The 56,988-nt window shown below is 72.1% G+C and carries 51 protein-coding genes (1 of these 51 only partly in view); 24 read left to right on the top strand and 27 right to left on the bottom strand.

What is annotated here, in order from left to right; all coding sequences use genetic code 11:
• Positions 1-239, top strand: partial view of a hypothetical protein gene (locus tag ACZ573_RS13480; RefSeq protein ID WP_471303047.1) — the end only. The gene continues 571 nt to the left of window position 1, outside the view; only the last 239 of its 810 coding nucleotides appear in the window; its start codon lies off the left edge, out of view; it ends in the stop codon at positions 237-239.
• Positions 240-251: 12 nt separating this feature from the next.
• On the opposite strand, the gene ACZ573_RS13475 is transcribed toward ACZ573_RS13480, so the two are convergent.
• A complete protein-coding gene (locus ACZ573_RS13475; protein ID WP_471303045.1) occupies positions 252-1,583 on the bottom strand; it encodes a D-arabinono-1,4-lactone oxidase in 1,332 nt (443 codons plus the stop codon).
• The gene (locus ACZ573_RS13470; RefSeq protein ID WP_471303042.1) at positions 1,531-2,787 is read right to left on the bottom strand and encodes an MFS transporter; all 1,257 of its coding nucleotides are present in this window, start codon (positions 2,785-2,787) and stop codon (positions 1,531-1,533) included. Before ACZ573_RS13470 ends, ACZ573_RS13475 begins: the two co-directional genes overlap by 53 nt.
• 174 nt (positions 2,788-2,961) lie before the next feature.
• Here ACZ573_RS13470 and ACZ573_RS13465 point away from each other — a divergent pair, with 174 nt between their 5' ends.
• Positions 2,962-4,116 carry a ferrochelatase gene (locus ACZ573_RS13465; RefSeq protein ID WP_471303040.1) on the top strand — a complete coding sequence of 385 codons (1,155 nt, stop codon included), beginning with the start codon at positions 2,962-2,964 and terminating at the stop codon, positions 4,114-4,116.
• Positions 4,117-4,127: 11 nt separating this feature from the next.
• Positions 4,128-4,931, top strand: a complete 804-nt coding sequence (locus ACZ573_RS13460; protein ID WP_471303038.1) for an inositol monophosphatase family protein — start codon at positions 4,128-4,130, stop codon at positions 4,929-4,931.
• A 158-nt stretch (positions 4,932-5,089) separates the two neighbouring features.
• Here ACZ573_RS13460 and ACZ573_RS13455 read toward each other — a convergent pair whose 3' ends face one another.
• Positions 5,090-5,269, bottom strand: coding sequence for a hypothetical protein (locus ACZ573_RS13455; RefSeq protein ID WP_030008766.1), 180 nt, complete (start codon positions 5,267-5,269; stop codon positions 5,090-5,092).
• 245 nt (positions 5,270-5,514) lie between these two features.
• Here ACZ573_RS13455 and ACZ573_RS13450 point away from each other — a divergent pair, with 245 nt between their 5' ends.
• From ACZ573_RS13450 to ACZ573_RS13435, 4 genes are all read left to right on the top strand, one after another.
• A complete protein-coding gene (locus tag ACZ573_RS13450; protein ID WP_030008767.1) occupies positions 5,515-6,168 on the top strand; it encodes a response regulator transcription factor in 654 nt (217 codons plus the stop codon).
• A 5-nt stretch (positions 6,169-6,173) separates the two neighbouring features.
• Positions 6,174-7,421: a sensor histidine kinase gene (locus tag ACZ573_RS13445; RefSeq protein ID WP_471303323.1), complete on the top strand. Its 1,248-nt coding sequence runs from the start codon at positions 6,174-6,176 to the stop codon at positions 7,419-7,421.
• 381 nt (positions 7,422-7,802) lie between these two features.
• Positions 7,803-8,099: a DUF4193 domain-containing protein gene (locus ACZ573_RS13440; protein WP_030008769.1), complete on the top strand. Its 297-nt coding sequence runs from the start codon at positions 7,803-7,805 to the stop codon at positions 8,097-8,099.
• A 12-nt stretch (positions 8,100-8,111) separates the two neighbouring features.
• Complete coding sequence (locus ACZ573_RS13435) at positions 8,112-9,044, top strand: hypothetical protein (protein WP_471303035.1); 933 nt, start codon at positions 8,112-8,114, stop codon at positions 9,042-9,044.
• A 53-nt stretch (positions 9,045-9,097) separates the two neighbouring features.
• On the opposite strand, the gene ACZ573_RS13430 is transcribed toward ACZ573_RS13435, so the two are convergent.
• On the bottom strand, positions 9,098-9,562 hold the full coding sequence (locus ACZ573_RS13430; RefSeq protein ID WP_471303033.1) for a DUF3093 domain-containing protein: 465 nt from the start codon (positions 9,560-9,562) through the stop codon (positions 9,098-9,100).
• Between the two features lie 58 nt (positions 9,563-9,620).
• Between ACZ573_RS13430 and ACZ573_RS13425 the strand changes: the two genes are divergently transcribed.
• The 7 genes from ACZ573_RS13425 (at position 9,621) to ACZ573_RS13395 (ending at position 16,240) form a co-directional block, all read left to right on the top strand.
• Positions 9,621-10,205, top strand: a complete 585-nt coding sequence (locus ACZ573_RS13425) for a PaaI family thioesterase (RefSeq protein ID WP_327737880.1) — start codon at positions 9,621-9,623, stop codon at positions 10,203-10,205.
• On the top strand, positions 10,205-10,750 hold the full coding sequence (gene dut / locus ACZ573_RS13420) for a dUTP diphosphatase (protein WP_150259936.1): 546 nt from the start codon (positions 10,205-10,207) through the stop codon (positions 10,748-10,750). Before ACZ573_RS13425 ends, dut begins: the two co-directional genes overlap by 1 nt.
• Position 10,751: 1 nt before the next feature.
• Positions 10,752-11,528 carry a DUF3710 domain-containing protein gene (locus ACZ573_RS13415; protein ID WP_301365783.1) on the top strand — a complete coding sequence of 259 codons (777 nt, stop codon included), beginning with the start codon at positions 10,752-10,754 and terminating at the stop codon, positions 11,526-11,528.
• A gap of 183 nt (positions 11,529-11,711) precedes the next feature.
• Positions 11,712-14,369 carry a DUF4118 domain-containing protein gene (locus ACZ573_RS13410; RefSeq protein ID WP_471303029.1) on the top strand — a complete coding sequence of 886 codons (2,658 nt, stop codon included), beginning with the start codon at positions 11,712-11,714 and terminating at the stop codon, positions 14,367-14,369.
• Positions 14,366-15,052 carry a response regulator gene (locus ACZ573_RS13405; RefSeq protein WP_266605846.1) on the top strand — a complete coding sequence of 229 codons (687 nt, stop codon included), beginning with the start codon at positions 14,366-14,368 and terminating at the stop codon, positions 15,050-15,052. Before ACZ573_RS13410 ends, ACZ573_RS13405 begins: the two co-directional genes overlap by 4 nt.
• Before the next feature lie 24 nt (positions 15,053-15,076).
• Positions 15,077-15,496, top strand: a complete 420-nt coding sequence (locus tag ACZ573_RS13400; RefSeq protein WP_094744607.1) for an OB-fold nucleic acid binding domain-containing protein — start codon at positions 15,077-15,079, stop codon at positions 15,494-15,496.
• A 3-nt stretch (positions 15,497-15,499) separates the two neighbouring features.
• Positions 15,500-16,240, top strand: coding sequence for a DUF3159 domain-containing protein (locus ACZ573_RS13395; RefSeq protein ID WP_471303026.1), 741 nt, complete (start codon positions 15,500-15,502; stop codon positions 16,238-16,240).
• A gap of 282 nt (positions 16,241-16,522) precedes the next feature.
• Here ACZ573_RS13395 and ACZ573_RS13390 read toward each other — a convergent pair whose 3' ends face one another.
• On the bottom strand, positions 16,523-17,185 hold the full coding sequence (locus tag ACZ573_RS13390) for a potassium channel family protein (RefSeq protein ID WP_266605851.1): 663 nt from the start codon (positions 17,183-17,185) through the stop codon (positions 16,523-16,525).
• A complete protein-coding gene (locus tag ACZ573_RS13385) occupies positions 17,182-17,850 on the bottom strand; it encodes a potassium channel family protein (RefSeq protein ID WP_030016272.1) in 669 nt (222 codons plus the stop codon). The genes ACZ573_RS13390 and ACZ573_RS13385 overlap by 4 nt, the downstream gene beginning before the upstream one ends.
• Before the next feature lie 219 nt (positions 17,851-18,069).
• On the opposite strand from ACZ573_RS13385, the gene ACZ573_RS13380 reads away from it, so the two are divergent.
• A complete protein-coding gene (locus tag ACZ573_RS13380) occupies positions 18,070-20,133 on the top strand; it encodes an APC family permease (RefSeq protein ID WP_471303024.1) in 2,064 nt (687 codons plus the stop codon).
• Between the two features lie 96 nt (positions 20,134-20,229).
• A complete protein-coding gene (locus ACZ573_RS13375; RefSeq protein WP_471303022.1) occupies positions 20,230-21,567 on the top strand; it encodes a class I SAM-dependent RNA methyltransferase in 1,338 nt (445 codons plus the stop codon).
• Positions 21,568-21,795: 228 nt separating this feature from the next.
• Here the strand turns inward: ACZ573_RS13375 and ACZ573_RS13370 are convergent, their stop codons facing one another.
• On the bottom strand, positions 21,796-22,044 hold the full coding sequence (locus tag ACZ573_RS13370) for a hypothetical protein (RefSeq protein ID WP_471303020.1): 249 nt from the start codon (positions 22,042-22,044) through the stop codon (positions 21,796-21,798).
• 413 nt (positions 22,045-22,457) lie between these two features.
• Here ACZ573_RS13370 and ACZ573_RS13365 point away from each other — a divergent pair, with 413 nt between their 5' ends.
• From ACZ573_RS13365 to ACZ573_RS13355, 3 genes are all read left to right on the top strand, one after another.
• The gene (locus ACZ573_RS13365) at positions 22,458-23,114 is read left to right on the top strand and encodes a hypothetical protein (protein WP_471303018.1); all 657 of its coding nucleotides are present in this window, start codon (positions 22,458-22,460) and stop codon (positions 23,112-23,114) included.
• 317 nt (positions 23,115-23,431) lie between these two features.
• Entirely contained in the window at positions 23,432-24,295 is an 864-nt protein-coding gene (locus ACZ573_RS13360; RefSeq protein WP_471303016.1) for a papain-like cysteine protease family protein, read from the top strand.
• 14 nt (positions 24,296-24,309) lie between these two features.
• Positions 24,310-25,239, top strand: a complete 930-nt coding sequence (locus ACZ573_RS13355) for a hypothetical protein (RefSeq protein WP_471303015.1) — start codon at positions 24,310-24,312, stop codon at positions 25,237-25,239.
• 116 nt (positions 25,240-25,355) lie between these two features.
• Here the strand turns inward: ACZ573_RS13355 and ACZ573_RS13350 are convergent, their stop codons facing one another.
• Entirely contained in the window at positions 25,356-26,321 is a 966-nt protein-coding gene (locus tag ACZ573_RS13350) for a LysR family transcriptional regulator (RefSeq protein WP_471303013.1), read from the bottom strand.
• 101 nt (positions 26,322-26,422) lie between these two features.
• On the opposite strand from ACZ573_RS13350, the gene ACZ573_RS13345 reads away from it, so the two are divergent.
• A complete protein-coding gene (locus ACZ573_RS13345; RefSeq protein ID WP_471303010.1) occupies positions 26,423-27,613 on the top strand; it encodes a M6 family metalloprotease domain-containing protein in 1,191 nt (396 codons plus the stop codon).
• A gap of 66 nt (positions 27,614-27,679) precedes the next feature.
• Here the strand turns inward: ACZ573_RS13345 and ACZ573_RS13340 are convergent, their stop codons facing one another.
• Positions 27,680-29,434 (bottom strand): ABC transporter substrate-binding protein, encoded by a 1,755-nt coding sequence (locus ACZ573_RS13340; protein ID WP_471303008.1) that lies wholly within the window; start codon positions 29,432-29,434, stop codon positions 27,680-27,682.
• A 207-nt stretch (positions 29,435-29,641) separates the two neighbouring features.
• Here ACZ573_RS13340 and ACZ573_RS13335 point away from each other — a divergent pair, with 207 nt between their 5' ends.
• A complete protein-coding gene (locus ACZ573_RS13335) occupies positions 29,642-30,907 on the top strand; it encodes an alpha/beta fold hydrolase (protein ID WP_471303006.1) in 1,266 nt (421 codons plus the stop codon).
• A 69-nt stretch (positions 30,908-30,976) separates the two neighbouring features.
• Entirely contained in the window at positions 30,977-32,155 is a 1,179-nt protein-coding gene (locus tag ACZ573_RS13330; protein ID WP_471303004.1) for a M6 family metalloprotease domain-containing protein, read from the top strand.
• A gap of 146 nt (positions 32,156-32,301) precedes the next feature.
• Here the strand turns inward: ACZ573_RS13330 and ACZ573_RS13325 are convergent, their stop codons facing one another.
• The 14 genes from ACZ573_RS13325 to ACZ573_RS13260 form a co-directional block, all read right to left on the bottom strand.
• Positions 32,302-33,951 (bottom strand): DUF6297 family protein, encoded by a 1,650-nt coding sequence (locus ACZ573_RS13325; RefSeq protein WP_471303002.1) that lies wholly within the window; start codon positions 33,949-33,951, stop codon positions 32,302-32,304.
• Positions 33,948-34,673 carry an ABC transporter ATP-binding protein gene (locus ACZ573_RS13320; protein ID WP_471303000.1) on the bottom strand — a complete coding sequence of 242 codons (726 nt, stop codon included), beginning with the start codon at positions 34,671-34,673 and terminating at the stop codon, positions 33,948-33,950. The genes ACZ573_RS13325 and ACZ573_RS13320 overlap by 4 nt, the downstream gene beginning before the upstream one ends.
• Entirely contained in the window at positions 34,670-34,993 is a 324-nt protein-coding gene (locus ACZ573_RS13315; RefSeq protein WP_471302998.1) for a hypothetical protein, read from the bottom strand. The genes ACZ573_RS13320 and ACZ573_RS13315 overlap by 4 nt, the downstream gene beginning before the upstream one ends.
• Positions 34,936-35,244: a hypothetical protein gene (locus tag ACZ573_RS13310; RefSeq protein WP_471302996.1), complete on the bottom strand. Its 309-nt coding sequence runs from the start codon at positions 35,242-35,244 to the stop codon at positions 34,936-34,938. Before ACZ573_RS13310 ends, ACZ573_RS13315 begins: the two co-directional genes overlap by 58 nt.
• A 195-nt stretch (positions 35,245-35,439) precedes the next feature.
• The gene (locus tag ACZ573_RS13305) at positions 35,440-36,630 is read right to left on the bottom strand and encodes a cytochrome P450 family protein (RefSeq protein ID WP_471302994.1); all 1,191 of its coding nucleotides are present in this window, start codon (positions 36,628-36,630) and stop codon (positions 35,440-35,442) included.
• Complete coding sequence (locus ACZ573_RS13300; protein WP_471302992.1) at positions 36,627-37,817, bottom strand: MAB_1171c family putative transporter; 1,191 nt, start codon at positions 37,815-37,817, stop codon at positions 36,627-36,629. Before ACZ573_RS13300 ends, ACZ573_RS13305 begins: the two co-directional genes overlap by 4 nt.
• Positions 37,814-38,341, bottom strand: coding sequence for a regulator component (locus ACZ573_RS13295; RefSeq protein WP_471302991.1), 528 nt, complete (start codon positions 38,339-38,341; stop codon positions 37,814-37,816). The genes ACZ573_RS13300 and ACZ573_RS13295 overlap by 4 nt, the downstream gene beginning before the upstream one ends.
• A gap of 257 nt (positions 38,342-38,598) precedes the next feature.
• The gene (locus ACZ573_RS13290) at positions 38,599-39,054 is read right to left on the bottom strand and encodes a helix-turn-helix domain-containing protein (protein WP_471302989.1); all 456 of its coding nucleotides are present in this window, start codon (positions 39,052-39,054) and stop codon (positions 38,599-38,601) included.
• A gap of 341 nt (positions 39,055-39,395) precedes the next feature.
• Positions 39,396-39,572 carry a hypothetical protein gene (locus tag ACZ573_RS13285; protein ID WP_471302987.1) on the bottom strand — a complete coding sequence of 59 codons (177 nt, stop codon included), beginning with the start codon at positions 39,570-39,572 and terminating at the stop codon, positions 39,396-39,398.
• Between the two features lie 87 nt (positions 39,573-39,659).
• Complete coding sequence (locus ACZ573_RS13280) at positions 39,660-39,896, bottom strand: MbtH family protein (RefSeq protein ID WP_471302985.1); 237 nt, start codon at positions 39,894-39,896, stop codon at positions 39,660-39,662.
• A gap of 215 nt (positions 39,897-40,111) precedes the next feature.
• Positions 40,112-42,325, bottom strand: a complete 2,214-nt coding sequence (locus ACZ573_RS13275) for a protein kinase domain-containing protein (protein WP_471302983.1) — start codon at positions 42,323-42,325, stop codon at positions 40,112-40,114.
• 3 nt (positions 42,326-42,328) lie between these two features.
• Positions 42,329-43,264 (bottom strand): protein kinase family protein, encoded by a 936-nt coding sequence (locus ACZ573_RS13270; protein WP_471302981.1) that lies wholly within the window; start codon positions 43,262-43,264, stop codon positions 42,329-42,331.
• Between the two features lie 106 nt (positions 43,265-43,370).
• Positions 43,371-45,500: a protein kinase domain-containing protein gene (locus tag ACZ573_RS13265; protein ID WP_471302979.1), complete on the bottom strand. Its 2,130-nt coding sequence runs from the start codon at positions 45,498-45,500 to the stop codon at positions 43,371-43,373.
• A 5-nt stretch (positions 45,501-45,505) separates the two neighbouring features.
• Positions 45,506-45,964 carry an Lrp/AsnC family transcriptional regulator gene (locus tag ACZ573_RS13260; protein WP_189739073.1) on the bottom strand — a complete coding sequence of 153 codons (459 nt, stop codon included), beginning with the start codon at positions 45,962-45,964 and terminating at the stop codon, positions 45,506-45,508.
• 151 nt (positions 45,965-46,115) lie between these two features.
• Here ACZ573_RS13260 and ACZ573_RS13255 point away from each other — a divergent pair, with 151 nt between their 5' ends.
• Entirely contained in the window at positions 46,116-47,117 is a 1,002-nt protein-coding gene (locus ACZ573_RS13255) for an asparaginase (protein WP_471303321.1), read from the top strand.
• Between the two features lie 65 nt (positions 47,118-47,182).
• A complete protein-coding gene (locus ACZ573_RS13250) occupies positions 47,183-50,473 on the top strand; it encodes an NACHT domain-containing protein (RefSeq protein WP_471302977.1) in 3,291 nt (1,096 codons plus the stop codon).
• Positions 50,474-50,505: 32 nt separating this feature from the next.
• Here the strand turns inward: ACZ573_RS13250 and meaB are convergent, their stop codons facing one another.
• From meaB to ACZ573_RS13230, 4 genes are read right to left on the bottom strand one after another with little or no spacing between them, the layout of a single operon-like run.
• Positions 50,506-51,495 carry a methylmalonyl Co-A mutase-associated GTPase MeaB gene (gene meaB / locus ACZ573_RS13245; RefSeq protein ID WP_471302975.1) on the bottom strand — a complete coding sequence of 330 codons (990 nt, stop codon included), beginning with the start codon at positions 51,493-51,495 and terminating at the stop codon, positions 50,506-50,508.
• A gap of 10 nt (positions 51,496-51,505) precedes the next feature.
• The gene (gene scpA / locus ACZ573_RS13240) at positions 51,506-53,692 is read right to left on the bottom strand and encodes a methylmalonyl-CoA mutase (RefSeq protein ID WP_471302973.1); all 2,187 of its coding nucleotides are present in this window, start codon (positions 53,690-53,692) and stop codon (positions 51,506-51,508) included.
• The gene (locus tag ACZ573_RS13235) at positions 53,689-55,554 is read right to left on the bottom strand and encodes a methylmalonyl-CoA mutase family protein (protein ID WP_471302970.1); all 1,866 of its coding nucleotides are present in this window, start codon (positions 55,552-55,554) and stop codon (positions 53,689-53,691) included. The genes scpA and ACZ573_RS13235 overlap by 4 nt, the downstream gene beginning before the upstream one ends.
• Entirely contained in the window at positions 55,538-56,779 is a 1,242-nt protein-coding gene (locus ACZ573_RS13230) for an ROK family protein (RefSeq protein WP_471303319.1), read from the bottom strand. The genes ACZ573_RS13235 and ACZ573_RS13230 overlap by 17 nt, the downstream gene beginning before the upstream one ends.
• Positions 56,780-56,988 lie beyond the last annotated feature (209 nt).

Genomic DNA, 56,988 nt, shown 5'->3' with positions numbered 1-56,988 from the left:
GGTCGGGTACCTCCCCGAGCCCCTCACCCTCGCCCGGCGGCCGGAGCCAGGGCCCCGCACCCAGCCCCTCCGGATCCGCGAACCCCGGGGCCTCCGCGGACCCGGCGCCCAGCACCTCCCCGTCGAAGTCGGCCCCGAGCTCGTCGCCGGCCCCCGCTCCACCGTCCCCGTCGGGCCCGTCGGCCCCGACGGCAGGCCCGGACGCGTCGCCGCCGGCCGCGCCGCCCGGCGCGCCCTGACCCCGGACCGGCTCAGTCCCCCAGGACGCGCCGCAGGTAGTCGTTGCCGAAGACCCGGTCCGGGTCGAGGCGGTCGCGCAGCGCGGTGAACTCGCCGAACCGGGGGTAGACCTCCGAGAAGTACGCCGCGTCCCGCGTGTGCACCTTGCCCCAGTGCGGACGCCCGCCGTGCGCCGTGAAGATGCGCTCGGCCGCGGTGAAGTAGGCCTGGTACGGCGTGCCCTTGTACATGTGCACCGCGATGTATGCCGTTTCGCGCCCGGAAGCCGTCGACAGCGTGATGTCGTCCGCCGGAGCCGTCCGCACCTCCACGGGGAAGCTGATCCGCAGCCCGGAACGGTCGACCATCGCCCGCAGCTCCCGCAGGGCCTCGACCACCTGCTCGCGCGGGAGGGCGTACTCCATCTCCACGAAACGCACCCGGCGCGGACTGGTGAACACCTTGTACGGGACGTCCGTGTACGTGCGCGCCGACAGGGCGCGGCTGGCCACCCGGGCGATGGAGGGGATGGTGGCCGGGACCGCGCGGCCCAGCGAGTTGACGGCCTGGAAGAGGCCGTTGGAGAGCAACTCGTCCTCGATCCAGGCACTCACCGGTCCGGGCGGGGCGGCGGGGCCCTGGCTGCGGTTGTTCCGCTTGGTGTTGCAGTTGCCGGTGTGCGGGAACCAGTAGAACTCGAAGTGCTCGTTCTCCGCGAAGTGCTCCTCGAACTCCGCCGTCACCCGGTCGAAGCCCATCGGCTCCTCCCGCGCGGTCAGGAAGAAGACCGGCTCCACGGCGAAGGTGATCGCGGTGAGGATGCCGAGCGCGCCGATGCCGAGCCGGGCCGCCGCGAAGACCTCGGGATTCTCCTTCTCGGAACAGGTCAGCAGCCGGCCGTCGGCGGTGACCAGTTCCAGGCCGCGGATCTGGGCGGCGATGGAGGCCGAGTCGCGGCCGGTGCCGTGGGTGCCGGTGCTGGTGGCGCCGGAGACCGTCTGCTCCATGATGTCGCCCATGTTGGTGAGCGACAGGCCCTCCCGGGCCAGGGCCACGTTGAGGTCCTTGAGGACCGTGCCCGCCGCCACCGTGACGGTCCCGGCCTCCCGGTCGATCGACCGGATCCCGGCCAGGGCCTGCGGGCGGATGAGCACCCCGTCGGTCGCCGCGGCCGCGGTGAAGGAGTGGCCGGTGCCGACCGCCTTCACCCGCAGCCCGTCCCCGGCGGCCCGGCGGACCGCCTCCTGGAGCTCCCCGACCGAGGCCGGTGTCACCGTGCGGGCCGGTGTGGCGGTGATGTTGCCCGCCCAGTTATGCCACGCGGTCCGTTCCGTGCTGCGCTGCCGTGCTGTCGCCGTCCCCATCGGTTGCAGGCTCCTCCCCTTGCGCCGGCCTCGTCAGCCGGCGGTATCCCGCGAACGCGACCGCAGCCGCGGCCACTCCCGCCGATACGGAGACGACGTACCCGGTCTGCGCACCGGCTGCGTCGACGACCCAGCCGGTCACGGAGGACCCGAGCGCGATTCCGACCGCGAGGCCGGTGCTGATCCAGGTCATTCCCTCGGTCAGCTTCGCGTGTGGCACGTGCGCCTCGATCAGGGCCATCGTGGTGATCATCGTGGGAGCGATGGCGAGGCCCGAGACGAAGAGCGCCACGGCCAGAAACGGAAGGTTCCCGGCCAGTAGGAGGGGGATCATACTCACGGCCATCGCACTGATGCCCAGGATCCAGCGAGGTTCGGCCTTGCCCTTGAAGTGCAGCAGGCCGAAGGCGATGCCCGCCAGGCAGGATCCGAACGCCCAGACCGCCAGGAACACCCCGCCGAGGGACTTGTTGCCGTGCTCCGCGGCGAAGGCCAGGGTGGCCACGTCCACGGAACCGAAGATCGCTCCGGTCGCGACGAAGGTCGCCACCAGCACCTGCAGGCCGGGGGAGCGCAGCGCCGAGGACCGGTCCGTGTGCTCCTCGTGCGGATGCGGCTTCGGCTCGGTGGCGGTCAGCGCCGTCAGCCACCACACGCCCGTCAGCAGGAAGACGAGGGCGACCACCGGGCCGGCCTCGGGGAACCAGCCGGCCGAGAGCGTCGCGGCGAGCGGCGGGCCCACGATGAAGCAGAGCTCGTCGACGATGGACTCGAACGAGTAGGCCGTGTGCAGCTGCGGGGTGTCGCGGAAGAGGGCCGTCCAGCGGGCCCGGACCATCGATCCGACGCTGGGCACGCACCCGGCGACGACGGCGAAGACGAAGAGCGTCCAGCTCGGCCAGCCGTTCGCCGCCGCGACCAGCAGGCCGGTCACCGCAGCGGCCGCGGTCAGGGTGGCCGGGCGCAGTACCCGCCGCTGTCCGTACTGGTCGACCAGCCGCGACACCTGGGGGCCCACGGCCGCCGCGGACAGGGCGATCGTGGCGGTGATGCCGCCCGCGAGGGCGTAGCCGCCGCCCAACTCGGTGATCATCGTGAGGACGCCGATGCCCACCATGGACAGCGGCATCCGGCCCAGGAGGCCGGCGGCCGCGAACCCCTTGGTGCCGGGGGTCGCGAAGATCGCGCGGTAGGGACTGGGCAAGATGGTGCCCTCCGTAAGGGACGGGGTTGGCTCAGACAGGTTACGTCTGCCGGCAGGGCGCCCGCATGGGGAAAATACCGACAGGAAGTTAGGGTGACCTTACCTGCTGTCCGAGGAGTGGGACGGGCCGGGTCCGTTGCCCGGGCACGGACGCCGGGTGGCAGGATTCGAGGCATGTCAGACCAGCTCCGTGCCCCCGACGGCGGCTCCGCCGCCCCTTACGACGCCCTCCTGCTGCTGTCCTTCGGCGGCCCGGAGGGACCCGACGACGTCGTGCCCTTCCTGGAGAACGTCACGCGCGGGCGCGGCATCCCGCGCGAGCGGCTCAAGGAGGTCGGACAGCACTACTTCGGGTTCGGCGGGGTCAGCCCCATCAACGGGCAGAACCGCGAGCTGCTGGACGCGCTGCGGGGGGACTTCGCCGGACACGGGCTGGACCTGCCGGTCTACTGGGGCAACCGGAACTGGGCCCCGTACCTGACCGACGTGATGCGGGAGATGGCCGCCGACGGGCGCCGCCGCATCGCGGTGCTCGCGACCAGCGCGTACGCCTCGTACTCGGGCTGCCGCCAGTACCGCGAGAACCTCGCCGACGCGCTGGCCACGCTCGCCGAGGAGGGCGTGGAGCTGCCGCGGGTCGACAAGCTGCGCCACTACTTCAACCACCCCGGCTTCGTGGAGCCCATGATCGACGGGGTGGTGGCCTCGCTGGCCGAGCTGCCCGAGGAGGTGCGCTCCGGCGCCCGCCTCGCCTTCACCACCCACTCCATCCCGACCGCCGCCGCGGACACCTCCGGTCCGGTGGAGGACCACACCGAGGACGGCGAGGGCGGGGCGTACGTCAAGCAGCACCTCGACGTCGCCCGGGTGATCGCGGACGAGGTCGCCGCCCGGACCGGGGTCGCGCACACCTGGGAGCTCGTCTACCAGTCCCGCAGCGGCGCCCCGCACATCCCGTGGCTGGAGCCGGACATCTGCGACCACCTGGAGGCCCTGCACGCGGCCGGTGCGCCCGCCGTCGTCATGGTGCCCATCGGCTTCGTCTCCGACCACATGGAAGTCCTCTACGACCTGGACACCGAGGCCACCGCGAAGGCGGCCGAGCTGGGCCTGCCCGTGCGGCGGTCCGCGACCGTCGGCGCCGATCCGCGCTTCGCCGGGGCCGTACGGGAGCTGGTGCTGGAGCGGGCCGCCAGGGAGCGCGGGGAGACGCCCGCGGAGTGCTGGGTCGGCACGCTGGGCCGCAGTCATGACCTGTGCGCGGTGGGCTGCTGCCCGGCGCGGGGCCCCCGGCCGGCGGCCGCGGGCGTGGACAGTCCGTACGCGTAGGAAGTGGGACCGTGATCTCTGACGAGCTGAAGGCCGAACTGCTGGAAGTGGGCCTGGAGGCCGCCCGGCGGGCCGGGGCTCTGCTGCGCGACGGCCGTCCGGCCGATCTGGCGGTGGCGGCGACCAAGACCAGCCCGATCGACGTGGTGACCGAGATGGACATCGCGGCGGAGAAACTGATCACCGGCATTCTCGCCGAGCGGCGGCCCGAGGACGGGCTGCTGGGCGAGGAGGGCGCGGACGCCCCGGGGACGAGCGGGGTGCGCTGGGTCGTCGACCCGCTGGACGGCACCGTGAACTACCTCTACGGGCTCCCGAGCTGGGGCGTGTCCATCGCGGCCGAGTACGGCGGCGAGAGCGTGGTGGGCGTCGTGGCGGCCCCGATGCGCGGGGAGACCTACCACGCGGTGCTCGGCGGCGGGGCATGGCTGGGCAGGACGCGCCTCGCCTGCCGGCCGGCGGCGCCGCTGGACCAGGCACTGCTCGGGACGGGTTTCGCGTACGTGCAGACCCGGCGGGCCCACCAGGCCGAGGTCGCGGCGCGGATCATCCCGCTGGTGCGGGACATCCGGCGCGGCGGGTCGGCGGCGCTGGACCTGTGCGACGTGGCCGCCGGACGGCTGGACGGGTACTACGAGCGGGGACTGAACCCGTGGGACCTGGCCGCCGGTGACCTGATCGCCCGGGAGGCCGGGGCCGTGACCGGGGGCCGTCCGGGTGAGCGTGCCTCGGGCGAGCTGACCCTGGCCGCCACGCCTGCCGTGTTCGCCTCGCTGCAGCCGCTGCTGGAGGAATCCGGAGCCTGGCACGACTGACCGCACGTGTGAACTTCACGCAGGTGTGAACGCACGTGGACCCCGGCCGCCCGCTCGGGCGTCCGGGGTCCACGTCGTGCAGAGGCCGTGCAGGAGCAGAGGTCGTGCAGGATTCGTGCAGGGGTCGTGCGGGGACTGCAGGCCGGCCGATCGGGGGATCAGCAGGCGGGCACGGCGGCCGAGACCGGGACACCGTGTTCGGCGGCCAGGCGCTGGAGATCCTCCAGCTCCGCCAGTTCCACTTCCGCGAGGAAGTCGTCGCCCGTCTCGCGGGCGTGCCTGAGGTCCGACTGCGTGGTCCTGATGCGCTGCAGGAGACCCGCGGTGAATGCGTCCATGATGGGTTCGCCCCCTCTTCGTGGGTCGGCGGCGGAACGTGGCTCTCCGCCGTCAGGGAGTGGATGGGGTGTGATCTCGTCCTCCCCTGCACCCTGGGCGCAGAAACCTCGTGAGGCCAGGGAATCCTCACTTCCGCCCCGTCAGCCCCTCCACGAGCCGTCTTACAGCCGGTTTATGGCCGAAACGGGCAGGATGGGCGACGCAATACACGTGTGCCCTTCTGGGCTCGGAGGAAGGAAACGACGTGCGCGTACTCGTCGTCGAGGACGAGCAGCTGCTCGCCGATGCGGTGGCCACCGGACTACGCCGGGAGGCCATGGCCGTGGACGTCGTGTACGACGGCGCCGCCGCCCTGGAGCGGGTCGGCGTGAACGACTACGACGTGGTCGTCCTGGACCGGGACCTCCCGCTCGTGCACGGTGACGACGTGTGCCGGAAGATCGTCGAGCTCGGCATGCCCACCCGCGTGTTGATGCTGACCGCCTCGGGCGACGTCAGCGACCGGGTGGAGGGACTGGAGCTCGGCGCGGACGACTACCTGCCCAAGCCCTTCGCCTTCACCGAACTGACCGCCCGCGTACGGGCGCTCGGGCGGCGCACCACGGTCGCGCTGCCGCCCGTACTGGAGCGGGCCGGCATCAAGCTGGACCCGAACCGGCGGGAGGTGTTCCGCGAGGGCAAGGAGGTCCAGCTGGCGCCCAAGGAGTTCGCGGTGCTGGAGGTGCTCATGCGCAGCGAGGGGACCGTCGTCTCCGCCGAGCAGCTGCTGGAGAAGGCCTGGGACGAGAACACCGACCCCTTCACCAACGTCGTACGGGTGACCGTGATGACCCTGCGCCGCAAGCTGGGTGAGCCGCCCGTCATCGTGACCGTGCCCGGTTCCGGATACCGGATCTGATGCGCGTGGCCACCACCCCCGCGCCACCGGCGGCGCCACCGAAACCGACATGGGACCCCGGCCAGCCCGAGGGTCCCTTCCCGTGGCTGCGGCCGACCATCCGGATACGCCTCACACTGCTGTACGGCGGGATGTTCCTGATCGCCGGGATCCTGCTGCTGTCGATCATCTACCTGCTGGCGGCGCAGGCCCTGCGGCAGGGCAACGCGATCCCGTTCACGATCGTCCGCGGCCAGAACATCGAGGTCACCAGCACCACCTGCTCCGGTGTGAGCGGCACCAACCAGCCGTTCGAACAGTTCACCGCGGCGATCAACCAGTGCGTCCTGGAACAGCGCCGGCACGCCCTGGACGACCTGCTGAGCCGGTCGCTGATGGCCCTGCTCGGGCTGAGCATCATCGCCTTCGCCTTCGGCTACGCGATGGCCGGGCGGGTGCTCTCACCACTCGGCAAGATCACCCGGACCGCCCGCCGGGTCGTAGGCTCCGACCTGACCCGGCGGATCGAGCTGGACGGGCCGGACGACGAGCTCAAGGAGCTCGCCGACACCTTCGACGACATGCTCGACCGGCTGGAGCGGGCCTTCACGGCCCAGCAGCGGTTCGTCGCGAACGCCTCGCACGAGCTGCGGACCCCGCTCGCGATCAACCGGACCCTGCTGGAGGTGCACCTCTCCGATCCGGGGGCGCCGATCGAGCTCCAGCAGCTCGGGAAGACCCTGCTCGCCACCAACGAGCGCAGTGAGCAGCTGGTCGAGGGCCTGCTGCTGCTGGCCCGCAGTGAGAACCAGATCGTCGAGCGCAAACCCGTGGACCTGGCGGAGGTCGCCTCGCGCGCCGTCGACCAGGTGCGCGGCGAGGCCGAGGCGAAGGGCGTGGAGATCCGCGGCGAGCGTGCTCCGGCCGTCGTCCAGGGCAACGGGGTGCTGCTGGAGCGGATCGCCCTCAACCTGGTGCAGAACGCCGTCCGGTACAACGTGCCGGAGGACGGCTGGGTCGAGGTCGTCACCGAGGCCCAGCACGATCAGGCGGTCCTCCTGGTATCGAACACGGGTCCCGTTGTTCCCGCGTACGAGGTGGACAACCTCTTCGAGCCCTTCAGGCGGCTGCGTACGGAGCGCACGGGCAGCGACAAGGGTGTCGGGCTGGGTCTGTCGATCGCGCGCTCCGTGGCGCGCGCACACAGCGGCAGGATCCAGGCGATGCCCCGGGAAGGCGGTGGCCTCGTGATGCGTGTCACTCTTCCCTTGTGAGACCCCGGTCCCGTGTTCGCTTTTGGCTGAATGCTTGCCCTGTGAAAACAACCGGTCCTGTGTGATCGATCACAGTGGCCGGTGTCGGCCCATGTGCGTTCAGTGACCCCATCGCGGCCGGAACGCCCGGGAAGTCCGGGTTTCCGGCCCCTCGGATGGCGGGAAATACACGGGGTGGCGTTTGTGCATGACCGCCCTCGGACCGTGTACGGTCCCGCTCGTCATCCCAGCCAATCGTCCTTCGGGCGGGCGGCTGGGTGTCGATTGAGTAACAGACCTTGATGTGAGGCAAAATCTCCGCCTCAGGTCGGGCACAAGTCCGGCCTCTCGTGCGTTACGTGCGCTGAGACACCGCTAACACCCAGAGGGGGAGAGCGAACAATGGCAACGGACTACGACACCCCGCGCAAGACCGACGATGACGTCGACAACGACAGCATCGAAGAGCTGAAGGCCCGGCGCAACGAGAAGTCGACCTCGTCCGCAGACATGGACGAATTCGACTCTGTCGAGAGCATGGAGCTTCCCGGCGCGGACCTCTCCAACGAGGAGCTGGCCGTCCGGGTCCTGCCCAAGCAGGCCGATGAGTTCACCTGCATGAGCTGCTTCCTGGTGCACCACCGCAGCCAGCTGGCACGTGAGAAGAACGGTCAGCCGATCTGTCGCGACTGCGACTGACAGGCGTCGGCCGTGGCTGGCTCCACACCCTTTCGGAAGCGCCGCTTCCGGAAATCTGGTGATCCGGCGGAGACGCAGGTGGCATCCATGGATCCGGAAACGGCTCCTGGGGCTTCCGGCGGCTCCGCCAGTGCGGCGACCGCCATACCTTCCGAAACCGCCCCGGCGGTTCCGTCGGAAACCGATCCCGGTGAGGGGTCCCGGCACCGCTCCGGGGCTCGCCGGATGCAAGCCGTCAAGAACGGCGTGCGCAAGGGCGGCGAAAGTGTCAGGGACGCCGCCCAGTACGTCACCGACAGGATCATCGAGAACGCACCGCGCGTTCCGGTGCGGGACCTCGCGACGCTGCGCGCGCAGTTCCCGGGCCTCGGCCCCGAGCAGCTCGCCGAGAAGCTGGTCTCGGGCGCCTGCGCCGCCACTTCGACCGTGGGCGCGGGAATCGGCGCCGCGGCCATGCTGCCCGTGCCGCCCGCGATGCCGGCGGAACTGGCGGCCGAGATCACCGCGGTCGCGGCCATCGAGCTCAAGCTCGTCGCCGAACTCCACGAGGTCTACGGCCTGCGCCCGCACGGCGGCCGGGGGGAGCGCAGCCTCGCCTACCTGACCGCCTGGACGGAGGAGCGCGGGGTCGACCTGACCAAGCCGACCACGCTGAACGCGGCGCTCGGCGGGCAGATGAAGCGCGAACTGCGCCAGCAGATCATGAAGCGGATGTTCCGCAGTCTGCCGAACCTCATGCCGTTCATGGTGGGCGCCGCCGTCGGCGCGATCATGAACCGGCGGGACACCCGCAAACTCGCCGAGAAGGTCCGTGGTGACCTGCGGAGGCGGGCCGTGGACTGGGAGGCCCTGAGCGCGCTGCCGCCCCTGGAACGGCCCGTACAGCCCCTTCCCGAGGCCGCCAGGATCGCACTGGAGGCCTCGGATCCCTCCGCGCACGGCTGAGGTCCTCCGCCGGGGCGGTCCGCCCCGGCCGGGCCGCCGGTCCCACGGGCCGGTCAGGCCGCCTGGGTACGGGCGGCGAGCAGGGCCGCCACCAGGGCCTGCGGCCGGCGGGTGGAGACGTAGACGTACGGGGTCGGGTCGGCCGGATCGGTGACCTCGACGCGGACCGCGGTCGGCACGTAGCTGCGCATCAGCATGAAGGCGCGGGTGTCCGCCTTGTACGTGCGCCAGGCGCGCGACTCCTCGGCGTCCAGGATCTCGGGCTCGCCCAGGGCCGTCACCGGGATCCGCGCGTCACCGGCCGCCAGCGCACCGCCCACCACGCGCACGCGCGCGGAACCGTACGAACTCACCACCAGCCCGGACAGCGCGGTGCCCCCGACCAGCCCCGCCAGCAGCGCCGTCGTGCCCAGCGGCAGCAGCATCAGCGCGCACGCGAGGCCGACCAGGACGGCGATGCCCCACCAGGAGCGGGGGGCGGTCAGACGTTCGTCGTGGTGCGCGGTGGAGAGCTGCATACGGACAAGCCTGCCACGAGGCGACCGGTGGATAGCCGCGCGGGTAAGGTTCGCGGCTGTGAGTGGACGAAACACAGCGCTGACACCCCCTGCCGATGCCGCCGCGCCGGTCAGGCACCCCGACGCGCCCGCACCCGGTGAGCTCCTCGGTGCGCACTACGAGCACTGTTTCGGCTGTGGCGAGGGCCAGCCCCACGGACTCCACCTGGAGGCCCGGGCGGGCGAGGGCGTGCGCGTCACCGCCGAGTTCACCGTCAGGCCCGCGCACCAGGGCGCACCCGGTCTCGCCCACGGCGGCGTGCTCGCCACCGCGCTCGACGAGACGCTGGGTTCCCTGAACTGGCTGCTGCGCGTCATCGCGGTGACGGGGCGGCTGGAGACCGACTTCGTACGGCCCGTGCCGGTGGACACCGTGCTGTATCTGGAGGCCGAGGTCACCGCCGTCGCCGGCCGGAAGATCTACTGCACGGCCGTCGGCCGGATAGGCGGACCGCAGGGCCCGGTCGCCGTACGTGCCGACGCCCTCTTCATCGAGGTGAAGGTCGACCACTTCATCGACAACGGACGGCCCGAGGAGATCCAGGCGGCGATGGCCGACCCGGACCAGGTCAGGCGCGCACGCGCCTTTGAGGTGAACCCCTGATGTCCCAGAGCAACCACGATTCCCGCCGGCCGGTCGACGTACTGATCCGCCGCGTCGACCCGGAGGTGCCGATTCCGGCATACGGGCACCCCGGCGACGCAGGCTGCGACCTCGTCACCACCGAGGCCGCCGAGCTGGAGCCCGGCGAGCGCGCCGTCCTGCCCACCGGCGTCTCGATCGCCCTGCCCGACGGGTACGCGGCGTTCGTGCACCCGCGGTCCGGCCTGGCCGCACGCTGCGGGCTCGCGCTCGTGAATGCCCCGGGGACGGTGGATGCCGGGTACCGTGGGGAGATCAAGGTGATCGTGGTCAATCTCGACCCTCGCGAGAGCGTCCGGTTCGAGCGTTTCGACCGCATCGCCCAGCTGGTTGTCCAGCGGGTCGAGAAGGTGCGCTTCCACGAGGTGGCGGAACTTCCCGGCTCGGCCCGGGCCGAGGGGGGCTTCGGCTCCACCGGCGGGCATGCGGCCGTGGCCGGATCCGGGGCTGGTCAGCAGGGTGGGAATGGCTACGCTTCGGTCGTAACCGACCGGGAAGGACAGTGACGTGTTCGGACGTCGCAAGAAGAACGACTCCGCCCATGACGGCGGCGCGGCCGAGCAGGTCGTAGACGGCGTCGCCGAGCAGGACGACGCGGGCGAGCAGGAGAGCGCCGCCCCGCGCCGGGTGAACCTGCCGCCGGCCCCGCGGCCCGACGGCCCCTGGGACGTCTCCGAGGTGCTCGGGAACCCGGCCGACGGCCGGGTCGACCTGGGCGGCATCCTCGTACCCGGCGTCGAGGGCATGGAGCTGCGCGTCGAGGTCGCCGGTGACGCGATCGTGGCCGCGACCGTGGTCCTGGGCGACAGTGCCGTGCAGCTGCAGGCCTTCGCCGCGCCCAAGAAGGAGGGCATCTGGGGCGAGGTCCGCGAGGAGATCGCCGCGGGTATCACCCAGCAGGGCGGCATCATCGACGAGGCCCAGGGTTCCCTGGGCTGGGAGCTGCGTGCCCAGGTGCCCGTACCGCTCCCGGACGGGCAGACCGGCGCCCAGCTGGTCCGCTTCGTCGGCGTCGACGGCCCCCGCTGGTTCCTGCGCGGCGTCATCTCCGGCCAGGGCGCCGTGCGCCCCGAGTCGGCGGGTGTGCTGGAGCAGATCTTCCGGGACACCGTCGTCGTCCGCGGTGACGGCCCGATGGCTCCCCGCGACCCGATCGTCCTGAAGCTGCCGAACGACGCCCAGATGGTGCCGGACGGCGTGCAGACGGACGACCAGGAAGGCTCCCGCTTCGGCGGCGGCATGGGCCAGCTCGAACGAGGCCCGGAGATCACCGAGGTCCGCTGACCTCGGACGGCCCCCGCGCACAGGGGGACTCGTCATGCATTTCGGCCGGTGGGCCCTACTCCTTCGGGGTGGGGCCCACCCGCGTGTGCCCCCCTGGCATCCCGCGTCAGGGATCCGTCAGGGATCGCGGCCGGGGCGCCGATCGGTGCGTGTGCGGCGTGGGCGTCCCGGAGAATGGGGCGCATGGGACGCGGCAAGCTCAGGATCTACCTCGGCGCGGCACCCGGTGTGGGCAAGACCTACGCGATGCTCTCCGAGGGCCATCGCAGGGTGGAGCGGGGCGCGGACTGCGTCGTCGGCTTCGTCGAGCACCACGGCCGGCCGCGGACGGAGGTCATGCTCCACGGCCTCGAACAGGTCGGTCGCAAGTCCCTGACGTACCGGGGCGCCGCCTTCACCGAGATGGACGTGGACGCGCTCCTCGCCCGCAGGCCCGCCATAGCGCTGGTGGACGAACTCGCGCACACCAACGTGCCCGGCTCGCGCAACGCCAAGCGCTGGCAGGACGTGGAGGAGCTGCTGCGGGCCGGCATCGACGTCGTGTCCACCGTGAACATCCAGCACCTGGAGTCGCTCGGGGACGTGGTCGAATCGATCACCGGGGTCCGGCAGCGGGAGACCGTGCCGGACGAGGTGGTCCGCCGGGCCGACCAGGTCGAGCTGGTCGACATGTCGCCGCAGGCACTGCGCCGGCGGATGGCCCACGGGAACATATACAAGCCCGAGAAGGTCGACGCGGCCCTGTCGAACTACTTCCGGCCGGGCAACCTCACCGCCCTGCGCGAGCTGGCGCTGCTGTGGGTGGCCGACCGGGCGGACGAGTACCTCCAGCAGTACCGGGGCGAGCACGACATCCGCTCGACCTGGCAGGCGCGGGAGCGGATCGTCGTCGGGCTCACCGGCGGGCCGGAGGGCCGCACGCTGATCCGGCGGGCCTCGCGGATGGCGGCCAAGGGCTCGGGCAGCGAGATCCTGGCCGTGTACATCGCCCGCAGCGACGGGCTGACCGCCGCCTCGCCGAAGGAGCTCGCGGTCCAGCGGACCCTGGTAGAGGACCTGGGCGGAACGTTTCACCATGTGATCGGCGACAACATCCCCGACGCCCTGCTCGCCTTCGCACGCGGGGTCAACGCCACCCAGATCGTCCTCGGCTCCAGCCGCCGCCGCTCGTGGCAGTACGTCTTCGGCCCCGGGGTCGGTGCGAGCGTCGCCCGCGACTCGGGACCCGACCTCGACGTGCACATCGTCACGCACGAGCACGTCGCCAAGGGGCGCGGCCTGCCCGTGGTGCGCTCGGCGGCCCGGCTCGGGCGGGCGCGGATCATCGCCGGCTGGGTCGTGGGGACGGTGTTCCCCCTCCTGCTGTGCCTGCTGCTCACGCACGTCGACGCCGACCTCGGCCTCGCCAACGACATGCTGCTCTTCCTGTCGCTGACGGTGGCGGCCGCACTGCTCGGCGGGCTCTGGCCGGCCCTGGCCTCCGCCGCCCTCGGCTCGCTGCTGCTGAACTACTTCTTCGCGCCGCCGCTGCACCGCCTCACGGTGTCCGACCCCAAGAACATCGTCGCCATCGCCGTCTTCTTCGGGGTCGCCGTCTCCGTGGCCTCGGTCGTGGACCTGGCCGCCCGCCGCACCCACCAGGCGGCCCGGCTGCGCGCCGAGTCCGAGATCCTCTCCTTCCTGGCCGGCAGCGTGCTGCGCGGCGAGACCACGCTGGACGCGCTGCTGGAGCGGGTACGCGAGACCTTCGCCATGGAGTCCGTGGCCCTGCTGGAGCGGGCGAACGACGTGGAGCCCTGGAAACCGGCCGGCAGCGTCGGCCCCGGCCCCGCCGCCCGGCCCGAGGACGCCGACGTGGACATGCCGATCGGGGACCACATGGCCCTGGCCCTGTCCGGCCGGGTGCTGCCCGCCGAGGACCGCCGGGTGCTCGGCGCGTTCGCGGCGCAGGCGGCCGTGGTCCTGGACCGCCAGCGGCTGGTCGGCGAGGCCGAGGAGGCCCGCCGGATGGCCGAGGGCAACCGGATCCGTACCGCGCTGCTCGCCGCCGTCAGCCATGACCTCCGTACGCCGCTCGCCTCCATCAAGGCGTCCGTGAGCTCCCTGCGCTCCGCCGACGTGGAGTGGAGCGAGGAGGACCGGGCCGAGCTCCTCGAAGGCATCGAGGACGGCGCCGACCGCCTCGACCACCTGGTGGGCAACCTGCTCGACATGTCCCGGCTGCAGACCGGCACCGTCACCCCGCTGATCCGGGAGATCGACCTCGACGAGGTGGTCCCGATGGCGCTGGGCGGCGTACCGGAGGACAGCGTGCTGCTGGACGTGCCCGAGGCGCTGCCGATGGTGGCGGTGGACCCGGGGCTGCTGGAGCGGACCGTGGCCAACGTCGTGGAGAACGCCGTCAAGTACAGCCCGGCGGGGGAGCCCGTCCTGGTGGCGGCCAGCTGCCTCGGCGACCGGGTCGAGGTCCGGGTCGTCGACCGCGGGCGGGGCGTGCCCGACGAGGCCAAGGACCGGATCTTCGCCCCCTTCCAGCGGTACGGGGACGCCCCACGCGGGGCCGGCGTGGGCCTGGGGCTCGCCGTCGCCCGAGGGTTCGCCGAGGCCATGGACGGCACCCTGACGGCCGAGGACACCCCCGGTGGCGGGCTGACCATGGTGCTCACCCTGCGCGCGGTGCACGGCGGCGAGGCACCGGAGCGTGCCACGGTGGGCGAGGGCGAGGGCGAGGGCGAGGGCGAGGGCGAGGGCGCGACGGCGGAGCCGGCGGAGTCGATGGAACCGATGGAACTTGATCACGACCGTGATCGGATGATGCGACAGAAGGCAGGACCTCAATGACCCGGGTGCTCGTGGTGGAAGACGAGCCGCAGATCGTCCGAGCGCTTGTGATCAACCTGAAGGCGCGCAGATACGAGGTCGACGCCGCGGCCGACGGGGCGAGCGCACTGGAGCTCGCGGCCGCCCGCCACCCCGACGTGGTCGTGCTCGACCTCGGACTGCCCGACATGGACGGGGTCGAGGTGATCAAGGGCCTGCGCGGCTGGACCCGGGTGCCGATCCTGGTCCTCTCCGCCCGGCACAGCTCCGACGAGAAGGTCGAGGCCCTGGACGCGGGCGCCGACGACTACGTCACCAAGCCCTTCGGCATGGACGAGCTGCTGGCACGGCTGCGCGCCGCCGTACGCCGGGCCGAGCCGGCCGCGGGCTCCGGCGAGGACGAGGTGATCGTGGAGACGGACGGCTTCACGGTGGACCTGGCCGCCAAGAAGGCCGTGCGCGAAGGCCGCGACGTACGGCTGACGCCCACAGAGTGGCACCTGCTGGAGGTCCTGGTCCGCAACAGCGGCAAGCTGGTCAGCCAGAAGCAGCTGCTCCAGGAGGTCTGGGGGCCCTCGTACGGCACCGAGACGAACTACCTGCGGGTCTACATGGCCCAACTGCGGCGCAAACTGGAGGCGGACCCCTCGCATCCGCGGCACTTCATCACCGAGCCGGGCATGGGATACCGCTTCGAGCGGTAGTGGGCACGCCGGTACGCTTCTTTTATGAGTGCTGAACCGCGTCCCGAGAAGTCCGCGAAGCCGGCCAGGCCTGCGGGCCGGTTCCGCCGGATGATTGAGCGGCTGTCCACCTCCCAGGAGGAGCTGCATTCGGCGGAGCTGCAGGAGGACGCAGAAGCCGCGGGGTGCACGCGGATCTGCGACTGCCACGACCGCCAGATAGTCAAGGTGACCGGAACCCTGCGTACGGTCACCCTGCGGCCGCGCGCGGGCGTCCCCGCCCTGGAGGCCGAACTCTTCGACGGCTCGGCCGCGCTCGACGTGGTCTGGCTCGGACGTCGCTCGATCGTGGGAATCGAGCCCGGCCGACGCATGATTGCTTCGGGGCGCATCTCCATGACCCACGGCCGTCGGGTGCTCTTCAACCCGAAGTACGAACTCCGCCCGCTCGGACAGGAGCACTGACCGGTGACGTCACTCGACAAACCGACCACCCCGGAACCGACCGGGCCGCGGCATGCCGCCGCGCCGTCCGCGGACCAGAAGGCCGTGACCCAGGCCGCGCTCTTCGATGCCTTCGGCGGCATCCGGGGCACCGTGGAGACGATGCTGCCCGGGCTGCTCTTCGTCATGATCTACACGATCAACAAGGACGTGAAGTGGTCCGCCATCGCGGCCGGCGCGGTCGCGGTCCTGCTGGTGATCGTGCGGCTGCTGCGCAAGGACACGGTCAAGCACGCCTTCAGCGGCGTCTTCGGCGTGGGCGTGGGCGTGGCCTTCGCCCTGTTCACGGGCAGTGCGAAGGGCTTCTACCTGCCCGGCATGATCTACGGCGTCGGCCTCGGCTTGGCCTTCACGGTCTCGGCGCTGGTGGGCTTCCCGCTGCTCGGCGTGATCCTGGGCCCGGTGTTCAAGGAGAACCTCTCCTGGCGCACCCGCAACCCCGGGCGCAAGAAGGCGTACGTCAAGGCCAGCCTGGCCTGGGGCCTGATCTTCCTCGCCAAGTACGCGATCCTCTTCCCGCTGTACTGGTGGGGGGACGCGACGCAGCTGGGCTGGGTGCTGATCGCGCTGAAGCTCCCGCCGATGGTGCTCGCCGTGTACTTCACCTGGGTCTTCCTGGCGAAGGCGCCGCCGCCGATCGACGTGATCGCGGAGTGGGAGGCCAAGGAGGCCGCGGAGGCCGCCGCCAAGGGGCCGAAGGCCTGACGGCGCACAGCTGACGAAGGGGGCGGGAACCGGCCGGAAGGCCGGTCCCGCCCCCTTCGCCCTGCCGCACCCGTACGGGCCCGCGGGCGCAGGGGGAGCTGGCAGGGCCGAGCCCCTGCCGCCCGCCCCGCCCCCCGCACGCCGCAGGAGCGCGTCCCGGCGCCCGCGGGGCAGGCCACTGCGCGGGGGTGTGCCCGTAGGGCCGGCGGCCCGGTGCGGGAAGCCCGAAGGGGGCGCGCCCGGCCGGGCGCGCCCCCTTCGTCATCGAGCAGGCCCGCAGGGCTAGCGGCGGGCCTGGAGGAGGTCCTCCAGCTGTTCCTCGCGGGCCTGGGCGGCCACGAAGAGCAGTTCGTCGCCCGGCTCCAGGGTCTCCTCCCCGTGCGGGGTGAGAACCCGGTTGCCCCGGATGATCGTGACCAGTGAGGTGTCCTCGGGCCAGGTGATGTCGCTGATCTGGGTGCCCGCGACCGAGGAGTCGGCCGGCAGGGTCAGCTCGACCAGGTTGGCGTCGCCGTGGCTGAAGCGCAGCAGCCGGACCAGGTCGCCGACGCTCACGGCCTCCTCGACCAGGGCCGACATCAGACGCGGCGTGGAGACGGCGACGTCGACGCCCCAGGACTCGTTGAAGAGCCACTCGTTCTTCGGGTTGTTGACGCGGGCCACCACGCGCGGGACCCCGTACTCGGTCTTGGCGAGCAGCGAGACGACGAGGTTGACCTTGTCGTCACCGGTGGCCGCGATGACCACGTTGCACCGCTGCAGCGCCGCCTCGTCCAGCGAGGTGATCTCGCAGGCGTCGGCCAGCAGCCACTCGGCCTGCGGCACCCGCTCGACCGAGATGGCGGTCGGGGCCTTGTCGACCAGGAGCACCTCGTGGCCGTTCTCCAGCAGTTCGCCCGCGATGGACCGGCCCACCGCGCCCGCACCGGCGATCGCGACCCTCATGCGTGTGCCTCCTCAGGCCCCTCGGCGAACGCCGCCTCGACCTTGTCGATCTCGTCCGTGCGCATCATCACGTGGACGAGGTCGCCCTCCTGCAGGACCGTCGCCGACGTGGGCAGCATCGCCTCGCCCAGACGGGTGAGGAACGCCACGCGCACGCCCGTCTCGTCCTGGAGCTTGCTGACCTTGTGGCCGATCCAGGCGGCGGAAGTGTGCACCTCGGCGAGCTGCACCCCGCCGCTCGGGTCGCGCCACAGCGGCTCGGCGCCCGAGGGCAGCAGCCGGCGCAGCATCTGGTCGGCGGTCCACCGCACGGTGGCGACGGTGGGGATGCCGAGGCGCTGGTAGACCTCGGCGCGCTTGGGGTCGTAGATGCGGGCCGCGACGTTCTCCACGCCGAACATCTCGCGTGCCACGCGGGCAGCGATGATGTTGGAATTGTCACCACTGCTGACGGCGGCGAAGGCGCCCGCGTCCTCGATTCCCGCCTCCCTCAGGGTGTCCTGGTCGAAGCCGACCCCGGTGACGCGGCGGCCGCCGAATCCGGCGCCGAGCCGGCGGAATGCGGTGGGGTCCTGGTCGACGACGGCGACCGTATGCCCCTGCTGTTCCAGGGTTTGCGCGAGGGCGGAGCCCACTCTTCCGCAACCCATGATGACGATGTGCACGGCCGTCCTTCCGGCTGTCAGCGACTCGCTGGTTCCCAGCCTCATTGCATGCTCTGGTTTAACAGGGTCTCAGACCATGGCCCAAGCTACACACGGGCGGTCACCGATGGGGCCTCTTGCGCCGCAGTCGTGCTGCGGGTGGGGAGGAATTGCGGCGGGATTGCGGTATGAGGGGGTGGGGGTTCGTCAGTCTGATTTCGAACGCTTACGATCCTCTGCGTGTCCAAACTGACCGACGTGCCCAAACGGATCCTGATCGGCCGGGCGCTACGCAGCGACCGCCTCGGAGAAACACTCCTTCCCAAGCGGATCGCCCTTCCCGTCTTCGCCTCCGACCCGCTGTCCTCCGTGGCATATGCCCCCGGCGAGGTCCTGCTTGTCCTGTCGATCGCGGGCGTGTCGGCGTACCAGTACAGCCCCTGGATCGCGCTCGCGGTCGTCGTACTGATGTTCACCGTCGTGGCGTCCTACCGCCAGAACGTCCACGCCTACCCGAGCGGTGGCGGCGACTACGAGGTCGCCAACACGAACCTCGGACCCAGGGCCGGCCTCACCGTGGCGAGCGCCCTGCTCGTCGATTACGTCCTGACCGTCGCCGTGTCGATCTCTTCCGGGGTCGAGAATCTCGGCTCCGCGGTGCATTTCGTCATCGAGCACAAGGTGCTCTCGGCGACCGTCATGATCCTTCTTCTCACGCTGATGAACCTGCGCGGGGTGAAGGAATCCGGCAAACTCTTCGCGATCCCGACCTATGTCTTCGTCGCCGCCGTATTCGTCATGATCGGCTGGGGTGCCTGGAAGGGCATCGTCCTCGGCGAGACCCTGACGGCGCCGACCGCCGACCTCGAGATCAAACCCGAGCAACAGGGTCTGGCCGGCTTCGCGATGGTCTTCCTGCTGCTGAGGGCCTTCTCATCCGGCTGTGCGGCCCTGACCGGCGTCGAGGCCATCAGCAACGGCGTACCCGCCTTCCGCAAGCCGAAGAGCAAGAACGCCGCGTCCACCCTCGCCTACATGGGCGGCCTGGCGGTCACCATGTTCTGCGGGATCATCGGCCTGGCCATGGCCAGCGACGTGCGGATGGCCGAGAACCCCGCCGAGGACCTGCTGGCGAACGGCGTCCCGGTCGGCCCCGGGTACATCCAGAACCCGGTGATCTCGCAGGTGGCCGAGGCCGTCTTCGGTGACGGCAGCTTCCTCTTCATCCTGCTGGCCGCGGCCACCGCGCTGGTGCTCTTCCTGGCGGCGAACACCGCGTACAACGGCTTCCCGCTGCTCGGTTCGATCCTCGCCCAGGACCGCTACCTGCCGCGCCAGCTGCACACCCGGGGCGACCGGCTCGCCTTCTCCAACGGCATCGTGCTCCTCGCCGGCGCGGCCATCCTGCTCGTCTGGATCTACGACGCGGACTCGACCAAGCTGATCCAGCTCTACATCGTCGGCGTGTTCGTCTCCTTCACGCTGAGCCAGATCGGCATGGTCCGGCACTGGAACCGCCACCTGAAGACGGAGCACGACGCCGCCGCCCGCCGTCGGATGCACCGCTCCCGGGCGATCAACGCCTTCGGCGCCTTCTTCACCGGCATGGTGCTGGTCATCGTCCTTGCCACCAAGTTCACCCACGGTGCGTGGGTGGCCCTGCTCGGCATGCTGATCTTCTACGGCACGATGAGCGCGATCCGGAAGCACTACGACCGCGTCTCCGCGGAGATCGCCGCCGCCGAGGGCCCCAGCGACGACAGCGTGCGGCCCTCCCGGGTCCACTCCATCGTCCTGGTCTCCAAGGTCCACAAGCCCACGCTGCGCGCCCTGGCGTTCGCCAAGCTGACCCGCTCGGACACCCTGGAAGCGCTCAGCATCAGCGTCGATCCGGCCGAGACCAAGGCCCTGCGCGAGGAATGGGACCGGCGCGGGATCAACGTCCCGCTCAAGATCCTCGACTCGCCGTACCGGGAGATCACCCGCCCGGTGGTCGAGTACGTCAAGGGCCTGCGCAGCGAGAACCCGCGCGACGCGGTCAGCGTCTACATCCCCGAGTACGTCGTCGGCCGCTGGTACGAACACCTGCTGCACAACCAGAGCGCGCTGCGCCTCAAGGGCCGGCTGCTCTTCACCCCCGGTGTGATGGTCACCTCGGTGCCCTACCAGCTGGAGTCCTCGGAGCTCGCCAAGCGGCGGGCCAAGAAGCGCCAGGAGTGGAACGCCCCGGGTGCGGTGCGCCGCGGCCCCGTGGACAGCCCCGTCAGGTCCTCGCCGCCGAAGGAGCCCACCGCGAAGGGCTGAACAGGTTGGTGAACGGCCGGACGAGATCCACGTAAACTGGTGGGTCGGTCGTCCGGCCGTTTTCCGTTGTTTCAGTTTTTGGAGTGTCTCCCCACCATGACGAGCGCCGAGCAGAACGAGAAGCAGTCACTGGTCGGGGAGGAGTACGAGGTCGAGGTCGGCCCCGTGGCGCACGGCGGGCACTGCATCGCCCGGACCGAGGACGGGCGCGTGCTGTTCGTCCGCCACACCCTGCCCGGTGAGAAGGTCGTCGCCAAGGTCACCGAGGGCGACGTGGACTCCCGCTACCTGCGCGCCGACGCGATCACCGTGCTCGACGCCTCCAAGGACCGCGTGGAGGCCCCCTGCCCGTACGCCGGCCCCGGCAAGTGCGGTGGCTGCGACTGGCAGCACGCCAAGCCCGGCGCCCAGCGCCGCCTCAAGGGCGAGGTCGTCGCCGAGCAGCTCAAGCGGCTCGCGGGGCTCACCCCGGAGGAAGCCGGCTGGGACGGCACCGTGATGCCGGCCGAGGGCGACAAGCTGCCGGCCGGGCAGGTGCCGCAGTGGCGCACCCGCGTGCAGTTCGCCATCGACGAGGACGGCACCGTCGGTCTGCGCCGCCACCGCTCGCACGAGATCGAGGCGATCGACCACTGCATGATCGCGGCGCCGGGCGTCAGCGAACTGGGCATCGAGAAGCAGGACTGGCCGCAGATGGCCACGGTCGAGGCGATCGCGGCGACCGGATCCCAGGACCGCCAGGTCGTCCTGACCCCCCGCCCCGGCGGCCGCCTCCCCCTCGTCGAGCTGGACAAGCCGGTCTCCGTCCTGCGCGTGGAGGAGAAGGACGGCGGCGTCCACCGCGTCCACGGCCGCCCCTTCGTACGGGAGCGCGCGGACGGCCGTACGTACCGCGTGGGCATGGGCGGCTTCTGGCAGGTCCACCCGCAGGCCGCGGACACCCTGATCAAGGCCGTCATGCAGGGCCTGATGCCGCGCAAGGGCGAGATGGCCCTCGACCTCTACTGCGGCGTCGGCATCTTCGCGGGAGCCCTCGCGGAACGCCTCGGCGAGACCGGGGCCGTCCTCGGTATCGAGTCGACGAAGCGCGCGGTGGAGGACGCCCGCCACAACCTGGCGGACTTCCCGCGGGTCCGCATCGAGCAGGGCAAGGTCGAGCAGATCCTCCCGAAGACCGGGATCACGGAATGCGACCTGGTCGTCCTGGACCCCCCGCGCGCGGGCGCCGGCAAGCAGACGGTCCGCCACATCACGGGCCTCTCGGCCCGCCGCATCGCCTACGTGGCCTGCGACCCGGCGGCCCTGGCCCGCGACCTGGGCTACTTCAAGGAGAACGGCTACAAGGTCCGCACCCTCCGCGTCTTCGACCTGTTCCCGATGACCCACCATGTTGAGTGCGTGGCGATCCTTGAACCCACGGCAAAGGGTGCCTGACCTGCATTTTTGTCGAGTGTGCGTTATGTGCGCTACGTGCGTTACGGACGATGTCTCGACGCACGTCTGACGCAGGATCGACTCCTCTCCTGATGGGGCGTCATGCATGAAAAGCCGCCTTCCCTACCGGGTGCCGAGCCTGGTGGGGAAGGCGGCTTTTCGTCTGCAGGGAGGTGCGGTAGGTGCTCCTAGCCCCGTTCGCGCTCCGTAGTTGACCAAGGGCTTCGGTCACCTTTGGAAATAGACCCGAAGCCGTTCGTGTTCGGGGAGGTCGACGACGGGGGTGTCGGCGCTGAGGCTGTTCAGCGCGAAGGGCGGTGTAACGGAGGGCGCGATGTCAGGAAGGGCGGAGGTGTCCTTCAATGATGCGAAGAAGGCCGGATTTCCGAAGTCACCCACCGACTGATCGGTGGCTGCGGGGGAGCGCGGCTGTAGGCCGGCAACCGTGCGAACGGGATGTTCGGTGCGTTGGTGCACGCCTCCAAGGGGTGGGTGGTCACCTTAGGTGCCGCACGGATCGGGGCTCGTCACCGAGGAGAGCGTCGGCTTGCCGGTGCCGAGTGAGGGTGCGGGCGACGTCCAGAGGTAACCGCTCGTAACAGGGGGAATTCGTCCGGTGGTATTTAGGTGAATCGCTGACTGAATTTCCGTCAGCAAGCCTCGCCTGGTTATCTCGATTCCATAACGACATCGCCGAAATGGCCTGGGTCTATCCGTACCTATTCGCCTAACTCCCCTGTCGCCGAAGCTACTTGATAGATCATCAGATTCGGCCGCCAAGGTAACAGTCAGATATCTCGACGTCCATTCCTGTTTGTCCGAATTCTCCACCGTGCCCGTCTGGCAGGCTTCCGTGCACCCACTCCTCCGTCCCAGAATTTGAGGTGCGCATGTCGGTCTACCGTCGCGAGAAAGGTGAACAGCGGCGCACGCCCCGCCGGTTGATACTCCTCACCACCGCCATGGCTTCGGCCGCGGGGTTAGCGGGGGGCATCGCCTACTTCGGGCTCGGCGACAACACCCAGGCAGAAACCGCCGCTCACGCGGACGTAGCCGCGGACGTCCTCACACCGGCCGCCGCTCCGGCCCGTGACGCGGAGCCTGCACCCATCGCGGCCGCGTCCGCCAACGACGCGAGGCGCGGCATGGTCCACGACGGCCTCAAGGCCGCGCCGAAGGGCGACAAGTGCGTCGGCGTCCACCGCACGGAAGCCGGGCTGTGGAGCCACGGTCCCGACGCCCCGCCGAAGGGCGTCGACATCAAGGCCGGCGTCGCCCCCGTCGTCAAGACGAAGGCCGAGGCTTCCGATCCGGCCCGCCCGCAGGCCGGCGAAGTGGCTGCCGCCGAAGTCAGCGGGCGTCCTCAGGACGCGCCCGCCGCCGACGCGGTATCCGCCAAGGCCCCGGCGTCGGAGGCCCCGGACCGCGCCGGCGGCAGCGGCAAGGCCACGGCCGCCGGGCCCGCCGGGCAGACCGTCCAGTGCGACGGCGACGCGGCACCGGCAACCGCGTCCACGTCGTCTACGGCGGTCCAGAAGGTCGGCTGACCTTCGACCGTCTGATCAACCGCCGGCGGACGGCCATGTTCCCCCTGCGGCCGTCCACCGGCTCCCTCGCAGCACCACACCTCCACCGCACCGCACCGCAGCAGTGGCAGCACCTCGCATCCCCACCGCACCAGGGAGCACCACAACAATGCGTACCGGCCGTGAATTTCCTGCGCCGTTCCGTTCAGTGCCAGCGGGCTGACCGACCATCACCTGACGGTGCCGCCGCCGAGCCAGGCGCCCTTCGGCATCTGTCGCGCAGACCGGACGATCCGGCTGCCGGGCAAGCAAGTTCCCGCATTTTCAGATCAAGGAGCATGATGCACAAACGTCGCGCGTCCCGCCGCAAGAAGGCGTTGATAGCCGCGGTCACCGCCGCACTCTCCGGCGGTCTGCTGTTCGGCTTCGGTGCGCTCGCCCAAGCCGATGTGGTCAGCGGCACGGTCATCGGCGGGCAGGGCAACTACAACTCCGTCAACCACCGGGCCAAGCCGTCCCTCTCGGCCCAGGTGAACGGCTCCTCGAAGGTAGGCGACAGGGTCCAGATGTCCTGCCGGACCACTGGCGACACCGTGGAGAACAACCCGCGGTGGATCTACACCGGCTCGTACTACATCGCTGACGCCTTCATCAGGGAGAACACCACGGTCCTGCCGGTCTGCGGTTCGAGACCGAACCCGAACCCCACCCCTCCCCCCACGACCGCGAAGACGCTCAAGATCGACATGCAGAAGCAGGTCAGGACCCAGTGGTGCTGGGACGCCTCCGGCGTGACCATCGCCAAGCACTGGGGCCGCTCCGTCAGCCAGGAGCAGTTCTGCCAACTCGCTGCCCAGGGCTCCTGGGTGGACTGCAACAACCAGCCCGCGACGCTGGAAGACATGGCCAACGGCCTGGCCAGGCTGGGGCTGAGCAACAGCGGCCGCAGCCTGTACCGCAACGCCTCGTTCAGCGAGTCGGTCGCCGAGATAGCCGCAGGCCGGCCGTTCGCCGTCCGGATCGGCTGGCGCACCGGCGGTGGTCACATGAACGTCATCTACGGCTACGACAGCGCCACCAACATGGTCGCGGTCGGGGACCCGTGGCAGACCACCCAGACCTACACCTGGTGGAACCACGCCACATACGTGAACAACAACTCGTTCCAGTGGACCCACTCCCGCATCGGGATCCAGGGCTGAGGAGAAGGCCGACCATGCAGATCACGCGCCACACCAAGCACACGGCAGTCCGGGCCGCCGTCCTCGCCACGGCCGCGCTCGTCGCCGCCCTGAGCGGAATCGTTCCTGCACAGGCCGCGGAGGGCGACGGCATCGCGGGCTACCCGTCCGCCCAGCAGGCCGTCCGGAGCGACCAACTCCGCGACACGGTCTCCCGCTTCCTGGTTTCGGCCCGGCAGCAAGGCACGGGCCCCGGCGCGGACGGCGGCACCCGCGGCAACGCGCCCGCCGCGGTCGCCGCGCCGCCCGGGTTCGATCTCAAGGACCCGGTGCCGATGTTCGAGATCAGCCCCGAGTTCGTGACCGGCAAGACCCAGGCGACCCCGCAGACCGCGATCCGGCTCTCCTACCTGGCCTCCCGGGTGACCGCCTCCGACGGCAAGAACGCCGCCGTACTGCTCGCACCCAAGGGGGACGCCGCTACGACGGGAAGCGGCCCGCAGAACGTCGGTGCCGAGGGCTGGCAGCTGGCCGGCATCCGGGACGGGGACGCCGAGGTCGGCTTCGCCGAGCGCGGCACCGCACAGGCCCGTACCTTCACCGAGCCGCAGATCCACGCCTGGTACCGGCTCACCGCCGACGGCATGGTCGAGCCGCTCAACGAGGAAGCGACCACCGGCCTCGGCGGAAAGCGCGGCGTTACCCTCGCCGCCTACCAGAAGCTGGTCACCAGCCGCTACGGCGACAAGATGCCCGGCTCGCAGTACGACCGCAAGGGCCTGGCCGGCGGGTACGCCGGCCTCGTGGAGGAACAGCCGGAACAGGTCGCCGCCGCGTCCGGGACACCGGCGGCCGAGGCGTCCTGGCAGCCGCTCTCCGCCACCGCCACCGCGGCCGCAGCGCTGGCGGCGATCGGCGGTGCGGTGGTGTACGTGCGCCGCCGGCAGACGGCGGGCCTCCGCTGACCCGACTATGAGGGTCGGGCTCCCTCCGTGCGCAGCCTCCCCTGCCCCTTTGCCGCGCGGGTGATGACCGCAGCGACAGCCGCCCGGCAGGTGGCGAAGGGTGCCTGACCTGCTGTTCATGCGGAGGGCTGGGCCAGGGCCGGGTGGCGGCGGCGCCAGTCCGCGTAGACCGGGCTGGCGGTGCAGGTCTCCAGGTAGCCGGCCGCCACCGTGCGCAAGAGGTCGTCGGCGTGTGAGGCCAGCGGGCCGTCACGCTGCCAGGCCAGGACGTGGCGGTACCAGAGCGGGTTTCCCGCGAGGGGGCGGACGGTGACGCCGGGGGTTTCCGCGAAGGTGGCCTGGCAGAGGCTGACGGCCAGGCCCGCGCGGACCAGTTCGATCAGCTGGCGTCCCTCGGCCTCGTGCGGGGCGGAGGGCCGGCGGCCGGCCAGCGCGGACACCGAGGACCAGTACTCGCGGGTGCGGTCGCCGTCGGGCCGGGGCATCGCCCAGTCGTGCTCGGCGAGTTCGGTCAGGGACACGGCCTCCTGGCCGGCCAGTGGGTGGGCCGCGGGCAGCAGGGCGAAGACGGGTTCGGTGACCAGGGGGGTGAGGACCACCCCGTCGCGCGGCGGCAGGACCTGCTCCGGGTGGTCGCCGAGGACCGCCGCCTCCAGGCGGCCGGCGGCGAGGTCGTCCAGGAGCGTGACGGGGGAGTAGTGGCACCGGGACGTCACCTCGGCGTCGGGCAGCAACGTCCCTATGGCCAGCACGAGGTGGCCGATGAGGGGAGCACCGACCGATCCGACGCGGACCCGGTCCGGGGACGCCAAGTGGCGGGCCGCGCGGGCGGTGTCGGCGAGGAGCGCGTCGATGCCCGGCAGGACGGCGTGGGCCCGGGCCAGCACCAGCTCACCGAAGGCCGTGGGCGTGGCTCCGGCCCGCCGCCGGTCGAAGAGCACACCGCCGAGCATCGACTCGATGCGACGCAACTGTGTGCTGAGGCCCGGCTGGGTCATGGACAGCGAGGCGGCGGCCCGGGTGAGGCTGCCGGCCTCGGCGATCGCGCACACCACCCGCAGGTGCCGTACCTCCAGTTCCATGCCGCGCATGTTATGGAGCGGCGACAGCTTTCGGACAGGAGTGGGATCCCGTCAGGCTTATGTGAAATGTCACACACCATTTAAGGGAAGGTTGCGCGTCCATGAGACCCATCCATCGGCCGACGACATCGCGCGGGGTGCTGTTGCCCGCCCTGGCCGCCGCACTGCTGCTCCTCCTGCTGGGAGCGCCACCCGCCGGCGCCGCAGACAGCCCGTCGGCCTGCGCCCTGCGCGGTAGCACCGGCTGGACGGACGAGGGGCACGACACGGACTACTCGGTGTTCCGGCGCCCCGTCGGAACCGTCAAGGTCGCCATGGTCTTCGTGGACTTCCCGGACGCGCCGGCCACCGAGGCCCCGAGCGAAGACTCGGCGCAGATCACGCCCGGGGCGGACTGGCTGTGGTACGCCTCGTACGGCAGGACCTGGCTTTCGATCGACCAGCATCAGCGGTGGGTGCGCATGCCGCGCCCCTCCACCGACTACGCCTTCGCGCGCGGTCTGACCCACGAGACGCACGAGGCGTACGTCAAGGATGCAGTGGCGGCCGCCGATCGGTACGTGGACTTCTCCGGGTACGACATGGTGTACGTCGTGCCGACCCGCAACGCGGCGGCGATCTCCTTCACACCCACGTACGTGTACGAGCCGGGCACGGCGGGTGTGGTGGCCGACGGCCGCCAGGTCAAGTGGGCGGTGACCTTCGGCCAGGACATGTGGCACTGGGGTGCCAAGCTGGTCGCCCACGAGACCGCGCACGCCTTCGGGTTGCCCGACTTGTACGCCTTCGAGGCGGGCAGCGACGCCCACCGCTTCATCGGCGGTTGGGACGTGATGGGCCTGATCGGCGGCCGTGGGTCGCAGTTCTTCGCCTGGCACTCCTGGAAGCTCGGCTGGACCGGGGACGGCCAGGTCGTGTGCCGGGCGACGAAGGGCAGCGACACCGTGTACCTCACTGCGGTCGAGTACGGCAGCGGTACCAAAATGGCGGTGATCCGCACCGGCCCCACGACCGCGTACGTCGTCGAGTCCAGGCGCGGGATCCAGGCGGACGCGAGCTCCTGCTCGACCGGCGCCCTGATCTACAGGGTGGACGCCTCCGTGCGGACCGGCGAGGGGCCGGTCAGGGTGATGGACGCCAAGCCGGCCGCCGCACCCGTCGGCGGCTGCCGCCCGCTGGACGACGCCCCGTTCTGGGCCGGCGAGTCGTTCACCGACGCGGCGGCCGGGGTACGGATCGACATGCTCGCCGCCGACGGCTACGGCGAGACCGTACGCATCACGAAGTCGTAGGAGCGTACCCGTGTCAGTGCCCCGACCCCGCGAGCGATCCCCGGGGCGGTGGCATGGGATCTCACATCAGTTTCCGCTCGTACCGGGGTCCTTGAGCCCGATCGTGGCGTAGTCGAGCTGGCCGCCGAAGGACGTGTGCCCGAAGGCGCCGGCGATGTTGGTGCCGACCAGCAGCGGCATGCGCTCGATGACGGCGGGCGCCGTCGGGGCCTTGGCGAGGATCTCCCCGTCCAGCTGCCGCCACGCCGTGTCGGCCTGCGCGGCGTCGGTCATGCCGGCGATCTCGTCCATCCGCTTCATCGTCGGCTCGTCACGGAAGAGCGAGTGATTGCCGGAGTTCCCCTTCTCCTTGATGTAGCGGCCGTCGAAGAGGAAGGGGAGGAAGGTGGAGCCGGAGGGATAGTCGGGGCACCAGCCGGTGTAGACGAGGTCGCTGCGGTTCTTGGTGTCACCGATGGTGTCGTAGAAGGCCGACGGGTCGACGGCGTCGATCGTGACCTTGATCCCCGCTCGGCCCAGGGACTGCTGGATCGCCTCGGCGACCCCCTTGTCCCCGTTGGAGACGGTGATGGTCGTCGTGAACCCGTCCGGCTTGCCCGCCTCCCGCAGGAGCTGTTTCGCCTTCCCCACGTCACCCGTGGCCGGGATCCCCAGCGTGTCGGGCTGCTTGCCGCCGAAGAGCGAGCCGGGCATGAGCGCGGTGGCGGGGTCGTTGAGGGCAGGGCCCCCCGAGGCGGTCAGCACCGCCTCGCGGTCCAGGGCGTACTGCACGGCCTGCCGGGCCTTGACGTTGTCGAACGGGGCCCGGCCGGTGTGCATCTGCACCATCTCGGTGCAGTTGGTGGACTCGGCCAGCAGCCGCGCCCTGACGTCGGCCTTGGTGAGCACCTTAGGGGCGCTCTCCGGTCGGAGCTTGCCCCAGGAGACCGCGGAGGCGTCCACGCCGTCCGAGGCGATGAGCCGGTCGTCGATCTGGTTGGCCCTCAGCCCCATCACCACGACCAGTTTGTCCGGGTACGCCTTGCGTACGGTGTCCGTCGCCGGGTCCCAGTGGGGGTTGCGTACCAGCACCAGCCGCTTGTCCCGGTCGTACGACTCGATCTTGTACGGGCCCGATGAGAACGGGCGGCTGTCGTACTGGGGGCCCTTGTCCTGGACCCGGGGCACCGGGGCGAAAGTGGGCAGGACGGTGGAGTTGGGGAACTCCGCGAAGGGCTTGCGGAGTTCAAAGACGATCGTGTGGTCGTCGGGGGTTTTGACGGAGTCGAGGTGCTGCCCCTGGGCGGGGCCCCGGTAGCCCTCGGCGCCGGCCAGGTAGCGGGCGGCGTAGTCCGGGCCGCCAGGCAGGTCGGGGGAGAAGGACCGCTCCACGTTGTACTTGACGTCCTGCGCGGTGATCGGGGTGCCGTCCTCGTACGTGAGGCCCTTCTTGAGCTTGAACGTCCAGGTCCTGGCGCCGTTGGAGGAGACTCCGAGGTCCTCGGCGAGGTCGGGGGCCAGCTCTCCGCCCTTGGCGCCCGGTTCCGCCTTGTACGTCACCAGGGTGCGGTAGAGCAGCCGAGTGCCGAAGTCCACGTCGCCGATCACCCAGTTGCGCGCCGGGTCGAGGTGGGTGAAGTCCTGGTTGGACAGGACGGTCAGCGTGCCGCCCTTCTGCGGAGTGCCGCCGACTGCGGCCCCCGCGTTGGCGAGTGCGGGGTTCTTCGAGTCCTTGTCCTGCCGGCTGTTACCAGAGTGGGTGCCGTTGGAACAGCCGGCCATGCCGAGTGTGACGGTCGCCGCCAAGGCCGTGGCAACGGCGTGGAGAGTGCGCTTGTTCATCAGTGGTCACTCCGTGAACAGTCGGGCAGCCCAGGAGGCTGGAATGTGACCGATAACATAGTTATGTGAAATGGCACCCACAATTGTCGCGTCTCCATAGCGCGGAGTTATGGGTAAGTGGGGGCTCCACGGCCACCGGTGGCCGCGTCACGCTGTCGTGCAATGTCACATGTCTCCATGCGGCCTTGCGGGCCGCGAAAGGGCCCCATGAACCCTGCGTACGCGACCGCCGACCATGTCTTCACCGTCCCCCTGGACCACGCGGCCCCGCACGGTCCGACCATCCAGATCTTTGCCCGGGAGGTCACCGACGCGCGCCAAGCAGGTCGGCAACTGCCCTGGCTGCTCTATCTGCAGGGCGGACCCGGCGGCAAGTCACCCCGCCCGTCGGCAGGTTCGCCCGGCTGGCTGCCCGAGGCCCTCAAGACCCACCGAGTCCTCCTCCTCGATCAGCGCGGCACGGGCCGTTCCACCCCCGTCACCGCCCGCACGGCCTCACGCTTCGCCTCACCGGCCGGGCTGGCCGACCATCTCGGGCACTTCCGCGCCGACTCGATCGTCGCGGACGCCGAACTGATCCGCCGGCAGCTGTGCGGCGACCAGTCCTGGGAGACCCTCGGCCAGAGCTACGGCGGCTTCGTCACCCTCACCTATCTCTCCCAGGCGCCCGAAGGGCTGCGGGCCTGCTACGTGACGGGCGGCCTGCCAGGTATCTCGGCCACCGCCGAAGACGTCTACGCCCGTACCTACCCCCGGGTGCGGGACCGCGTCCTCGACTTCTACGCCCGCTACCCTGACGACGCCGACCGGCTGCGCGAGATCGCCCGCCTCCTGGCCGCCACCGATGTGCGCCTGCCCGACGGAGACCGGCTCACCCCCCACCGCATGCGTACGCTCGGCCTCGCCCTCGGCATGGGCGACGGCTTCGAACGCATCCACTGGCTGCTCGACGAATCCCTCGACGCGGAAGCGAAGCCGACCGATACGTTCCTGCACCAGGTGATGACGCTGACCGGCTTCACCGACAACCCGCTCTTCGCCGTCATGCAGGAGACCCTGTACGGCCAGGGTGCGGGGCCGACCGGCTGGGCGGCGTCCCGGGCCATGGCGGCGTTCCCCGAGTTCGCCGACGACGCCGACCCCCTCCTGCTCACCGGAGAAATGATCTACCCCTGGATGTTCCGCGAGATCAAGGGCCTGCGCCCCTTCGCCGACGCGGCCGATGTGCTCGCCGAACGCTCGGAATGGCCACCGCTGTACGACCCGCACCGCCTCGCCGCCAACCGGGTCCCGCTCGCCGCCCTCGTCTACCACGACGACATGTACGTGGACGCCGGGCTCTCCCTGCGTACCGCGCGCGAGGTCGGTGCCACCCGGGTATGGGTCACCAACGAATGGGAGCACGACGGCGTCACTGCCTCCGGCGGCCGCGTGCTGTCCCGTCTGATGGACATGGCCGCGGGTCGCGCGTAGCCCCCAGTACCTCCGAGCAGCACTCCTCGTACCCCCTCGCCCCCTCAACCTGCCTCCGACGGGAGAGACATGATCACCCCGCCCCGCCGCCTGCGGCCCCTCGCCGCGGCAGTCGCCCTCACCTCCTGCCTGTCCGCCCCCGCAGCGGCGGCCACCGCCAGCTCGCCGCCCTCCGCCGCCGGCTGCGCCCTCCCCGGCCGGACCGGCTGGACGGACGAGGGCCACGACACCGACCGGACCCAGTTCCAGCCCGCCACCGGGACCCGCCGCGTCCTCACGCTGTTCGTGGACTTCCCCGACGCCCCGGCCACCGACTCCACCGAGCCGTACGCCGCTCACCTCGCCCCGGCCGCCGACTGGATGGGCCGCGCCAGCTACGGCCGTCTGCGACTGGAGAACACCCCGCTGCACCGCTGGATCCGGATGCCCGCAGACTCCACCTCCTACGGCTTCGCGCGTGGCCTCACCTTCGAGGCCCACGAGAAGTACGTCCGCGACGCGATCACGGCCGCCGACCCGTACGCGGACTTCTCCCGCTACGACATGGTCTACGTCGTCCCCGCCAAGGCGGCGACCGCCATCCCCTTCTCCCCGACCTACCTCTACGACCCGGCCGCGCCCGGCATCACCGCCGACGGCACCCGCCTGAAGTGGGCCGTCACCTTCGGCCAGGACATGTGGCGCTGGGGCCACAAGGTCGCAGCCCACGAGACCGCCCACACCTTCGGTCTGCCTGACCTGTACTCCTTCACTGGCGCCACCCACCAATACGTGGGCGGCTGGGACCTCATGGGCAACATCGCCGGCCACGCCCCGCAGTACCTCGGCTGGCACTCCTGGAAGCTCGGCTGGACCCGCGACGATCAGGTCGCGTGCCTGCCCGCGTCCGGTCGCCGAACGGTGCGGCTGACCCCGGTGGAACGGCCCGGCGGAACCCAGATCGCCGTGCTGCGCACCGGTGAGACGACGGCATACGTAGCGGAATCCCGCCGTGCCGAGGGCAATGACGCGGCCGCCTGCTCCACCGGCGTCCTCATATACAAGGTCGACTCCGCCGCCCGCACCGGCGAGGGCCCGGTCCGGATCATGAATGCAACCCCGGCCACGACCCCGCTCACCGGGTGCACACCGCTGGACCTGGCCGCGTACGCACCCGGACAGAGTTTCACCGACCCCGCGACCGGCGTGCGCATCGACGTCCTCGCGGGCGGACGGACGGGAGACACGGTGCGGCTGAGCAAGGAGTGACTCCGCTCCGGGTGGGCCGCCGTCCACCTGATTCCGATGACCCATCATGTCGAGTTTGTCGCGATCCTTGAGCCGATCGCAAAGGGCGTCTGACCCGCAGTTCTGTCATAGCCCGCGAGGGCGGGGCCCGGAGTGCCGTTCGGGGGTCAGCTGGACAGTTCCTTGGCCTGGCGGGCGATGCGGCGGGCGGCCCAGGCCAGGACGGCGGCGGAGCGGGCGGCCAGCCACAGGGTGTCCCCGTCCGGGCCTGCGGCCGGGTGGTACGCCATGTGCCACAGGTAGGGCGCCGTCACGAACCCCGCGGCCAGCGCGGGAGCCAGCCGCCACAGGACGAACGGGACGGCCGCGTACCAGTCGAGGGACAGGGCCAGCAGGTCGTAGCGGGGCGCCCCCCGGTAGGCGCCCACCAAGGTGGTGCCGACCAGCGCGGGACCCGCGAGCAGCAGCGCCGTGGCGTACGCACCGAGCGGTCCCGCGGGCGGTCCGGACCACAGGGCCGCGGCCCAGCCGACACCGCCGGCGGCCCACAGGAACGCGACCGGTACCGCCAGGTGGGAGAGGGCCAGGGCGCCGGGCGACAGCGGCAGCAGCAGGGCGCGGCGCGGCCGGTCCGTGTCCTGGTAGGCGGGCTCGGCCAGGGCGACCGCCGCGAGGTACGGCGGTACGACGAGGAGCAGGCCCACGAACGCCGCCTTCAGGGGGCCGACCGCATCGTGGCCCGGTTCCGTCAACCAGTCGGCCACCACGCGGAACTGGGCGAACCCGGCGACCAGGGCGGCGCAGGCCAGGACCGGCCGCCAGGGGTGGCGCAGCAGGACGACGGCGTCCCGCCACAGCGGTACCGCCCACCGGGAGCTCGGCATGGGGATCCGGGCCGTCCGCCGGCGCCGCCCGCCGGTCGACTGCAGGACGAGGGTCAGCGCGCGCAGGTCCAGCAGCGTCGCGCCCCGGGTGACCTCCCGCCCGGTGCGGGCCCGGGCGAGGAGCGCGTCCGTCGGGATGCCGGCCACGGCCCGGAACGCCCCCCAGAGGGCGCCCGCCGCACACGCGGCGAGGCAGGCCGGCGCCGCAGCCCAGGCCAGGGGTGAGCCGTGCCCGGCCGCCGTGGCGACGGCCGCGCCCGCCCAGCCCCAGGGGCCGGACCAGGCCGCGGCCCCGGTCACCTCGGGCACCGAGGCTCCGCAGGCGAGCACGGTCGCTCCGGCCACTGCCAGACCGCCACCGAGCAGCCGGACCCGGCCCGCCAGGGCGGGGCGGGCCTCGGCCACGGTGCCCAGTCCGACCGCGAGGCAGGCCAGCGCCAGGTGGGCGAGGAGCGCGACGGGGAGGACCTCGTACCGCCGCTCGCCCTCCAGGGCCAGGGCGAGCGCGGCGGACAGTGCACCGGTGGGCAGGGCCGCCGTGCAGGCGACCGCCACGGCCCGCACCAGCCGGGGGCGCAGCAGCCGCCCCCGGTCGCCCGGCAGCGGCAGGAGCCAGGTGATCTCGGCGGGGCTGAGCAGTACCGGCCCCAGCCGCACACACAGGAGGATCTGGCCGGCGAACAGCAGCAGCGTGGTGCCGACCACCCCGGCGCGGGCTGCCGGCCCGCCGGTCCATCCCAGTCCCTGGCCGATGCCCGGTGCCGCCTGGACCAGGCCCGCGAGCACCACCAGTGCGGAGACGGCCGCGCACACCCAGGTCCACACGTCGTCGAACCGGGGCCGGCCGGCCCCGCGTTCCCGCCGGGCCCGCGCCGCGGTGGCCACGGCCGTGGCCGTGGCGTCCCGGCCCTCGGCGGAGCGTTCGGTGGTCACCGCCACGGTGACCCCTCCGCGGCGCCGGTCACCTCGGCGGGGGTGCCCAGGGCGGCCGCCCGGCCCCGGTCCAGGAGCAGCACCCGGTCGGCGGCCTCCTCGACCGTGGCGCGGTCGTGCGAGGCCAGCAGTACGGCCGTGCCGGCGGCCTTCGCCGCCCGCAGCGCGGAGGCCAGCCTGCGCCGGGCGGCGGTGTCCAGGCGCTGCTCGGGCTCGTCCACGACGATCAGGCGGGCCGGACGGACCAGTACCGAGGCGAGCAGCAGCATCTGGCGCTGTCCCGCCGACAGGGCATCGGGGAAGGCGTCGCCGCGGTGGTCCAGGCCGAGTTCGGCCAGCACCCGGTCGGTGGCGGTGTCGGCCCGGGAGCCCAGGCCGTGGGCGGTGGCGACCATCCGTATGTGCTCCGCGACGGTGAGGTCGGGAAAGCACTCGGCGCCGTCGAGGAGCAGCCCGACGTCCCGCCGGAAGGCGGGGTCCGCCTCGCGCGGCGCGGCCCCCGTGAAGCGGACCTCGCCCCGGTCCGGCTGCTGTCGGCCGACGCAGACGCGCAACAGGGTCGACTTGCCCGAGCCGTTGGCGCCGGCGAGAGCCAGACAACCGCCGGGCTCCAGGGCCAGGGAGACGTCGGCCAGGACGGTCTCTTCGGCGTAGGCGACGTGGATGTCCCGCGCGTACAGCAGGGCGGGGTTCCGGGAGGTGTCCTCGGCGGCGTCAGTCACACCCGTCCCCCTTCGCGGCCGGCACCGGCCGTGGCCCGCAGCAGCAGGGCAGCGGCCTTCGCCAAAGTGTATTCATCATGCACGAATATACCCATGCGATTGAGGGTCATATGGGTGTGGGAGATCAGCAAACCGGAGCGGGCCGAGGCGCCGGCCGGGCCGTCGGCTCCGGCCGGCGCGGTCGAGTCGAGGGACAGGAGGGCGGCCAGCGCCTCGGCCCACGGCGACACCGCCGAGGCCCGTGCGGTGAGCGCCGAGGCGCTCACCCGCCCGCGCGACAGCAGGAGTTCGGCCCAGCCGGCGGCCTGCTGCGCCAGCAATGCCGTGGGGAAAACCTCCTGCCGGGCGGACCGGGACCAACCGCTCCATCGGCGTGGGCCCCCAACTGAACCGGTACGGGATCGGATTCACCGCCGCCGTCCGGCAGCCCGCCCCCCTGCGGCGCCCCGGCACCGGCCGACGCCGCGGCCTTGAGGAGGACTTCGATGCCCAGCAGCCGCAGCCGCAGCCGCAGCCTCAGCCCGTCCGGCCCGGACCCGGCGGCACGCAGGGCCAGTTCGCTGGAGAGCATGAAGACCTCCTCGGTCGCCTCCAGCGCCGCCCCGGTGCCGTAGCGGTCGGTCTCCGCACCGTCGCGGCGAGCCGCCGGTTCACGGTCGGGTCGGAGGCGACCGAGGCCACGCGTGGACGCCGAACCGGGCGACGGCAGTGAGTTCGGTCAGTTCCCGGGCTCGGCGCAGTATCACCTTGCGGGGGCGGGGGTGCGTCAGGCGAGGGTCAGGGGGAGGGCGGTCAGGCCGCGGGTGAGGCGGGTCCGGCGCCAGGTCAGGGATTCTGCGGGGACGGCCAGGCGGGTGTCCGGGAAGCGGGTCACCAGGGTGCGCAGGGCGATCTCCGCCTCGGCGCGGGCCAGGGGGGCGCCCGCGCAGCGGTGGATGCCGTGGCCGAAGGAGAGGTGGCCGCCGGCGTCGCGGTCGAGGTCCAGGTGATTGGGGTCGGGGAAGGCAGAGGGGTCGCGGTTCGCGGCCCCGGGGGCGATGAGCACCGGGAAGCCGGCCGGGATGTCGAAACCTCCGATGCGCAGGTCCTCCGTGCTGTGACGGAAGGTGGCCACGCTCACCGGGGAGTCGAAGCGGAGCAGTTCGTCGAGGGCGCCCGGGATCCGGTCCGGGTCCCGGCGCAGGCGGTCGAGCGCTTCCGGGTGCCGGAGCAGGGCCAGGACGGCGTTGCCGATGAACTGGGTCGTGGTCTCGTGCCCGGCGACCAGGAGGAGGGCGGCCAGGGAGACGGTCTCGTCCCGGTCGAGGCCGCCCTCGTCGCAGTCGCGCAGGAGGGAGTGGAGCGGGCCGTCGCCGGGCGTGGTGCGGGCCGTGCCGATCAGGTGGGTGAGGTAGTCGCCGATGTGGTGTGACGCGGCGTCGACGCGGTCGGTGTCGGTCGCGTCGAAGAGGTCGTGGGACCGGGCGGCGAGGGTGGCACGGTCGGCCTCGGGGACGCCCAGCAGTTCGCAGACGACGGTGACCGGCAGGGGGACCGCCAGGTCCGCCACCAGGTCGATGTCCGCGCCGGGCCGCCACGCGGCCGTGAGGTCGTCCACGACCCGGGTGATGAACGGGCGCAGTTCCCGGACCCGGCCGGTCGTGAACAGCCGGGTCACCACCCGCCGGTGGCGGGTGTGCGCGGGCGGGTCGCTCGCCAGCATGTTGCGGGAGATCGCCGGGTGCAGGTCGCGGTCCGAGGGCCGGCCGGCGAAGAAGCGGGCCGTGTCCTTGGACAGGCGGGGGTCGGTGAACGCCTCGCGGGCCTCGGGGTGACCGGTGATCAGGTACGCCTGGTGTCCGCCGGAGCCGGTGGGGACGCGTCGGACCGGGCAGCCTTCGCGCAGCCGGTCGTACGTGGGGTAGGGGTCGGCGAAGAAGCGCGGGTCGCGCAGGGGGTCCTGCCGCGGGGCGGTCATGAGGCCACGCCCGCGTTCTCGGGTGCCGGGCGGCGCGCGTAGGCGTCCGCCACGAGCAGCAGCCACGCGGTCTCCGCCGGGAGATCGCCCTTGCGGGAGCGGGTGCCGGCGGCGGGCGGGGCCTCGTCGCCGTCGAGGAGGAGTCCGGCGCGCTTCGCGCCGACGGCCGCGGCGATGACCGCCGCCTCCACCTCGGCGTCGCCCTCGGGGGTGTCCGCCGTGCCCCGGCGGGCGACCTCGGCGGCGGCGTCGTCCCGTACCGACGCGCGACGGTACGGGCGCAGGGCCAGCACGCAGTCGTTGATCTCGATGACCCGGCGGTGGAGGTGGAAGTCGAGGTCATGGGTGTCGGCCTCGGTGCGGCCCGGGTCGAGCACGACCTCGGGGACCGCCGAGGTGACCTCCCGCCACAGGGGTTCCAGTGCGGTGAACGAGTTCCGTTCCCAGCGACGGCGGCGCAGCTGGCTGAGCGGCCACAGCAGGGCGGGGAGGGTGAGTCCGGCGGTGATGAGGAGAACGGCGACGGCGGGCGCGGTCACGCTGAACGTGCAGCGGAAGGGGGTCAGCGGGCTCGAGCACCGGGCGTGGTCGGGTACGAGCCCCAGGCCGAGGCCGATGGAGACCAGGGCGAAGAGCTTGTACGCGGCGTAGACGAGGGCGAAGCCACAGCCGATCGAGGTCGTGCGCAGGCCCCAGCGCTGACTGCGGCGGGCCGAGCGCTTGGACTGGGCCCAGGTCTGCAGCAGGAAGTCCTTGGCCGTGTACCCCAGGTAGGAGATGTAGATGAGCACGTAGCACGCGTACAACACCGGGCTTCGTCCCGTGAGTTGTTCGGCGGTGAAGAAGACGGTCATGCCGGCGACGCAGACCGCGAGGGCGATGACGCGCAGTCGGATCTGCCGGCGGGCCCGTTCGCGGTCCAGATTGAGCTGGAAGAGGAAGGCGAGGACCGAGGTGGCCGCCGTCAGGGTGAAGGTGTTGCTGAGGAGCCGGGCGACGTGCGGGACCTCCGATTCGACCGCGCGCTCCACGGCGGGGGCGTAGGAGGCGAAGGCGAGGGCGAACGAGGTCAGGAGCGCCGCGATCGCCCAGGTGCCCGTGGGGCGGTGTCCGCCGCGCCCTCGTACCCAGTAGGCGGCGAAGCACAGCAGTACGACGGCCGTGCCCGTGAAGAGCATGTTGATCATTTCCGGTGGCGTTTCTTCCTGTGTGGCTCGGCGAACAGAGCGTCCCAGCTCTCGGCGCCGCTGGCGGGCCGGCTCGACGGGCTTTCGCGTCCCCGGTACATGAGCTGGCGGATCACGCTGGCCATCACCTCGGCCTCGCGTTCGTCCTCGCTGGTGTAGCTGGTCCGGCCGGACATGCGCTGGACGAGGGTGGGGTTGAACCCGATCGCGCGCAGGGTGTCCTGGTCCAGTTCCAGGCTGCCGGGATGGTCGCAGATGATGTGGCTGATCTCGTGGGCGAGGATGTGGTTCTGGTGGAGGGGGGAGGTGGCCTCCTCGTAGAACAACAGGTCGGCGTCCGCGGTCTCCAGGCGGATGCCGCACGGGGCGTCCGTGGCGCCCAGGGTGCTCAGGGGGCGCAGGATGATGGGGCGTCCGCGCTGTTCGGCCACGGCGTCGCGCAGGTCGCGGGTGCTGAAGCGGTGCGGGAGCTGAAGTGCCTCGACGCGCGCCTCACATGAGGCGCGAAGCTGCTCAAGGTCCATGTTCTCACTCTGGTGACGCCGGGCGGGGGCGGTCGGCCGGGGCGGACCTCTCCCTGGAAGCCCGGTACGCGCGCGCCCCAATGCTGACATGTCCGCGACGCCGATTCGAGGGCGGGGTGGCGTCGCGGTCGGGCCGTGCGGCCGGGGATGCGGGCTTGTGCCGGGAAACGCCTGATGCCCCCCTGGCGATGAGCGGCCACAGGGGGGTGTCGTGTCGTGTCGGGCGGGGACCGGGTGATCGCCGCCCGGCGCGCGGTTCAGTCGTCCAGGTCGAGGTCCTGGGAGGGGTCGTCGGTGGTGAGCCCTTCGAGCTTCCGGGCCTGTTCGATCACCGTGGACAGCATCTTCAGGCTGTCGACGCTCAGTCCGTTGGCGCGCAGGGCCACCTTGCGGACGTCCTGATCACGCATGGCGGCGAGAAGGCCGATCTCGGCCCTGGTGCGTTCGGCCGCCGCGCTGTCGACGAAGTAGCCCGCCGGGACGCCGAAGAAGTCGGCCAGCGCCTTGATGGTGTGCCGTGTCGGGTTCCGCTTGGCGCCGGTGCGCAGTTGCTGGATGGCGCTCGCCGTCACCCCGCGCCCCTCGCCGGTCGCGGCCTTGCGGATTCCCTCGGCGACCTCCGCGTAGGTGTAGGGCCCCCGGGAAGGGGGGTGCACCTCGCGGAAGAGGTGGTCCAGGAGCTGGGCGAAGGTGGGCGACTGGTCATCCTCCACGTATACGACCTCCTTGGCGTGATGCCGAGTCTTTGCCCACCACAGTGTTTCTCGAAGCCCAACGGGCCGGCCCCGGCAACACTTTGGTTGACGCCGGACAGTCACTCTGGTGTACGTTACCAATGCTTCGTCACCACTGGAGTGTCGACGGGGGTGGTGGTGGCGGCACCGGGCGGGCCGGGGCTGAGCTTCACGGGGGTGAGCTCGGCCGACGGCCCGGAGCCGGTGCCGGCCGGCCGCGATCCTGTGCCGTCAGCGCCGGTGCGGACGGATCGGCCGGGAGGGGGAGTCGGGGCCCCGCGCCGTTGCGAGGCCGGACGACCGGAGGGTGGGCGGATGCCTCAGTGCCGCTGGGGTCCCTCGGGGTAGCGGGCGCCGATCTGTTCGCTCGCCTTGGGGCCACGGACGAAGGCGTGGCCGACCGTATCCATCGGACGGCCGGTGAGCCGGTCCGCCACGACCGGGTCCGCAGGCAGGCCCGTCGTGACGTCGTCTCCGGCCTCGGGCGTGTGCGTCAAGGAGTTGCAGCCGCAGGCAGGCCGTACGAGGGCTACGCCTGCCCCCGGCGCATCGGCCCGGCGGGCAGCCGAAAGGCCGCGGTCACCTCACGCGGTGCCGGCTGCGGCCGGGTCCGCGGTCATCGCGTCGCGCAGGCTCTTCGGTCGCAGGTCGGTCCAGTTCGCCTCGATGTGTTCCAGGCACTGCCGGCGGCTCTCCTCGCCGAACACGATGCGCCAGCCGGCCGGGATCCCGGCGAACGCCGGCCACAGCGAGTGCTGTTCCTCGTCGTTCACCAGGACGTAGAACCGGCCGTCGGCGTCGTCGAACGGGTTGCTGCTCATGAATGCACTCCAATTCAAGCCGTTCACGGTGCGGTTCCCGTCCGGGAATCGCACCGTCATCCGTCGGTGGGGATGGAGCCGGCGTGACCGCCGTGCCCGATCATGACATCCTTCGAGCGCCCCGGGGAGGCCGTTCGCGCGGATGATGTGTCCCGTGTGGGCGGTCAACACGCCTTCTCCGCCATTCGGTTGACGCCGCAGCGGTGCCGACGGCACTAAGGGAGCGGGAGGGCGATCAGCTTCTTCTCCTCGCGGAGGTAGAGCCGCTTGCCGTCCGGATCCGGCGTCAGGGCGTAGGCGCTCGTCCTGTAGTGCCAGACCGGGGCCTGGGTGCGGATGCGGACGGCTCGCAGGCCCGTCGCGTCCATGGTGTAGATGTGGCTCGGGGTGACCACAGGGGCGATGTCGCGATTCGGTTTCGTGCCCTCGGGCAGGGTGTCCGTCCACTGCAAGGTGCCGAAGACGGCGCTGATGGCGACGACGGCGCGCGTGCCCTCCACGGCGTAGACGACCCCGTCGCGGACGGCCGGCATGCCGTACCGGCGCCGGGCTCCCACCTCGCCCGCGTCACGGTCCGCGCCGAAGACCCAGACGGACCCGCCGTCGCTGAGCCGCAGCGCGTGCACCGCCTTGGCGCCGATGTACACGCGGTCGTCATCCGTGGCCGGCCGGCCCGGCGCGGCGCCGGGTGCTTCCACCGACGCGTTCCAGCGCTCGGCGCCGCTGCCGGCGTCGTGCACGGACACCCGCAGGGCGCCGCTCGTCTCGGCGTGCTGCCACAGCAGAATGCCGCCGCGTACGGCCTTGACGCCGATGGGGGTCGGGCGTCCCAACTGCACCTGCTCCTCGGTGGGGGCCACCGCCGGCTGCCGCCACAGTTCCTTGCCGGTCTTCAGGCCCGCGGCCACCACGGACCACTGGTCGCTCCCGGCCGCCTTGGCGTAGAGGAACACGGTGTTGTCCGCCACACCGAGGATCTGGTTGAGCGTGTTCGTACCGTCGTACGCGGGAAGCCGGACGAGCGGCGCCTGCTCCTTGCCGGTGTCCAGGGACAGGGGCACCACCGCGAGGGCCTTGTCAGGGGTGTCCGGCTTCCCGACGGCGTAGAGGACCTTGCCGTCGGTGGCGACGCGCCAGGTGCGCGTGAAGCCCTGGATGTCCCTCAGGTGCTTGCCGTCCTGCTGGAAGATCCCGCTGGTCGTGCGCCCGGTGGCCATGACGAGCATGGCGTTCACCGGCAGCGGGGCACTGCCCACCAAGGGGAGCTCCAGGTCGGCCTTCCACAGCGCGTTCGGCGGTGGCTCCAGGGCCTGCTGCCCGGCGCCCGCGGCGCCGCCCCCGTCCTCGCCGCGGCTGCCGAGCCAGGCCCACAGCCCGCCCCCCGCCGCGAGCGCGACGGCGCCGGCCGCGGCCCCGGATACCGCGAACAGTCTGCGGCGCGACATGCCGGCGCCGTCGTCGACGACGGTGTCCGCCTCCCCTCGGGGGGCCGGCAGCCGGTGCGGCGGCTCCTGCCACACGGCCGCCGCGCGGCGTGCGATGTCCGCGAGCACCGGCTGCGGCAGCCCGTCCGCGAACGGGCCGTCGCCGGGCGCCAGCAGCTCGGCCAGCTCGGCCGTCGTGGGCCGCTGCGCCGGGTCCTTGGACAGGCAGCGGGCGAGTACGGGAGCCAGCGCCGCCGGTACGCCGCTCAGGTCGGGCTCCGCGTACCGCACCCGGTACAGCAGGTCCGCGGCCTGGCCGCCGCCGAAGGGGCCGTGCCCGGACGCCGCGAAGACCAGGACGCCGGCCAGCGCGAACACATCACCGGCGGGGGCGTGTTCGAGACCGCCGGCCTGCTCGGGCGACATGAAGGCGGGTGTGCCGGCCGCCGCTCCGGTGCGGGTCAGCCGTTCGTCGCCGAGGGCGCGTGCGATACCGAAGTCGATGACCTTGGGTCCGGCGGCCGTGACCATGACGTTGGACGGCTTGAGGTCGCGGTGCACCACGTCCGAGCGGTGCAGCTGCCCCAGCGCCCGGGCGAGCTCCGCACCCAGGGCGCGGACGCACGGCTCGGGCAGCGGGCCGGCCAGCCCGACCGCTTCGTCGAGCTGCGGTCCGATGACGTACTCGGTGGCCAGCCACGGGGTCGCCGCCAGGGCGTCCGCGGCGAAGACCCGGGCTCCGTAGCGGTCGCCGATGACCCGGGCCGCGTCCGCCTCCAGCCGGAACCGGGTCCGGAAGGTGGTGTCGGCGGCGATCCGGGCGTGCACGGTCTTGAGCGCGACCGTCCGCCCGGCCGCCGAACGGGCCAGGTAGACCGTGCCCATGCCGCCGCTGCCGAGCCGGGCGAGCAGCCGGAAATCGCCGAGGTGCTGCGGATCATCGTGCGTGAGCGGTGCGAGCGGTGCGCGGGTGGCGCGGGTGGCGAGTGGTGCCGGGACGGACATCGGTCAGTGCACCTTCTGGGCCATGGCGAACGGCTGTTGCGCGGACGGGAGTTCAGCGGCGAGCAGCGCGGCGGACTGGGCGGCGAGCGCGGCGACGACCCGGCCCGGCAGCGGTACGGCTCCGTGGTCGAGGACCGTTGCGGCCCCCGCGTACGGGTCCTCGGACGGGGAGGGTCCCGCCCCGGGGGCCACGAGTTCGCCCAGGACCTCCCGCGCGGACCGCGGCCGGACCGCCGGGTCGGACGACAGGCAGGAGCCGACCAGGGTCCGCAGCCCCGGCGGCAGTTCGCCCTGCTCGGGCACGGTGTGACCGGTCGAGGCGTAGGCCAGGACGGCCCCCAGCGCGAAAACGTCCCCGAGCGGCTCCGGGCGGCCCCCCGACGCCTGCTCCACGGCGACACAGCCCGGATCGAGCCCGGGCAGACCCGTCCGCGGCGTCCCGTCGGGAGCTGCGGCCCGTACGGCGCCGAAGCAGGTCAGCAGCGGTCCGCCCGGGGTGACCAGCACGGCGGCCGGCGACAGCCCCGCGTGCGTCAGCCCCTGGGCGTGTACGGCCGCCAGCCCCTCGGCGAGCGCGGCGCCGAGCCTGCGGACGGTGTCCTCGGGCAGCGGCCCCCCGTACGCGGCGAGCACGGCCGGCAGCGGCAGCGCGGGCGTGTACGGGGCCGCGTACCAGGGGAAGCCGGCCGTGCCGCCCACCTCCGCGAGCCGGAGGAACCGGGGCGCGGACAGCCGCCGGGCGCCCTCGGCCTCGATCGCCCACCGGGACGGATCGGCGCCGGCCCGGGGCACGCAGACGAGGACCGTGCGCTGCCCGTCGGCCGTGCGCCCGAGGTAGCGGCGTTCGGGAACGGTGCGCTCGGCGGACTCGGAGTCGAGCCGGGCCAGGATCACGTACGGCCCGACGTGCGAGGGGTCGTCGTGACGAAGGCGTTCCATGTGCGCTCTCCCGGGTCGGTTGATCGGCCCCGAGCCTAAGCGGTGCCTGCAGGGGCGGCTGAACCGGGCGGGAACCGCGTGCGGGGGAACGGGCCGGGAGCGCGACTCACCTCTCGAGGGTGGGCATGGCCGTGAGCTTCCCGTCGTTGACGAGGAAGACGCGGTTCCCCGCGCCGGACATGCCCCAGGGCCCCCGCGATTGGGGTGACCAGGTCCAGTACCGCCGGCCGCTCACCATGTTGTGGGCCGAGACGCCCTGACCGTCCCCCTGCACGACCCACAGCGTGCCGGCCTCCACGTGCGGGGGAGTGTGCGGCACCGGGCCCTTCGCGCTGCGGTCCAGCGCAAGTGCCCCGCCGAGCTCGGTGTACACCTGGCTCAGCGCCGTACCGTCCATCGCGAACACCCGCTCGCCCCACGCGGCCGCCGGACCCCAGCCGCCGGCCCCCGTCTGCGGGGCTTCGCTGGCCTCGGTCTCCTTGTCCTTCCACACCGTGGCGCCCGTCCTGATGTCCAGGGCCGTCAGGCTCCGGCCGCCGAGGTAGACGACGTCCTTCACGACGAGCGGCCGCAGGGCGGACCTCGCCTGGCCGCCGAGCCGCCAGGCCGTCGCTCCGGAAGCGGTGTCGACGGCGACGACATCGCCGTCGGCGCCGAAGACGACGAGCCGGCCGCTTGCGACCGCGGCCCGCGGCCCGGGGGCCTTCACGGCCGCCTCGGGAAGCGGCACCGTCCAGCGGACCTTGCGCCCGGCGGTGTCCACGGCGCGCAGCTTCCCGCCGCGCGTCACCAGGTAGACCGCCGACGCGTCCGCGGCCAGGATGCGGCCGGTGTCGGCGTCCCCCACCGACCACACCTGCCTGCTGGTGGAGCCCTCGAAGCCGAGCAGCGCCCCACCGGATCCCGCGGTCGCGAACCGGTTGTCCGGGAGTCCGACGAGGCCGGCGGCCGGCCGGACGCCGGGCAGCCGCCACTTCTCCTTGCCGTCGGTCGTCAGGCGCGCCGCGAGGCCGCCGCCCGCGGCCGCGAAGACGACCACGTCGAGGACCGGCAGCGGGTCGGTGACCACGCCGTCGACGGGTCCCGCCGCCACGGGCAGCGGACCCCACAGCTCGCCGGGAGGCGTCCCGTGCTTGCCGACGTTGATCGACAGCGGCTCGGCGTCCCTGGCCGGTCCGGCCGCGGGGATCTTGCGCGGCTCCTCGCGCAGCATCCACCAGGCGCCCCCGGCCCCGCCCGAGGCAGCCAGGACGCCCCCCGCCGCGAGCGCGGTGTGCAGCAGCCGCCTGCGGGAGGGCCCGCTCCCGGAGGCCTGCCCGACGACCGTGGCCTGACGGTCGGCCTCGGCTCCCCGGCGCTCGATGTCCTGGGCCAGCGGCCCCGTGCGCCAGACCCGGTCGGCGCCCGGCGGCGGGGCGAACGCGCCCGCGATCTCCTCGGGTGCCGGGCGGTGCGCGGGGTCCTTGGCGAGGCAGGGCGCGATCAGCTGCCGCAGCTCGGGCGGTACGGAGTCCAGCCGCGGCTCCCCGTGCACCACCTCGTACTGCACGGCGGCCACGTGCGTACCGTCGAAGGTGCGCTGCCCGGTGGCCGCGTACGCCAGCACCGCGCCGAGCGAGAAGACGTCCGCGGCCGGACCGACGCGCCGGCCGAGCACCTGCTCCGGAGCGCCGTACCCGGGGGTGACCGGCACCTGGCCGGTGGTGGTGAGCGTCAGCCCGTGTTCGGGGCGCGCGATGCCGAAGTCGATGACGCGCGGCCCCGCGGAGGTGAGCACGATGTTGGCCGGCTTGAGGTCGCGGTGCACCAGCCCGGCCGCGTGGATGTCCCGCAGGGTGGCGGCGAGGGAGGCGGCGAGGGCGCGTACGCCGTGGGCGCCGAACGGCCCGTACCGGTGCACGGCGTCGTCGAGGGTGGGACCGGACAGGAACTCGGTGGCGATCCAGGGCCGGCTGCCGGTGTCCTCGGCCCGCGCGTCGAGGACCCGGGCGACGCCGCCGCTGGTGACCGCCCGGGCGGTGTGCGCCTCGCGCAGGAAGCGCTGGGCGAGGTGCGGGTCGTGCGCGAGCTCGGGCAGCAGCACCTTGACGGCCGCCGTCCGGCCGCTGTCGTCCCGGCCGAAGTACACCTTGCCCATGCCGCCTTCGCCGAGGACGCCGAGGACGCGGTACGGGCCGAGCCGGACCGGGTCACCGGTACCGAGGGGTTTCATGACGTACTGCTTCCTGTCGTTCACGGGTGTCAGCGGAAGTCGACGGGCAGGCCGTTCGGTTCCTTGATGCGCTTCATGATGATCTGTGAGTTGACCTCGGTGATACCGGTGAGGGCCGTCAGCTTCTCGATCCACAGGCGCTCGTAGGCCCGCAGGTCGGCGACGGCGATGCGCAGCAGGCAGCCGGGGCTGCCGAAGAGGCGGTAGGCCTCGATGACGTCCGGGATGTCCTGGAGGGCCGCCTCGAAGGCTTCGACCGCCTCCCGGTCGCGCCGCACCTCGACCGAGACGAGCACCTCGAAGCCGCGGTCCACCGCCTCGGGGGAGATCACGGCGCGGTAGCCCTGGATCACCCCGTCCTGTTCGAGCTGGCGCACCCGGCGCATGCAGGGGGAGGGGGTCAGTCCCACGCGCTGGGCGAGTTCCTGGTTGCTCAGGCGGCCGTCGGCCTGGAGCTCGCGCAAGATATCTCGGTCAATGGCGTCCATGACGCAATTATCACCCAGCGCTTACGCACGGGCCTGAGGGAAAACGCAATCACATTGCGCGTAGATCGCTCTATCATTGCTGCTTTGAGTACATATGTACGAGTGACGTATGAGTGACACGAGTGACACGAGTGAAGGGCGGCCACGGCCGATGGGACGGATCGTCGTGATCAGCACCGGCGGGACGATAGCCAGCCGCTGGCAGGGTTCCGGCTTCGCAGCGGACGCCGACGGGAACGAGGTGATCGCCACCGCACCACTTCCCGAGGGCATCACCGTCGAACTGGTCGACCTGTTCAGCGTGAACAGCCCGCGACTCACCACCGCACACCAGCTCACCCTGCTCCGCACCGTGCATGAGGTGCTCGCCGACCCCGGCGTGGACGGCATCGTCGTCACGCACGGCACCGACACCCTGGAGGAGTCGGCGTTCCTCCTCGACCTCCACCACCACGACCCGCGCCCCGTGGTCTTCACCGGCTCGCAGCGCCCCATGGGCACCGCCGACGGGGACGGCCCGGGGAACCTCTACGACGCCCTGCTCACCGCCGCGAACACGCGCGGGCTCGGCGTACTGATCGCCTTCGCCGGACGGGTGCACGCCGCCCGCGGCACCGTGAAGACCCAGGCCGTGGAGCTGGACGCGTTCGCCGACCCCTCGAAGGAACTCTTCGGGAAGATCGGCTTCGGCAAGGTCACCATCCTGCGCACCCCGCAGCGCCCGGCGCCGCTCCCGCTGCCCGCGATGCCGGAACTCCCGCCGCGCGTGGACGTGGTGGTGCACCACACCGACGGTGACCCGGCCTTGCTGAACGCCGCCGTGGAGGCCGGCGCGCGCGGCATCGTCCTCGTCGGGACCGGCGCGGGCAACGCCACCCCGGAGATCGTGGAGGCCGTCCGCGCCGCCGTCGGCCGCGGGGTCCTGGTCGCGCTGACCACCCGCGTCATGGCCGGACCGGTCACCGAGATCTACACCCACGGCGGCGCGGTGGACCTGGTCGCCGCCGGCGCCGTCCCGACCGGCACCCTGCGCGCCGGCCAGGCCCGCATCGCGGTCCTGTCCGCCCTCCTCGCCACGGACAACAAGGTCGAGCAGGCCCGCATCCTGCGCGAGGCGCTGGGCGCACCCGGCTCGGTCCTCGTCGGGGCATAACCCTCCGGGGCAGCGTGTGCGGCCGCTACGATCCGGGTAACGGTCGCTACGCTGCGGGGGGTTGCATGGAGCCCGGGACCATCGGCGTCCGGCTGGCCTCGGCGGCCATCGGGCCCCTCGTCAGGAAGCTGTTCGTCAGCGAGGGCGGCGGGGCGGGCCTCGTCGGCCGGCCGATCCGCATCTCGGGCCACGTGTCCTTCACGGGCGAGAAGCGCTCGCTCACCGAAGCCGACCTCGGGACGCTCGCCGCCAAGCTGGTGAAACAGGCCCTGCGCACGGGCGAGCGCCCGATCGCCGCCGACGAACAGCAGGCGGTCACCGACGCCCTCGCGCGGACCCTGCGGGGCCTCGGCGAGCTGACGATGACCGACCTGGACGCCGTCCGCCTCGGCTCAACGGCCTTCGCCCGCGAGCTGCGCGCCGCGAGCGGCCGCCCCGAGCGGGAACTCGGCTCCGACGCCGCGTACTTCTACGAGCGGCTCGTCGACGCCGCCTGCCTGCACATCCTGCAGTTCTTCACGCAGCGCTCGACGTTCGTGGCCCACGCCCTGGTGGAGCAGACCCGCGGGATCGCCGAACTGACGGCCAAGGTCGACGAACTGATCCGCCGCGATCCGCTGCCCGGAGCCGAGGACGCCGCGTTCGAGCAGCTGTACCTCCCGTACGTGCAGAAGAAGCACGGCAAGCTGACCATCTACGGGATCGACCTCAGCAACTCGCCCACGCGGTGGCCGCTGGACGCGGCGTACCTGAGCCTGGAGGCGACGCCGGTGACGTGGCACCGGTGGCTGAACGACCGCGGCCCGGACGCCGCTCACCTGCCCGCCGATCAGGCCCTGGCAGGCGGCTCCCGCGTCCTCCTGCGCGGCGGTGCGCGCGCCGGACGGACCGCACTCCTGCAGTGGCTCGCCGCCGCCCCCCGGCACGCCCTGCCCGCGGATCAGGCCCTGGCCGGCAGCCACCGCGTCCTCCTGCGCGGGGAGGCCGGTTCCGGCAAGACCACCCTGGTGCAGTGGCTGGCTGTCACCGCCGCCTGCCGGAACCTCTCCCCGCAGATGGAGTACCTCTACGACCGCATCCCCTTCGTCCTGCCGCTGCGCACCTTGACCCGTCACGGCGAGCGGCTGCCCGCCCCCCGCGACTTCCTGACCGCCGTGGGCTGTCCGCTCGGGTCCTCCCAGCCCGACGGCTGGGCCCACCGCGTCCTCATGACGGGTCGGGGCCTCGTCCTCGTCGACGGCATCGACGAGATCCCCGATGCGGAACGGGAGCGCACCCGCGGCTGGCTACGGGACCTGATGGACACCTACGACGGGGACAACCGGTGGCTCGTGACCTCGCGCCCCTCCGCCGTGGGGGCCGAGTGGCTCGCCGAGGAGGACTTCACCGAACTGACGCTGTCCCCCATGACTCCGCCGGACATCGCCACCTTCATCCAGCGGTGGTACGCCACGGCGCGTGACGGCGGCGCGCAGGACGCGGACCTCCGCGCGTACGAGTCCCAGCTGCTCAACGCGGTGCGGACCAGAGCGGACCTCGGCCGCCTGGCCACCACCCCCCTGATGTGCGGACTGCTCTGCGCCCTCCACCGGGACCGGCGCGGCTACCTCCCGCACGGCCGCAAGGACCTCTACGAGGCCGCGCTCTCCATGCTGCTGGGCCGCCGCGACCGGGAGCGGGACCTCAAGGGCCCGGATCTGCGGGAGGAGCCCCAGCTCGACCTGTTGCAAAGGCTCGCGTACTGGCTCGCCAAGAACGGTCGTACGGCGATGGACCGTTCCCGCGCCGAGGACGTCATCGCCAGGGCACTGCCCTCCGTCCCGGAGGCGGCCGCCCTGGGCGGAGCACCCGAGGTCTTCGAGTACCTCCTCCGGCGCAGCGGACTCCTGCGGCAACCGGCGCCGGGCACGGTGGACTTCATCCACCGCACCTTCCAGGACTTCCTCGGTGCGCGGGCCGCGGTGGAGGAGGGCGACTTCGGCATGCTCATCTCCCACGCCGACGACGACCAGTGGGAGGACGTCATCGGGATGGCGGTTGCCCTCGCCCGCCCCGCCGAGCGCGTCACACTGCTGCGCGACCTCCTCGACCGGGGAGACGCCTCCACCGACCAGCGCGCCCGGGCCCGGGTCCACCTGCTCGCCGCCGCCTGCCTGGAGGAGATCGGCAGCCTCGACCCCGCCACGCGGGCGGCCGTGGACGAACGCGCCGCCACCCTCGTCCCGCCGGCGGACGAGACCCAGGCACGCGCCCTCGCGGAGGTCGGCCGGCTGGTGCTGGCCCTCCTTCCCGGCCCCGAGGAGCTCGACCACGAGAGCGCGTACCACGTGGTGGTCGCGGCCTCGCACGTGAAATCGGATGCCGCGATGCCCTTCCTCGCACGGTTCGCCACGCACCCCCGGCTCCGGATCCGTTCGGAGCTCCTGTGGGCCTGGTCGCGCTTCGAATGCGGGACCTATGCCGAGGAGGTGATCGCACACCTGGATCCGGCCGGTCTCCTCTACCTCGTCCGCTCCGATGCCCAACTGCACGAGCTGGACCGTCTGGACTCCCCGCCGCACCGCTTGGACGTCAGGCACCGCGTGTCCCTCGACGCACTGTCCTGCTACGTGCGACGGCACGGTCTGACGGATCTCGCGCTCACGCACGACCGGGTGTCGGATCTGGACTTCCTGCGCGGACAGTCCGCCCTGGAAGCCGTCGACATCAAGGGCTGCCCGCAGCTGACGGACATCTCCGGGCTCGGCGGCCTGCCGGTCAGGAGGCTGGCCATCGAGAGTGCCGGGCGGGACCTCGACCTGAGTCCGGTGGCACAGCTCGGGCAACTGACATCCTTCAGCATCCACGCGGAAACCGGCACGAGCTGGTCCGCACAGGTCCTGCCCGCCCGTGCCCCCTTGCGCGAGCTGGTCGTGTGCTGCGAGATGAATTCCCTCCACGGGCTCGAAGGCCTCGGCGGGTTCCCCGGGCTGACGACGCTCGTACTCACCGGGGCATCCGCTCCTGCCTCGGAAGCCGACTGGCAGGAGGTCCGGGCGCTGAACGCCCTCGCCCACCTCAAGGTGTCCACCAGCTCGTTCGCGACCCTCCCGGCGGACGCGAGGCTGACTTGCGTCACCGGTCTGACCCTTCTCGGAGATGAGGAAGAGGTCATACGGTCGGCGATCCGCCGACTGCCCGCAGCGTTCCCCCGACTGAAGCAGTTGCTCCTCTTCGACATGACCTCGAAGGGGAATCTGGACATCGCGCCGCTCGCAAAACTGCCCGGACTCCAGGCGGTCCGCATCTTCGCCGGTACCGGCACCATCAGCGGCGCCGACCTGCTGCCGCCGTCGGTGTGGCTGCGGTACGACTGACCGGACGGCGCCCACCGGGCGCCGTCCCGCCGTCAGTTCCCCGTGTTCCCGAACGCCGTCAGGATGCGGTCCGCCGCCGACGTCGGGGTCATCGTGCCCGCCCGGACCGCGGACTCCAGGCCCGGCGCGAGGTCCCGTACCGCCGGGTCCGCGCGCAGGCGTTCCAGCAGTTCGTCGCGGACCATCGACCAGGTCCACTCCACCTGCTGCGCCGCCCGCTTCGCCGCCAGCCGGCCCCCCGCGTCCAGCAGGGTCCGGTGCTGCTCCAGCCGGCTCCACACCTCGTCCAGCCCGGTCGACTCCCGGGCGCTGCACGTCAGGACCGGCGGCGTCCAGGCCGCGTCCACCGGGTGCATCAGCCGCAGCGCGCCCGACAGTTCCCGGGCCGCGGCCTTCGCGTCCCGCTCGTGCGGGCCGTCCGCCTTGTTCACCGCCAGGACGTCGGCCAGCTCCAGGACGCCCTTCTTGATGCCCTGCAGCTGGTCGCCCGTACGGGCCAGGGACAGCAGCAGGAAGGAGTCGACCATCCCCGCCACCGTGGTCTCCGACTGGCCCACGCCGACCGTCTCGACGAGGACCACGTCGTAGCCCGCCGCCTCCATCACGATCATCGACTCGCGGGTGGCCTTGGCGACCCCGCCCAGCGTGCCCGCCGAGGGGGACGGCCGGACGAACGCCGCCGGATCCACCGACAGCCGCTCCATCCGGGTCTTGTCACCCAGGATGGAGCCGCCCGTACGCGTCGACGACGGGTCCACCGCGAGGACCGCCACCCGGTGGCCCAGTCCCGTCAGCATCGTGCCGAACGCGTCGATGAAGGTGGACTTGCCCACCCCCGGCACGCCGCTGATGCCGATCCGGCGGGCCCGCCCCGCGTGCGGCAGCAGCTCCGTCAACAGGCCCTGCGCCAGCACCCGGTGAGCCGGCAGGGTGGACTCGACGAGGGTGATCGCGCGGGCGATGAACGCGCGCTTCCCGTCGAGCACCCCCTTGGCGTAGGCCTCGATGTCGATCTTCGGCACCGGCGGCCGCCTACAGCTCGTGGCCCAGGTCCGCGGCCAGCCGCGTCACCAGGTCGTGGGCCGCGTCCGGGATCACCGTGCCCGGCGGGAAGACCGCCGTCGCGCCCATCTCCAGCAGCGTCGGGACATCCGCCGGCGGGATCACCCCACCCACGACGATCATGATGTCCTCGCGGCCCTCCTCCGCCAGCTGCTCGCGCAGCGCCGGTACGAGGGTCAGGTGGCCGGCCGCCAGCGACGACACGCCCACCACGTGGACGTCCGCCTCGACGGCCTGGCGGGCCACCTCCGCCGGGGTCTGGAACAGCGGGCCGACGTCCACGTCGAAGCCCAGGTCGGCGAAGGCGGTCGCGATCACCTTCTGGCCGCGGTCGTGCCCGTCCTGGCCCATCTTGGCGACCAGGATGCGCGGACGCCGGCCCTCCGCCTCCTCGAACCGGTCGACGAGCGCACGGGTGCGCTCCACGGACGGGGACTCGCCTGCCTCGGTGCGGTACACACCCGAGATCGTACGGATCTGGCTCGCGTGCCGCCCGTACACCTTCTCCAGTGCGTCCGAGATCTCACCGACGGTGGCCTTGGCGCGCGCCGCGTCCACCGCCAGGGCCAGCAGGTTGCCGTCGCCGCGCTCGGCCGCGTTCGTCAGCGCCCGCAGGGTGTCCTGCGTGACCGCCTCGTCGCGCTCCTCGCGCAGCCGCCGCAGCTTGGCGATCTGCTGCGAACGCACCGAGGAGTTGTCGACCTTCAGGACGTCGATCGCCTCGTCGCTGGCCACGCGGTACTTGTTGACGCCGATCACCGGCTGCCGGCCCGAGTCGATCCGCGCCTGCGTGCGCGCCGCGGCCTCCTCCACGCGCAGCTTCGGGATGCCCGCGTCGATGGCCTGCGCCATGCCGCCGGCCGCCTCGACCTCCTCGATGTGCTGCCAGGCCCGCCGGGCCAGGTCGTACGTCAGCTTCTCGACGTACGCGCTGCCGCCCCACGGGTCGATCGACCGGCAGGTCCCCGACTCCTGCTGCAGCAGCAGCTGGGTGTTGCGGGCGATGCGCGCCGAGAAGTCCGTCGGCAGCGCGAGGGCCTCGTCGAGGGCGTTGGTGTGCAGCGACTGGGTGTGGCCCTGGGTCGCGGCCATCGCCTCGATGCAGGTGCGCGTCACGTTGTTGAAGACGTCCTGCGCGGTCAGCGACCAGCCCGAGGTCTGCGAATGCGTGCGCAGCGAGAGCGACTTGGCGTTCTTCGGGTCGAACTGCTTGACCAGGCGCGCCCACAGCAGCCGGGCCGCGCGCAGCTTCGCGACCTCCATGAAGAAGTTCATGCCGATCGCCCAGAAGAACGACAGGCGCGGCGCGAACGCGTCCACGTCCAGCCCGACGGCCTGCCCGGCCCGCAGGTACTCCACGCCGTCGGCGAGGGTGTACGCCAGCTCCAGGTCGGCCGTGGCCCCGGCCTCCTGGATGTGGTAGCCGGAGATGGAGATCGAGTTGTACCGAGGCATCTTCTGCGAGGTGAACGCGAAGATGTCGGAGATGATCCGCATCGAGGGCCGCGGCGGATAGATGTAGGTGTTGCGGACCATGAACTCCTTGAGGATGTCGTTCTGGATGGTCCCGGCGAGCTTGTCGGGGGAGACGCCCTGCTCCTCCGCCGCCACGATGTAGAGCGCGAGGACCGGCAGCACCGCGCCGTTCATCGTCATCGACACCGACATCTTGTCCAGCGGGATCCCGTCGAACAGCTGCCGCATGTCGTAGATCGAGTCGATCGCCACGCCCGCCATGCCGACATCGCCCGTCACGCGCGGGTGGTCGCTGTCGTAGCCGCGGTGCGTCGGCAGGTCGAAGGCCACCGACAGGCCCTTCTGGCCGGACGCCAGGTTGCGCCGGTAGAAGGCGTTCGACTCCTCGGCCGTGGAGAAGCCGGCGTACTGCCGGATCGTCCAGGGCTGGTTGACGTACATCGTCGGGTACGGGCCGCGCAGGTACGGGGCCACGCCCGGGTACGTCCGCAGGAAGTCCAGGCCCTCCAGGTCACGCCCGGTGTACAGCGGCTTGACACCGATGCCCTCGGGCGTTTCCCACAGCAGGTCGGCGGCCGCGGTGCCGGTGGACTCCTTCACCGCGGAGCGCCACTGCTCCTCGGACACCCCTGCGACGGCTGTGGGGTCGAGCGCCAGCTCGGAGAAATCGGGGATGCTCAAGACGGCACTCCCATCCGGTCGAGTACGGAGGACAGCACGGCGACGGCGTCACAGCCGGCGAAGACGTACTCGTCCACGGAAGCCTCGGCGGTGCCCGGCCTACCGGCGAGGAAGACGGTCGTGGCGCCCGCCGCGCGCAGGGCCTCGGACACCGCCGCGGCCTGCTCGTCGTACAGCGCGTCGCTGGAGCAGAGCACGGCCATGCCGTCGGCGCCGCTCGCGGCGTACGCCTCGGCGGCCGTCGCCGGGTCCACCGACACGGGATCGTGCACGGGCTCGATACCGCCCGCCTGGAACAGGTTCGAGGCGAAGGTGGCGCGCGCGGTGTGCGCGGCCGCCGGGCCCAGCGCGGCGAGGAAGATCCTCGGCCGGGCGCCGGTCGCCGCCAGGTGCGCGTCACTGCGGGCGCGCAGGGCCTCGTACGCCTCGTCGCGCCGTACGCGCGGCAGTCCGCCCGAGGGCGCGGCGGGCGCGGGCTCGCGTACGACGGGCTTCTCCGAGAGCAGCGGGAACTCGCTGACGCCGGTGATCGGTTCGCGGCGCCTGGCCAGCTTCTTGGAGCGCGCGGCCCAGGTGGCGGCGAGCCGCTCGGCGACCAGCCCGGAGCGCAGGGCGGCCGCCTGGCCGCCGGCCTTCTCCACGGTCTGGAAGAACTCCCAGGCCGCGTGGGCGAGTTCGTCGGTGAGGCGCTCCACGTAGTAGGAGCCCCCGGCCGGGTCGATCACCCGGGCCAGGTGCGACTCCTCCAGCAGGATCGTGGAGGTGTTGCGGGAGATCCGGCGCGCGAAGGCGTCCGGCAGACCCAGCTCGCTGTCGAAGGGGAGCACGGTCACCGCGTCCGCGCCGCCCACACCCGCGGCCATGCAGGCCACGGTGGTGCGCAGCATGTTCACCCAGGGGTCGCGTCGGGTCATCATCACCGGCGAGGTCACCGCGTGCTGGAGCTGGGCACCCGCCTCCGGGGCCCCCGAGGCCTCGGCGATACGGGCCCACAGCCGGCGCGCGGCGCGCAGCTTGGCGATGGTCAGGAATTGGTCCGCGGTGGCGGCGTAGCGGAACTCCAGCTGTCCGAGCGCAACTTCGGTGCTCAGCCCGGCCTCGGTGAGGGCGCGCAGGTAGGCGACACCGGTGGCCAGGGACAGGCCCAGCTCCTCGGCGGCGCTGCCGCCGGCCTCGTGGTACGGCAGCGCGTCCACGGTCAGGGCGCGCACCCCGGGCCAGCCCGCGGCGGCCTCCCGGGCCAGCTCGACGGCGTCGGCCACGTCCAGTGCCTCACCCGTGCGGGCCTCGTGGCCCAGCGGGTCGGCGCCCAGCGAGGCCCGAGCGGCCTCGGGGGCCACCGCGCTCCCGGTGAACAGGCGCAGCAACGCGCGCGCGGCCTCCGCGTAGTGGGCTCCGGCGTCCAGGGTGATGGGGGCGAGATCCAGGTAGACCCCGTCCAGCGCCCGGGCGAGGCCCTCGACCGGGAGACCGCCCCGGCCCACGGTGAGCCAGAGGGAGGTGACCCCGTTCTCCAGATCGGCGAGGGCCGCCTCGTTCACGCGTACCGGATCGGTGCCCGCGAGGCGCTGGCGCACGTCCCAGCCGTTCGCGGTGGTGCCTTCCGGCCTGCCCCCGCGGACGAACGGGGCGAAGCCGGGGAAACCGGTGTCGGGAGCCGCCCCGTCGGGCGGCGCGGTGTACAGCGGGCGCGTGGTGAGCCCGTCCTCGATTGGGGTGGACAACGCGTCTTCTGCGGCCTCGCCGGAGACTTCCTTGCCCGACTTGCGCAGTACGCCTTCTACAAGGCGCTGCCACTGCTCATGCGTCGCGTCAGGGAACTCGGCGGCCAGGGAGAGCCCGTCGTCAGGCAGGACCGTCATGGCTCGAATGTAGGGGAGCGCGCTCAGGTGGCACCATACCGGTGGGTGTGATCTCGCCCTCTCGGGCCGTGCCGAAGGGGTCCTGGAACACCCGGCTGAGCAGCACGGTTGCCGCCGCCTCCGGGAGTACGGCAGGACCCGCGTGCGGCACCACGATCCGCTCCGGATCGTCGCAGACGTGCGAGAGCTCCATCGCGGCGGCCCGGATCTCCTGCAGATATCCCTCGTCGAGGACGCTCGCCAGCTCGGTCACGACCATGACCGCCGGATTGAAGACATCCAACAGAAGAGCCGCCGCGCGGCCCACCGCGCGGGCGCGCTCGCGCAGCAGCCGGTCGGCGCGCGGATCGCCGGTGGCGGCCGCGTCCACCAGCAGGTTCACCGAAGGGTCCGGCACGATGCCCCGGCGCACGGCCTCGGCGCCCAGCGCGGTGTCGGACGCCGTCGCCTCCAGGCAGCCGGTACGCCCGCACGCGCACGGGACCTGCGAGCGGGGCACCGGCAGATGGGCCACGTCGCCGGCCGCCGCGCCCGGACCCTGGTGCACGGTTCCCTCGATCCCGAAGGCGGCGTCGACGACCCGGCCGATGAACAGGTGCACCAGGCTCCGGCGGGCCTCGGGCCGGCCGAAGAGGATCTCGGCCCGCGCGACGGCCCGCGCGTGGTTGTCGATCCACACCGGCAGCCCGAGCGCGGCCGACAGCTCGGCGGCGAGCGGCTTGCGGCTCCAGCCGAGCGCGGGGTGCCGTACGACCGTCCCCTCGTCCGGGCCGACCCAGCCGCCCAGGGCCGCGCCGATCCCGAGGAGCGGCCGCCCGGAGTCGTACGCGCCGAGGAAGCGGCGCAGTTCGGAGGCGATCGCGGCGGACAGCCCGTCCGGCGGGAGCCCCTCGTGCGGGAAGGCCCGCCGGGCGAGCAGTTGCCCCCGGAGGTCGACGAGGCTGAAGGTCGAATGCGGCACCCCGATGTGCAGCCCGGCGGCGACCGGCCCGCCGACGGCCCCGGTGTGCAGGTCCAGCGGGATCCGTGGCCGCCCCACCCCGCCGCCGGGTCCGGGCAGCTCGCGCAGCAGCCCGCCGCGGAGCAGCCCGGTGGTCTGCCGGGACACGGCGGCGGGACTCAGCCCGCACAGCGGGGCGATCGCGCTGCGCGCGACCGGCCCGTGGTCGAGCACCGTCCGCAGCACGGTGGCGGCATTGGCTGCGGTCCGGCTGTCACCGGCCATACGCGTCACGCGGTCTCCTCGGGGGAAGGGGCTGTCCCCCGATCATGCCGGGTCACCTGCGGGGGCTGGGGGTGTCCTGGCTGTCTCCGCCGGATCGCGCCGGACGGGCCCGGGAGTCCTGCCCAGTCCGTTCCACGGACGGACAACCAGACCCAGTTGGGTTGGGGGGACCCCCCCAATTGCTTCCAGACTCATCCCTCCCTCCCGGG

This window comes from Streptomyces sp. NPDC040545 (assembly GCF_055595065.1).
The sequence above is the reverse complement of the archived record's forward strand: the minus strand, read 5'-3'. Positions and strand labels throughout refer to the sequence as shown.

Bases quoted from the DNA above. Each gene is read 5' to 3' on its own strand.
- ACZ573_RS13270 (WP_471302981.1), bottom strand. From the start codon at position 43,264: ATGGAACGCCTTCGTCACGACGACCCCTCGCACGTCGGGCCGTACGTG.
- ACZ573_RS13335 (WP_471303006.1), top strand. From the start codon at position 29,642: ATGAACCCTGCGTACGCGACCGCCGACCATGTCTTCACCGTCCCCCTG.
- ACZ573_RS13250 (WP_471302977.1), top strand. From the start codon at position 47,183: ATGGAGCCCGGGACCATCGGCGTCCGGCTGGCCTCGGCGGCCATCGGG.
- ACZ573_RS13465 (WP_471303040.1), top strand. From the start codon at position 2,962: ATGTCAGACCAGCTCCGTGCCCCCGACGGCGGCTCCGCCGCCCCTTAC.
- ACZ573_RS13230 (WP_471303319.1), bottom strand. From the start codon at position 56,779: ATGGCCGGTGACAGCCGGACCGCAGCCAATGCCGCCACCGTGCTGCGG.
- ACZ573_RS13410 (WP_471303029.1), top strand. From the start codon at position 11,712: ATGGGACGCGGCAAGCTCAGGATCTACCTCGGCGCGGCACCCGGTGTG.
- ACZ573_RS13375 (WP_471303022.1), top strand. From the start codon at position 20,230: ATGACGAGCGCCGAGCAGAACGAGAAGCAGTCACTGGTCGGGGAGGAG.
- ACZ573_RS13330 (WP_471303004.1), top strand. From the start codon at position 30,977: ATGATCACCCCGCCCCGCCGCCTGCGGCCCCTCGCCGCGGCAGTCGCC.
- ACZ573_RS13475 (WP_471303045.1), bottom strand. From the start codon at position 1,583: ATGGGGACGGCGACAGCACGGCAGCGCAGCACGGAACGGACCGCGTGG.
- ACZ573_RS13360 (WP_471303016.1), top strand. From the start codon at position 23,432: ATGATGCACAAACGTCGCGCGTCCCGCCGCAAGAAGGCGTTGATAGCC.
- ACZ573_RS13280 (WP_471302985.1), bottom strand. From the start codon at position 39,896: ATGAGCAGCAACCCGTTCGACGACGCCGACGGCCGGTTCTACGTCCTG.
- dut (WP_150259936.1), top strand. From the start codon at position 10,205: ATGTCCCAGAGCAACCACGATTCCCGCCGGCCGGTCGACGTACTGATC.
- ACZ573_RS13345 (WP_471303010.1), top strand. From the start codon at position 26,423: ATGAGACCCATCCATCGGCCGACGACATCGCGCGGGGTGCTGTTGCCC.
- ACZ573_RS13260 (WP_189739073.1), bottom strand. From the start codon at position 45,964: ATGGACGCCATTGACCGAGATATCTTGCGCGAGCTCCAGGCCGACGGC.
- ACZ573_RS13405 (WP_266605846.1), top strand. From the start codon at position 14,366: ATGACCCGGGTGCTCGTGGTGGAAGACGAGCCGCAGATCGTCCGAGCG.
- ACZ573_RS13365 (WP_471303018.1), top strand. From the start codon at position 22,458: ATGTCGGTCTACCGTCGCGAGAAAGGTGAACAGCGGCGCACGCCCCGC.
- ACZ573_RS13235 (WP_471302970.1), bottom strand. From the start codon at position 55,554: ATGACGGTCCTGCCTGACGACGGGCTCTCCCTGGCCGCCGAGTTCCCT.
- ACZ573_RS13400 (WP_094744607.1), top strand. From the start codon at position 15,077: ATGAGTGCTGAACCGCGTCCCGAGAAGTCCGCGAAGCCGGCCAGGCCT.
- ACZ573_RS13390 (WP_266605851.1), bottom strand. From the start codon at position 17,185: ATGAGGGTCGCGATCGCCGGTGCGGGCGCGGTGGGCCGGTCCATCGCG.
- ACZ573_RS13310 (WP_471302996.1), bottom strand. From the start codon at position 35,244: ATGCTCTCCAGCGAACTGGCCCTGCGTGCCGCCGGGTCCGGGCCGGAC.
- ACZ573_RS13295 (WP_471302991.1), bottom strand. From the start codon at position 38,341: ATGGACCTTGAGCAGCTTCGCGCCTCATGTGAGGCGCGCGTCGAGGCA.
- ACZ573_RS13255 (WP_471303321.1), top strand. From the start codon at position 46,116: ATGGGACGGATCGTCGTGATCAGCACCGGCGGGACGATAGCCAGCCGC.
- ACZ573_RS13300 (WP_471302992.1), bottom strand. From the start codon at position 37,817: ATGATCAACATGCTCTTCACGGGCACGGCCGTCGTACTGCTGTGCTTC.
- ACZ573_RS13455 (WP_030008766.1), bottom strand. From the start codon at position 5,269: ATGGACGCATTCACCGCGGGTCTCCTGCAGCGCATCAGGACCACGCAG.
- ACZ573_RS13430 (WP_471303033.1), bottom strand. From the start codon at position 9,562: ATGCAGCTCTCCACCGCGCACCACGACGAACGTCTGACCGCCCCCCGC.
- ACZ573_RS13350 (WP_471303013.1), bottom strand. From the start codon at position 26,321: ATGGAACTGGAGGTACGGCACCTGCGGGTGGTGTGCGCGATCGCCGAG.
- ACZ573_RS13355 (WP_471303015.1), top strand. From the start codon at position 24,310: ATGCAGATCACGCGCCACACCAAGCACACGGCAGTCCGGGCCGCCGTC.
- ACZ573_RS13305 (WP_471302994.1), bottom strand. From the start codon at position 36,630: ATGACCGCCCCGCGGCAGGACCCCCTGCGCGACCCGCGCTTCTTCGCC.
- ACZ573_RS13275 (WP_471302983.1), bottom strand. From the start codon at position 42,325: ATGTCCGTCCCGGCACCACTCGCCACCCGCGCCACCCGCGCACCGCTC.
- ACZ573_RS13340 (WP_471303008.1), bottom strand. From the start codon at position 29,434: ATGAACAAGCGCACTCTCCACGCCGTTGCCACGGCCTTGGCGGCGACC.
- ACZ573_RS13440 (WP_030008769.1), top strand. From the start codon at position 7,803: ATGGCAACGGACTACGACACCCCGCGCAAGACCGACGATGACGTCGAC.